52 protein-coding genes and 3 tRNA genes are annotated in these 54749 nt (G+C 65.1%); 36 read left to right on the top strand and 19 right to left on the bottom strand.

The genetic code is table 11. The features are described from left to right. The 7 genes from rpsK to VIR62_RS05215 all read left to right on the top strand — a co-directional run. On the top strand, positions 1-210 hold a 210-nt coding region (rpsK, locus tag VIR62_RS05245), incomplete at its 5' end, for a 30S ribosomal protein S11 (RefSeq protein WP_431869296.1). An 83-nt stretch (positions 211-293) separates the two neighbouring features. After that, entirely contained in the window at positions 294-1352 is a 1059-nt protein-coding gene (locus VIR62_RS05240; protein WP_431869294.1) for a DNA-directed RNA polymerase subunit alpha, read from the top strand. Positions 1353-1570: 218 nt separating this feature from the next. Next, entirely contained in the window at positions 1571-1816 is a 246-nt protein-coding gene (locus VIR62_RS05235) for a hypothetical protein (protein WP_431869292.1), read from the top strand. A 140-nt stretch (positions 1817-1956) separates the two neighbouring features. Beyond that, positions 1957-2295, top strand: coding sequence for a P-II family nitrogen regulator (locus VIR62_RS05230; protein WP_431869290.1), 339 nt, complete (start codon positions 1957-1959; stop codon positions 2293-2295). Between the two features lie 31 nt (positions 2296-2326). Beyond that, on the top strand, positions 2327-2536 hold the full coding sequence (locus tag VIR62_RS05225; protein ID WP_431869288.1) for a helix-turn-helix domain-containing protein: 210 nt from the start codon (positions 2327-2329) through the stop codon (positions 2534-2536). A 123-nt stretch (positions 2537-2659) separates the two neighbouring features. Further along, positions 2660-4072, top strand: a complete 1413-nt coding sequence (glnA, locus tag VIR62_RS05220; protein ID WP_431869286.1) for a type I glutamate--ammonia ligase — start codon at positions 2660-2662, stop codon at positions 4070-4072. A gap of 116 nt (positions 4073-4188) precedes the next feature. Further along, a complete protein-coding gene (locus tag VIR62_RS05215) occupies positions 4189-4485 on the top strand; it encodes a hypothetical protein (protein WP_431869284.1) in 297 nt (98 codons plus the stop codon). Here VIR62_RS05215 and VIR62_RS05210 read toward each other — a convergent pair. The 3 genes from VIR62_RS05210 to map form a co-directional block, all read right to left on the bottom strand. Further along, positions 4482-4949, bottom strand: coding sequence for a hypothetical protein (locus VIR62_RS05210; RefSeq protein WP_431869282.1), 468 nt, complete (start codon positions 4947-4949; stop codon positions 4482-4484). The genes VIR62_RS05215 and VIR62_RS05210 overlap by 4 nt on opposite strands. A gap of 98 nt (positions 4950-5047) precedes the next feature. Continuing rightward, entirely contained in the window at positions 5048-6451 is a 1404-nt protein-coding gene (locus VIR62_RS05205; protein WP_431869280.1) for an amino acid permease, read from the bottom strand. A gap of 225 nt (positions 6452-6676) precedes the next feature. Continuing rightward, a complete protein-coding gene (gene map, locus VIR62_RS05200; protein ID WP_431869300.1) occupies positions 6677-7519 on the bottom strand; it encodes a type I methionyl aminopeptidase in 843 nt (280 codons plus the stop codon). Between the two features lie 64 nt (positions 7520-7583). Here map and VIR62_RS05195 point away from each other — a divergent pair, with 64 nt between their 5' ends. Next, positions 7584-8342 (top strand): competence/damage-inducible protein A, encoded by a 759-nt coding sequence (locus tag VIR62_RS05195; protein WP_431869278.1) that lies wholly within the window; start codon positions 7584-7586, stop codon positions 8340-8342. 32 nt (positions 8343-8374) lie between these two features. Here VIR62_RS05195 and VIR62_RS05190 read toward each other — a convergent pair whose 3' ends face one another. The 12 genes from VIR62_RS05190 to VIR62_RS05135 form a co-directional block, all read right to left on the bottom strand. After that, a complete protein-coding gene (locus tag VIR62_RS05190; protein WP_431869276.1) occupies positions 8375-9385 on the bottom strand; it encodes a GGDEF domain-containing protein in 1011 nt (336 codons plus the stop codon). Between the two features lie 35 nt (positions 9386-9420). After that, positions 9421-9494: transfer RNA gene (locus VIR62_RS05185), tRNA-Gly, on the bottom strand. Positions 9495-9564: 70 nt separating this feature from the next. Beyond that, entirely contained in the window at positions 9565-10530 is a 966-nt protein-coding gene (locus VIR62_RS05180; protein WP_431869274.1) for an ornithine cyclodeaminase family protein, read from the bottom strand. Beyond that, the gene (locus VIR62_RS05175) at positions 10527-11432 is read right to left on the bottom strand and encodes a bile acid:sodium symporter family protein (RefSeq protein ID WP_431869272.1); all 906 of its coding nucleotides are present in this window, start codon (positions 11430-11432) and stop codon (positions 10527-10529) included. Before VIR62_RS05175 ends, VIR62_RS05180 begins: the two co-directional genes overlap by 4 nt. A 24-nt stretch (positions 11433-11456) precedes the next feature. After that, positions 11457-12626 (bottom strand): dipeptidase, encoded by a 1170-nt coding sequence (locus tag VIR62_RS05170; RefSeq protein ID WP_431869271.1) that lies wholly within the window; start codon positions 12624-12626, stop codon positions 11457-11459. After that, positions 12619-14001: an amidohydrolase family protein gene (locus tag VIR62_RS05165; protein WP_431869269.1), complete on the bottom strand. Its 1383-nt coding sequence runs from the start codon at positions 13999-14001 to the stop codon at positions 12619-12621. Before VIR62_RS05165 ends, VIR62_RS05170 begins: the two co-directional genes overlap by 8 nt. Positions 14002-14128: 127 nt before the next feature. Beyond that, positions 14129-15118, bottom strand: coding sequence for a methyl-accepting chemotaxis protein (locus VIR62_RS05160; protein ID WP_431869267.1), 990 nt, complete (start codon positions 15116-15118; stop codon positions 14129-14131). Positions 15119-15242: 124 nt separating this feature from the next. Continuing rightward, positions 15243-15896 carry an OmpW/AlkL family protein gene (locus VIR62_RS05155; protein WP_431869264.1) on the bottom strand — a complete coding sequence of 218 codons (654 nt, stop codon included), beginning with the start codon at positions 15894-15896 and terminating at the stop codon, positions 15243-15245. A 47-nt stretch (positions 15897-15943) separates the two neighbouring features. Beyond that, positions 15944-16594: an OmpW/AlkL family protein gene (locus VIR62_RS05150; RefSeq protein WP_431869263.1), complete on the bottom strand. Its 651-nt coding sequence runs from the start codon at positions 16592-16594 to the stop codon at positions 15944-15946. An 88-nt stretch (positions 16595-16682) separates the two neighbouring features. Continuing rightward, positions 16683-18131 (bottom strand): aminotransferase class I/II-fold pyridoxal phosphate-dependent enzyme, encoded by a 1449-nt coding sequence (locus VIR62_RS05145; protein ID WP_431869261.1) that lies wholly within the window; start codon positions 18129-18131, stop codon positions 16683-16685. A gap of 45 nt (positions 18132-18176) precedes the next feature. After that, positions 18177-18563, bottom strand: coding sequence for a response regulator (locus VIR62_RS05140; protein ID WP_431869259.1), 387 nt, complete (start codon positions 18561-18563; stop codon positions 18177-18179). Between the two features lie 40 nt (positions 18564-18603). Further along, complete coding sequence (locus VIR62_RS05135; RefSeq protein WP_431869257.1) at positions 18604-19983, bottom strand: sensor histidine kinase; 1380 nt, start codon at positions 19981-19983, stop codon at positions 18604-18606. Positions 19984-20173: 190 nt separating this feature from the next. Here VIR62_RS05135 and VIR62_RS05130 point away from each other — a divergent pair, with 190 nt between their 5' ends. The 11 genes from VIR62_RS05130 to VIR62_RS05080 all read left to right on the top strand — a co-directional run bounded on the left by VIR62_RS05130 (position 20174) and on the right by VIR62_RS05080 (position 33736). Further along, positions 20174-21577: a sensor histidine kinase gene (locus VIR62_RS05130; RefSeq protein ID WP_431869255.1), complete on the top strand. Its 1404-nt coding sequence runs from the start codon at positions 20174-20176 to the stop codon at positions 21575-21577. Positions 21578-21669: 92 nt separating this feature from the next. Beyond that, complete coding sequence (locus VIR62_RS05125) at positions 21670-23619, top strand: response regulator (RefSeq protein WP_431869253.1); 1950 nt, start codon at positions 21670-21672, stop codon at positions 23617-23619. Further along, on the top strand, positions 23616-24122 hold the full coding sequence (locus VIR62_RS05120) for a response regulator (protein WP_431869251.1): 507 nt from the start codon (positions 23616-23618) through the stop codon (positions 24120-24122). The genes VIR62_RS05125 and VIR62_RS05120 overlap by 4 nt, the downstream gene beginning before the upstream one ends. Before the next feature lie 37 nt (positions 24123-24159). Beyond that, entirely contained in the window at positions 24160-24627 is a 468-nt protein-coding gene (locus VIR62_RS05115; protein ID WP_431869249.1) for a diguanylate cyclase domain-containing protein, read from the top strand. Further along, positions 24597-25640, top strand: a complete 1044-nt coding sequence (locus tag VIR62_RS05110) for a putative bifunctional diguanylate cyclase/phosphodiesterase (RefSeq protein WP_431869247.1) — start codon at positions 24597-24599, stop codon at positions 25638-25640. Before VIR62_RS05115 ends, VIR62_RS05110 begins: the two co-directional genes overlap by 31 nt. Before the next feature lie 83 nt (positions 25641-25723). Beyond that, complete coding sequence (locus VIR62_RS05105; protein WP_431869245.1) at positions 25724-26005, top strand: DUF1153 domain-containing protein; 282 nt, start codon at positions 25724-25726, stop codon at positions 26003-26005. 135 nt (positions 26006-26140) lie between these two features. Beyond that, positions 26141-26917: a DUF1499 domain-containing protein gene (locus VIR62_RS05100; protein ID WP_431869243.1), complete on the top strand. Its 777-nt coding sequence runs from the start codon at positions 26141-26143 to the stop codon at positions 26915-26917. A gap of 48 nt (positions 26918-26965) precedes the next feature. Next, positions 26966-27910 carry a DUF481 domain-containing protein gene (locus tag VIR62_RS05095; RefSeq protein WP_431869241.1) on the top strand — a complete coding sequence of 315 codons (945 nt, stop codon included), beginning with the start codon at positions 26966-26968 and terminating at the stop codon, positions 27908-27910. Positions 27911-27989: 79 nt separating this feature from the next. Further along, on the top strand, positions 27990-29807 hold the full coding sequence (locus VIR62_RS05090; RefSeq protein ID WP_431869239.1) for a tetratricopeptide repeat-containing sulfotransferase family protein: 1818 nt from the start codon (positions 27990-27992) through the stop codon (positions 29805-29807). A gap of 119 nt (positions 29808-29926) precedes the next feature. After that, the gene (locus tag VIR62_RS05085) at positions 29927-32389 is read left to right on the top strand and encodes a TonB-dependent receptor (protein ID WP_431869237.1); all 2463 of its coding nucleotides are present in this window, start codon (positions 29927-29929) and stop codon (positions 32387-32389) included. A gap of 6 nt (positions 32390-32395) precedes the next feature. Next, the gene (locus tag VIR62_RS05080) at positions 32396-33736 is read left to right on the top strand and encodes an amino acid permease (RefSeq protein ID WP_431869235.1); all 1341 of its coding nucleotides are present in this window, start codon (positions 32396-32398) and stop codon (positions 33734-33736) included. Here VIR62_RS05080 and VIR62_RS05075 read toward each other — a convergent pair. Both VIR62_RS05075 and VIR62_RS05070 read right to left on the bottom strand, forming a co-directional pair. Beyond that, positions 33707-35305 carry a phytoene desaturase family protein gene (locus VIR62_RS05075; RefSeq protein ID WP_431869233.1) on the bottom strand — a complete coding sequence of 533 codons (1599 nt, stop codon included), beginning with the start codon at positions 35303-35305 and terminating at the stop codon, positions 33707-33709. The genes VIR62_RS05080 and VIR62_RS05075 overlap by 30 nt on opposite strands. A 76-nt stretch (positions 35306-35381) precedes the next feature. Continuing rightward, entirely contained in the window at positions 35382-36572 is a 1191-nt protein-coding gene (locus VIR62_RS05070) for an aromatic ring-hydroxylating oxygenase subunit alpha (RefSeq protein ID WP_431869231.1), read from the bottom strand. 49 nt (positions 36573-36621) lie between these two features. Between VIR62_RS05070 and VIR62_RS05065 the strand changes: the two genes are divergently transcribed. The 17 genes from VIR62_RS05065 (at position 36622) to VIR62_RS04985 (ending at position 53703) form a co-directional block, all read left to right on the top strand. Continuing rightward, positions 36622-37224, top strand: coding sequence for a TetR family transcriptional regulator C-terminal domain-containing protein (locus tag VIR62_RS05065; protein ID WP_431869229.1), 603 nt, complete (start codon positions 36622-36624; stop codon positions 37222-37224). A 74-nt stretch (positions 37225-37298) separates the two neighbouring features. Next, complete coding sequence (locus VIR62_RS05060; RefSeq protein ID WP_431869227.1) at positions 37299-38033, top strand: hypothetical protein; 735 nt, start codon at positions 37299-37301, stop codon at positions 38031-38033. Positions 38034-38116: 83 nt separating this feature from the next. Beyond that, positions 38117-38203 (top strand) — tRNA-Tyr (locus VIR62_RS05055). Positions 38204-38537: 334 nt separating this feature from the next. Continuing rightward, on the top strand, positions 38538-38774 hold the full coding sequence (locus tag VIR62_RS05050; RefSeq protein ID WP_431869226.1) for a hypothetical protein: 237 nt from the start codon (positions 38538-38540) through the stop codon (positions 38772-38774). 305 nt (positions 38775-39079) lie between these two features. After that, on the top strand, positions 39080-39667 hold the full coding sequence (locus VIR62_RS05045; RefSeq protein WP_431869224.1) for a helix-turn-helix transcriptional regulator: 588 nt from the start codon (positions 39080-39082) through the stop codon (positions 39665-39667). 499 nt (positions 39668-40166) lie between these two features. Beyond that, entirely contained in the window at positions 40167-40577 is a 411-nt protein-coding gene (locus tag VIR62_RS05040; RefSeq protein WP_431869222.1) for a curli production assembly/transport component CsgF, read from the top strand. 29 nt (positions 40578-40606) lie between these two features. Further along, complete coding sequence (locus VIR62_RS05035; protein WP_431869220.1) at positions 40607-41545, top strand: CsgG/HfaB family protein; 939 nt, start codon at positions 40607-40609, stop codon at positions 41543-41545. Between the two features lie 245 nt (positions 41546-41790). Continuing rightward, positions 41791-43800, top strand: coding sequence for a beta strand repeat-containing protein (locus VIR62_RS05030; protein ID WP_431869219.1), 2010 nt, complete (start codon positions 41791-41793; stop codon positions 43798-43800). A 63-nt stretch (positions 43801-43863) separates the two neighbouring features. After that, entirely contained in the window at positions 43864-45996 is a 2133-nt protein-coding gene (locus VIR62_RS05025) for a beta strand repeat-containing protein (protein ID WP_431869217.1), read from the top strand. A gap of 66 nt (positions 45997-46062) precedes the next feature. Beyond that, complete coding sequence (locus tag VIR62_RS05020) at positions 46063-47067, top strand: hypothetical protein (protein ID WP_431869216.1); 1005 nt, start codon at positions 46063-46065, stop codon at positions 47065-47067. 71 nt (positions 47068-47138) lie between these two features. Next, positions 47139-49310, top strand: a complete 2172-nt coding sequence (locus VIR62_RS05015; RefSeq protein WP_431869214.1) for a beta strand repeat-containing protein — start codon at positions 47139-47141, stop codon at positions 49308-49310. Positions 49311-49372: 62 nt separating this feature from the next. After that, positions 49373-50131 carry a hypothetical protein gene (locus VIR62_RS05010; RefSeq protein ID WP_431869212.1) on the top strand — a complete coding sequence of 253 codons (759 nt, stop codon included), beginning with the start codon at positions 49373-49375 and terminating at the stop codon, positions 50129-50131. A 90-nt stretch (positions 50132-50221) separates the two neighbouring features. Next, on the top strand, positions 50222-51001 hold the full coding sequence (locus VIR62_RS05005) for a hypothetical protein (protein WP_431869210.1): 780 nt from the start codon (positions 50222-50224) through the stop codon (positions 50999-51001). Between the two features lie 34 nt (positions 51002-51035). Further along, a complete protein-coding gene (gene csgH, locus VIR62_RS05000; protein ID WP_431869208.1) occupies positions 51036-51395 on the top strand; it encodes a curli-like amyloid fiber formation chaperone CsgH in 360 nt (119 codons plus the stop codon). A gap of 160 nt (positions 51396-51555) precedes the next feature. Continuing rightward, positions 51556-51629 (top strand) — tRNA-Gly (locus VIR62_RS04995). A 163-nt stretch (positions 51630-51792) separates the two neighbouring features. Beyond that, complete coding sequence (locus VIR62_RS04990) at positions 51793-53043, top strand: tyrosine-type recombinase/integrase (RefSeq protein ID WP_431869206.1); 1251 nt, start codon at positions 51793-51795, stop codon at positions 53041-53043. Between the two features lie 324 nt (positions 53044-53367). Further along, on the top strand, positions 53368-53703 hold the full coding sequence (locus VIR62_RS04985; protein ID WP_431869204.1) for a hypothetical protein: 336 nt from the start codon (positions 53368-53370) through the stop codon (positions 53701-53703). A gap of 111 nt (positions 53704-53814) precedes the next feature. Here the strand turns inward: VIR62_RS04985 and VIR62_RS04980 are convergent, their stop codons facing one another. Further along, positions 53815-54120 (bottom strand): transposase, encoded by a 306-nt coding sequence (locus VIR62_RS04980; protein WP_431869298.1) that lies wholly within the window; start codon positions 54118-54120, stop codon positions 53815-53817. 166 nt (positions 54121-54286) lie between these two features. Then, a partial coding sequence (locus VIR62_RS04975; RefSeq protein ID WP_431869202.1) for an AbrB/MazE/SpoVT family DNA-binding domain-containing protein occupies positions 54287-54749 on the bottom strand: 463 nt, incomplete at its 5' end.

The raw sequence follows: 54749 nt of genomic DNA, 5'->3' as shown, positions 1-54749 counted from the left end.
TATGCCGCGCAGGTCGCTGCCGAAGACGCCGGCAAGAAGGCCGCCGAACATGGCGTCCGCACGATCGAGGTTGAGGTCAAGGGTCCGGGTTCGGGCCGTGAATCGGCGCTGCGCGCGCTGCAGGCGGTTGGCTTCCACATCACGTCCATCCGCGACGTGACGCCGATCCCGCACAATGGCGTGCGGCCTTCCAAGCGCCGCCGCGTCTGATTTTTCCGGGAGCGGCTGACCGCTCCCGCACTTTTTTTCCGGCCGGGGCGGACGCGCCCCCGCCATTTCCCAAGGGGAACAACGTGGCTGTCAACGCAAAGAACTGGCAGGAAATGAAGAAGCCCAACGCCCTTGAGAAGAAGGCCGGGGGCGACAGCCGGCGCAAGGCGACCTTCGTCGCCGAGCCGCTCGAGCGCGGCTTCGGCCTGACGCTCGGCAACTCGCTGCGCCGCGTCCTCCTCTCCTCGCTCCAGGGCGCCGCCGTCACCTCGATGAAGATCGAGGGTGTGCTGCATGAGTTTTCGTCGCTTCAGGGCGTGCGCGAGGATGTGACCGACATCGTCCTCAACGTGAAGCAGATCGCGCTGAAGATGGAAGGCGAGGGCGCCAAGCGGCTCCAGCTCTCCGCGACCGGCCCGGGCGAAGTCACCGCGGGACAGATCGCGACGACCGGCGACATCGAGGTGATGAACCCCGACCTCGTCCTCTGTCACCTGGACGAAGGCGCGACGCTCAACATGGAGCTGACTTCGGAATCGGGCAAGGGCTATGTCCCGGCCGCGTCCAACCGCCCGGTCGACGCGCCGATCGGCCTCATCCCGATCGACGCGCTCTACAGCCCGGTGCGGCAAGTCAGCTACAAGGTCGAGAACACCCGCGTCGGCCAGGAGCTGGACTATGACAAGCTGACGCTCACCGTCGAGACCGACGGCACGATCAGCCCCGAGGACGCGATCGCCTATGCGGCCCGCATCCTCCAGGACCAGCTGCAGCTTTTCGTCCACTTCGACGAAGGTATGGCGATGGCGCAGATGCCGACCGGCGTCGCCGCCGCCGCGACCGAGTCCGAAGCCGACGCCAACCAGCTCAACCGCTACCTCCTCAAGAAGGTGGACGAGCTGGAGCTCTCGGTGCGCTCGGCCAACTGCCTCAAGAACGACAACATCATCTACATCGGCGACCTCGTCCAGAAGACCGAGGCCGAGATGCTCCGCACGCCGAACTTCGGCCGCAAGTCCTTGAACGAGATCAAGGAAGTGCTGTCCTCGATGGGCCTCAGGCTCGGCATGGACATCCCGGGCTGGCCGCCGGAGAACATCGAAGAGATGGCCAAGAAGCTGGAGCAGGAATTGCTCGGCTGACGCGTTCGTCTCGAAGGGGTACTTCGAGCCGGTCAAGAACAGGAAGGGCCGCCGTTTGGCGGCCCTTTTTGTATTGGAACGGCCCGCGTCGCCCCACCTACCCGTGTCTTACAGGACAGACCGACCCGCTTTTCGGTGGAGCCGTGCGCGGGGCGGTAACATTCCGGCTTTTGCGGGGTTAAGGCACCGTCCCCCGAAGAGTAAAAAGGGAAATGATCATGATCTCCAAGAGGATAGCGACGCTGCTCGCGGCCGTAGCCGTGACGGCGGCGAGCCCGGCCTTCTCCCAGGCGGCCGCGCCCATGCCGGCGCGGGAAAGCTCGCTTCAGGGCAGCGCCCAGGCGGGAGAGGGATCGACGACGGTGGCCTATGTCGTCGCGGCCATCGTGCTCGGCGGACTGGTTTACGGTCTCGTCAAATTCCTGGACGATGACGACGGCGATGACGTCCCGGTCAGCCCATAAAGGCTTTCTGCAAGCCCAAAGCCAGGAAGGGCCGCCGAGAGGCGGCCCTTTTCTCGTCGGCGTCGCTCCGTTCGGAGGGTGAACCTTGCGCCGGGACCGGGGGGCGCTATGCTGCATCGCAGCAGCTGTGGGGAATATCCGTGAAGAAGATCGAGGCGGTCATCAAGCCGTTCAAGCTGGACGAGGTCAAGGAGGCGCTGCACGAGGTCGGCGTCTCCGGCATCACCGTGACCGAGGCCAAGGGCTTTGGGCGGCAGAAGGGCCATACCGAGCTTTACCGGGGCGCCGAATATGTCGTCGATTTCCTGCCCAAGGTCAGGCTCGAGGTGGTGGTCGACGACGGGCTCGCCGAGCGGGTGGTGGAGGCGATCGCCAACGCCGCCAGGACCGGGCGGATCGGCGACGGCAAGATCTTCGTCTCCGCCGTCGAGGAAGCGCTACGCATCCGCACGGGGGAGCGGGGCTCGGACGCTATCTGATCCGCGCGGCCGGCGCTAAAGGGAGTCCGCTGTGACCGATCCCCGCCTGGCCTCGATGTCCCCGGAAGAACTTCGCGCCGCGATGCGGACGCTCGGCTACCGGACGCAGACCGACCTCGCCGCCGCGATCGGCGTCAGCCGGTCGGCGGTCAGCCTGTGGCTGGAGGGCAAGGTCGGCGTGCCGCGGCCGGTGGCGATGTTGCTGAGGATGCTGATTTCGGCGCAGCGGCGCTCGTTCTGAGCGGCGTTCCAACGCCATCCACGTGAAATATTCACGTCGCGCCACGCGGCGCTGGACGACTCGGACGACCTTCGGGAATGGAAGGGCCGAGGGCAAAATTTCCGGACGAAGGACATTTCCGACATGGCGAACGACGCGGGCAAGATCCTGGACATGATCAAGGAGCAGGAGATCGAGTGGGTCGACCTCAGGTTCACCGATCCCAAGGGCAAGTGGCAGCACCTCTCGATGGTGGCGGGTCTCATCGACGAGGACCAGCTCAACGACGGCTTCATGTTCGACGGCTCGTCCATCGCCGGCTGGAAGGCGATCAACGAGAGCGACATGATCCTGAAGCCCGACCTCGACGCCGTCTATGTCGACCCGTTCAGCGCGACGCCGATGCTGATTCTGTTCTGCGACATCGTCGATCCGGGCACCGGCGAGCTCTACGCCCGCGACCCGCGCTCGACCGCCAAGCGGGCCGAGGCGTACCTCAAGTCCACCGGCATCGGCGACACCGTCTATGTCGGGCCCGAAGCCGAATTCTTCATGTTCGACGACGTCCGCTTCGAGGACAGCTACAACACTTCCTATTACCGGCTCGACGATGTCGAGCTGCCGACCAACACCGGCCGCGAATATGAGGTCGGCAACCTCGGCCACCGTCCGCGCGCCAAGGGGGGCTACTTCCCGGTGGCGCCGGTCGACAGCGCGATGGACATTCGCGGCGAGATGGTCTCGACGATGATCGAGATGGGCCTCCCGATGGACAAGCACCATCACGAGGTCGCCGCGGGGCAGCACGAGCTCGGCATGACCTATGGCAGCCTCGTCGAGACCGCCGACCGCATGCAGATTTACAAATATGTCGTCCACATGGTGGCTCACGCCTATGGCAAGACGGCGACCTTCATGCCCAAGCCGATCAAGGGCGACAACGGGTCGGGCATGCACGTCCACCTGTCGATCTGGAACCAGAACAAGCCGCTCTTCGCGGGCAACGGCTACGCGGGGCTGTCGGAGACGGCACTCTACTTCATCGGCGGCATCATCAAGCACGCCAAGGCCTGCAACGCCTTCACCAACCCCACGACCAACAGCTACAAGCGGCTGGTCCCGGGTTTCGAGGCGCCGGTGCTGCTCGCTTATTCGAGCCGCAACCGTTCCGCCTCCTGCCGCATCCCCTATGGCGCGGGCGAAAAGGCCAAGCGGGTCGAGTGCCGCTTCCCCGACGCCCTCGCCAACCCCTATCTCGCTTATTCAGCGCTGGTCATGGCCGGGCTCGACGGCATCCAGAACCGCATCCATCCGGGCGAGGCGATCGACAAGAACCTCTACGACCTGCCGCCGGCCGAGCTGGTGGATGTGCCGACCGTGGCGGGATCGCTCCGCGAGGCGCTGATCGCCCTCCAGAACGACCGCGCGTTCCTGACCCGGGGCGACGTTTTCTCCGACGACCAGATCGATGCCTATATCGACCTCAAGTGGGAAGAGCAGCTGCGCTGGGAGACGACGCCAAGCCCGGTCGAATATGATATGTATTATTCGAGCTGAGTCCCGGGCCGGAGCGTCCCGCTCCGGGGCGGTCGAAAGGACCGGCTTGCGTGAGCGGGGGTGGCATGGGATTCGGGAAGCTACGCTGCCCGAGTCCCGGAAACCTGGAGGATGCCATGCGCCTGTCTTCCGTCGCGATCGCTCTGATCGTCGCGCTGAGTGCGGTCCCGGTGATCGCCGCCGAGCCGACTCGAGCCGCCGGCGCCGATGAAGGCTTCGTCATAAGGGAGGCCATCCGCGCCGAGCCGGTGGCGCTTTCGGTCCTCACCGACGGACTGGTGACGGAAGGGCAAGCCGCCCAGCCTCGCAAGGATCGCGGCCTCGAAGGCTGGCGCAAGCGGGAGGCCCGGGAAGAGATAAGCGAGGCACTCGAGGAGGCCATCGACATGGCCCGCGAGGCCGAACGTTTCTAGGCCTTCCGGGCCGGGCGGTAGCGGGCGGCGACGAGGGCTATCGGCAGACCCACGAACAGCAGTTGGAAGGCCAGCGCGAGCGCGACGTCGACGGGAGTCGTGTTCGGAAACGCGGCCGGCCACCGCGCCGGCAGCACGATCCAGTACATGACGAGATAGGTGAGCGATCCATAAGCGAGGCCTATCGGAACGGGGTGACGGACGAGGGCCGGCGCGGCGCGAGCGGCGACGACGAACACCGCGGCGATCACCGCCATGATCCCGTAATGGACGACGAGGCCCGCCATCGCGGCGAGGGGGCCGCCGTCCCGCATCACGTCCCCGAACGGCCCCGAGGCAATGCCGCGCAGCACCGATCCGGCCGTGCGCCCGGACGTGATCCACGCCGACAGAAAGGCCGCCGAAAGATCGAGCGTGCCGGCAATCACGGTCCCGGCGACGATCGGCTCTGAAATCCCCTTCATGCGCCCTCCATTACCCGCTTCCGAGCCTATCGGCGGGACGGCGCGGAAGCGTGCCGCTTCGACAAAGCGCCGTCCGGCTTCGACAAGCTACCGGAAGCCTATCCGGCCGCCGCGGTCCGCCGGCTTCCGTAGAGCATGTAGATGGCCAGCCCCACGACGTGCGCCGCCAGGAAGAAGAGCTGCGTCCTCTGCGGCAGGCTGATGAACAGGTAGATGCAGCCGCCGATCGCGACCGGGCCGATCAGCCAGTAGAGCGGCGTCCTGAACTGGCGCGGCGTATCGGGTTCGCGCCGGCGCATGATCAACATGCACAGTGCGACGGCGATGAAGGCGGTGAGGGTCCCGGCATTGGCGAGCGCGGCGAGGTCCGCGAGCGGGATGAATCCCGCCAGCACGCCGACGACAACGGCCGTGAAGAGCGTGATCCGGACCGGCGTGCCCCGTCCCGAAACCGTTGCAAGGCCGCGCGGCAGGAGGCCGTCGCGCGCCATCACGAAGAAGATGCGGCTCTGGCCGTAGAAGAAGGCGAGGATCACGGTCGGCAGTGCGATGACGGCGGACGCCGCCAGATAGGTCGCCGCGCCCGGCTGGTCGAGCTGGCGCAGGATAAGCGCCAGCGGCTCGGGGCTGTTGGCGAAGACGGTGTAGTTGACGGCGCCGACAGCCGCGATCGCGACCGCCATGTAGATGGCGACGCAGGCGATCATCGATCCGACGATGCCGATCTTGAGATCGCGGTTGGGGTTCTTCGTCTCTTCCGCCGCGGTGGCGATGGCGTCGAAGCCGTAGAAGGCGAAGAAGATGATCGCCGCCGCCGCCATCACGCCGCGTTCCACCCCGCCCGCGTCCATCATCTTGCCGAAGCCGTAGGGCGAAAAAGGCTCGAGGTTGGCGGCATTGAAATAGGGAAGGGCCACCACGACGAAAACGATCAGCGCGATGATCTTGACGACCACCAGGGCCGCGTTCAGGGTCGCGCTTTCCTTGGTGCCGACCATCAAGAGGCCCGCGACCACGGCGATGATGAAGATGGCGGGAAGGTTGATGATGCCGCCCAGCTCCGGCCCCTGCATCAGCGCCATCGGCACGCCCAGCCACGCCTCCAGCAAGGGCGCGGCATAGCCCGACCAGCCGACTGCGACCGCGCTTACCACCAGCGAGTATTCGAGAATGAGGCTCCAGCCGACGACCCAGGCGATGAGCTCGCCGATGACGACATAGGTGTAGGTGTAAGCGCTGCCCGAGGCGGGGATCATCGTCGCCATCTCGGCATAGGCGAGCGCGGCGCAGGCGCAGATCACGCCGGCGACGAGGAAGGAGAGGATGACCGCCGGCCCGGCCTTGTCGGCGCCGACGCCGATCAACGTGAGGATGCCGGTGCCGACGATCGCGCCCACGCCGAGCGCGATCAGATGCGGCCAGGAGAGGCTTCGCGTCAGCCGATGCTCGGGGAGCAGCTCTTCCGCCGCGATGATCCGCTTCCGCGCATTCCAGTTCTTCATGCCGCTCCCCTGCCTGTCGTCGGCGCGCACCATGGCGACTCGCTAGGCGTTCGTCGAGAGGGAGAGCGATGGCGCAAAAGCAACCATTGCGGACGGTCCAAATCTCGAATCCGCTCATCTTAGGGCGCAACAGGGATGTTCGCTAACCACCCTGTGCGGACGGCTCTATCAACGTTGCGTCGCGGCCTGGCTGCTTCTAGCCCGATCGAACAGGGTTGGCAGGCGTCAGGCGTAAGGCGGGGTGTCGAGGCCCTTGGGGCTTTTCGTGAAGATTTCGCAGCCGTCTTCGGTAATGCCGATCGAATGTTCGAACTGGGCGGAGAGGGAGCGGTCGCGGGTGACGGCAGTCCAGCCGTCGTCGAGCACCTTGCACGCGGGCTTGCCGATGTTGATCATCGGCTCGACGGTGAAGAACATGCCGGGGCGAAGCTCGGGGCCGGTGCCGGGCTTGCCGACATGGACGACCTCCGGAGCGTCGTGGAAATTCCGGCCGACGCCGTGGCCGCAGAAATCGCGGACAACGCCATAGCGATGGCTCTCCGCGTGAGTCTGGATGGCGTGAGAGATGTCGCCCAGATGGTTGCCGGGCCTCGCCTGCTCGAGGCCGAGCATCAGCGCTTCGTAGGTGACCTGGACGAGCTTCTTCGCCTTGATGGGCACGTCGCCGCACAGATACATACGGCTGGTATCGCCGTGCCAGCCGTCCAGGAGCGGCGTCACGTCGATATTGAGGATGTCGCCGTCCTTCAGCGCGCGGTCGCCGGGGATGCCGTGGCAGACGACATGGTTTATCGAGATGCACGAGCTGTGGGTATAGCCGCGATAGCCCAGGGTCGCGGGCACGGCGCCGGCGTCGCGCATCATCCGGTAGACGATCGCGTCCAGCTCCCCGGTGGTGACGCCGGGGACGATATGGGGGACGAGCGCGTCCAGTATCTCCGCGGCGAGGCGGCCGGCGGCGCGCATGCCTTCGAAACCTTCGGGGCCGTGCAGCTTGATGGCGCCATTGCGCGCATTACCGGCCTCGGCATGGTGGTAGGCCGCATCGGCGGTTACATAGTCGGTCATTCCGCCGATATAGGCATCGCAGGCCAGCTTGGCGACCCCCGCCGCCTGTGGCAGTTGAGGCCCCATGGCGAGCGAACGGATCTGGACGGCGGGGCTGCTGATCATCGGCAACGAGATATTGTCCGGCCGCATCCAGGACCGGAACGTCGCGCCCATCGCCACCTGGCTCAACCTCCAGGGCATCCGCCTGACCGAGGTCAGGGTGGTGCCGGACGTGGAGGCGCGGATCGTCGAGGCGGTGCGGGCGCTGGCGGCGGACAACGACTATCTCTTCACAACCGGGGGAATCGGGCCGACCCATGATGACATCACCGTGGACGCGGTGGCAGCCGCGCTGGGGGTAGGCGTCGAGGTGCATCCGAGGGCGCGGGCGATGCTGGAGGCGCATTATGCGAGCCGGGGCGGCCTCACCGAGGCGCGGCTCAGGATGGCGCGGGTGCCGGCAGGGGCGGAGCTGATCGAGAACAGCCTGTCGGGCGCACCGGGAATACGGTGCGGCAACATCTTCATGTTGGCCGGCGTGCCGCATATCGCGGCGCAGATGCTGGAGGCGCTCGGCGGCGCGCTGGAGGGGGGAAGGCCGCTCATGTCGCTCACGATCGGCTGCTGGGTGCCGGAAAGCGAGGTCGCCGACCTGCTCGCGGCGACCGAAAGGGCCCATCCGGGATGCCAGATCGGCAGCTATCCCTTCTTCCGCGAGGGGAAGGTCGGCGCCAATTTCGTGATCCGCAGCGCCGAGGAAGCCGCGCTCGAAGCTTGCGGGGCGGATCTAGTCCTGCGGCTCGAGGAAGCGGGGAGGGCGGCCGTCCCGGGCGGAATATAGGCAGCTTCGAAGCAAGCAGCAGGGCTCGTCAATCAACTCGCTTCCGCTTCGACGCGGTTCCGGCCGCCGTACTTTGCCTTGTAGAGGAGAGCGTCGGCGCGCTGGATGATGGTTTCGTAGGTCTCGCCCCTGGCGGCGGCGACCACGCCCGCCGAGAAGGCGACGCGGCCGAGCGGCGCGTCCGTCTCGCGCACCTTGAACTGACGCGACGCCACCGCCTCTCGCGCCGCATCCACGATCGCCGCGGCGGTGGCGGCGTCCTTGGACGGGAAGAGGATGGCGAACTCCTCGCCGCCGTAGCGGGCTACGGTCGCGCCGTCGCAGCTGTCCTGCAATATCGCGGCGACGGTCTGTAGCACCCGGTCGCCGACGGCGTGGCCGTGGCTGTCGTTGATGTGCTTGAAGCGGTCGATGTCGCACAGCGCGACGGCGAACGGCGTGCCCTCGTCCGACAAGGCGGCGTAGCGGTCGCCGAAGGCGCGCCGGTTGGGAAGGCCGGTCAGCGGATCGCGCCTCGCCTCCTCCTCCGCGCTCGCCAGCCTCGCCCGCAACGTCTTCGCCTCGCCGGTGGCCGCCTCCAGCCGGCCCTCGGCGGCTCGGGTGCGCTCGATCATGGCGCCGGTGACGCGGATCAGCTCAGCGATGGACTCCGGCCCGGCGGCGGCCGCGAGCTGGGCGGCGCCCGACTTGAGGTCGCGCCCATAGACCCGGACTTCGGCGCGGGTGGTGTCGACGATGCCGGCGAAGCTGTCCACCTGGCGTCGGGCTTCCTCGATCGCCGCCTCGGCGGAGGGTGCGACGGGAGTCGGCGAAGCCTCGCCGAGCATGGTCATGATCCGGTCGGCGTCATCCTGCGTCAGGCGGAGGCCGTCGCCCGTCGCCTCCTCGATCGCAGCGATGGCGGAGGCGTTGCTGCCCGTCACCAGCATGTGGACGAGCATGTAATTGGCTGGGATGGGGTCGAGGCTATGCTCAAACAGGAACTTGCCGACGGCTTCGAACACCCGCCGCCGCTCCCGCTCGACCCTTCGATCGTCCGTCACGCTCGCCCCCAGCTGGCCCTCACTCATGTGAGCGATGGAGCGGGTGAAGGGAATCGAACCCTCGTCGTAAGCTTGGGAAGCTTCTGCTCTGCCATTGAGCTACACCCGCAAACCTCTGGGAGCACTTGGCTTCGGCGCCTCCAGACCCCGCTCCGATTGCCACGGCGCGGCCGGCCTGGTCAATATCCGGCTTCGTTATCCCGCGACAGCCGTTCGTGCACGTGCCAGCCGGCGGCGAGGTCCTGCAAGATGCTGCCGAGGGATTTGTAGAGGGTGACGTCGGTATCACCGAGGCGGCCGGGGAGGCTTCCGGCCATCACTTCGCCGATCTCGCCGAGGAGATGATCGTCGTCGATCCGGCCCTCCGCCCGGGCGCGGAGGAACTCGGCGCCCTGTGCCAGCACCCCTTCGCGATGATCGGCGAAGAAGCGGGCGCGGGCGACGAGGTCGGTGGCGATCTCGGCCGGGCCGGCGCGGCTGGAGCCGACCGCGTTGATGTGGGCGCCGTCCCGGACCATCGCGCTGGTCAGGATCGGTTCGGGCGCGGCGGTGACGGTGCAGATGATATCGGCCTGCGATACGGCCGCGGCGGCATTGGGGGCGGCGGCTGAATCGAGGCCGGTCTCCACGACACGCTGGGCGAAGGCTACGGCCCGATCGATCGAGCGGCCCCAGACGGAGACTTGTTCGATCGAGCGGACGTGACGGATGGCTTGGACGTGCCGCCAGGCCTGCTCGCCGTAGCCGAGGATGGCGAGACGGGTGGCATCCCGGCGGGCAATGACATCGGTGGCAGCGGCGGAGGCCGCGGCGGTGCGGATGGCGGTGATCTCGCCCGCGTCGAGGATGGCGACGGGGGCGCCCGTCTCCGGATCGAACAAAGCGACGACGCCCTGGTGCGACCGGCCGCCTTTCTCGAAATTGTCGGGAAAGACGCTGACCAGCTTGGCGCCGAACGGGCCGCCGTCCAAGGCGCCCGGCATCACGCCGAAGGCTCGCCCGCCGTCGAGATCGATGATACCGCGCAGAAGCTGGCGGGTGCGGCCGCTCGACAGGGCGATCATCGCCTCGCGCATCAGCGGGATGCACTCTTCGTACGGCAACAGACGCGCCACCTCCTCGGCGGAGATGACGCTCAGGGTCACGCGGCCTCCGGCGCGGCGGCCGGCTCGACGGTAATGCGCCCGCGATACCAGCGGATGAGCAGGAAGACGTTGAGGACCATGATCACGCCGTAGATGTTCTGGGTCACCGCCAGCGGCAGGCTGCCGAGGACGGTGAGGGTCAGGAAGATGGCCAGCGTCGCGTTCTGGACGCCGACCTCAATGCCGATGGTCATCGAATCGCGGCTGCTCGCGCCGATCGCGCGGGCAAGCAGCAGGCCGGCGCCCATCGCGGCGACGTTGAGCGTCCAGATGGCCGGCCCCGCGGCGACGATATTATCCAGCACCATGTCGAGGCTGATCGCCACCGAGAAGGCAATGACCCCGATCAGCACGATGAGGGAGGTCGGCCGCAACCAACGTTCCATCTTCACCGCAGCCGCCGGGACGAAGCGATGGACGAGCATTCCGGCGGCGATCGGGAGTACGGTGATCTGGATCAACTGCAGGATCGTGCCTGGGACCGAGAGGTCCGGAACCGCACGTCCGCCGCCCTCCAGGAAGAAGGGCAGCGCCCAGCTCAGGAGCACCGGGATGGTGAAGACCGTGACGAGGCTGGAAAGCGCGGTCAGCACCACGGCCAGCGCGACGTTGCCGCGCCCGACGAAGGTGAGTGCGTTCGACGTGGTGCCGGCCGGGCAGATGGCGATGATGAAGAGGCCAAGAGCAAGCTCGGGCCCGAGGCCGAACAGGGCGCCGATGGCGAGGCCGAGGATCGGCATCAAGAGAAGCTGCCCGCAAAGGCCGGCCGCCACCAACCGGCCGTTGCTCAGTACCAGGGCGAAGTCGCGCAGCGCCAGGGTCAGGCCCATGCTGAACATGATTAGCATCAGCCCGACCGGCACGAACACCGTGTTCACGAAGGCGATGAAGTCGGGCGTCATTCTGTTCTCCCGGCGGCGGGACGCTCAAGCGCCCCAGATTTCGCGCGCGTAGTTGATGAAGTTGCGGCCCATGATCTTCTCGATCCGGCTTTCGGTATAGCCGCGCTTTCGCAGCAGACCGGCAAGCTTCTCGAACTGGGTAGGCCCGTAAAGGTCGAGGACGAAGGGCACGGTGTCCGCGTTCTCGCCGGTCGCGCCGATGCCGGCGGCGCGCCGGTCGGCGATCTGCTTGGCGATGCGGCCGCGATAGGCGGCCATGTCGTCGATGCCGGTCGTGCCGCCGTCGGTGCCGATGCCGACATGGTCCTCGCCGCACAGGTTCACGGCATGGTCGATATGGGCGACGACGTCATCCGCGGTGGCGCGGCTTTCCGGATCGAGGAACGGCATGAAATAGATGCCGACGAAGCCGCCTTTCGATGCCACGAGCCGAAGCTCCTCGTCGGTCTTGTTGCGCGGCAGGTCGACGAGCGCGCGGCAGCCGGTGTGGTTGATCGAGATGGGCCGGCTCGAATGCGCGGCCGCCTCCAGGCAGGTGCGCTCGCCGCTGTGGGAGAGGTCGACCATGATGCGGTTGGCGTTGAGGCGCTCGATCACCTCCCGGCCGAACGGCGAGAGGCCGCGATTTTGGGGCGCCATCGAGCCGTCGCCGAGCTGGTTGCCGGGATTGTAGGTGAGCTGGATGACGCGGACGCCGAGATCGGCGAAGATGTCGGCGCGGGTAGCGTCGTCGCCCATCATGGCGGCGTTCTGGAAGCCGTAGATGATGCCGATCCGGTTTTCGGCCTTGGCGTGCAATATGTCAGCGGCGGTCAGCACCTTGAGGAGATCGTGGGGGCGCTCTCTCAGGCGCGTGTCCCAGATACCGATTTCGCGCACGCTATATTCGAACGGCTCCATGTCGCCGGCGACATAGCCCAGGGTGACGTTGACGGCGGTGAGGCCGGAGGCGCGGGCGTCGTCGATCACCCTCTGCTCGATGCCGCCGCGACCGGTGCCGTCGACGCCCGTGCCCGTATCGGGGCCGTCCGGCGGCTCGTTCGGATTGCCCAGGCCGCCCAGCGCATTGACGATGATCATGTCCGAGGCGCGATGCTCCGGATGGGCGGCGACCATCGAGGGCAGCGCGACCGCGCCGGCCCCCGCCATCGCCAGGAACACGCGTCGATCGACGCCGGCCGTGATGTCATTCATCGTCGGGTATCTCCTCCGGGCTGATCGGGCGGTAGTCGGCCCTGTCGAACCGTCGCCCGCGCTTGACCGTGAAGACGACGCTTCGGAGGTTGCCGAGATCGTCGAGCGGGTTCCTTTCCAGCACGACGAGATTGGCGAGCTTGCCGGCTTCCACCGTCCCCATCTCGCCCGCCTTGCCGATGGTCATGGCGCCGATCAGGGTGGCGGAGCGGATCACCTGGAGCGGCGGCATGCCGGCCCTGGTCGCGAGCAGCTCCAATTCCTCGTGGAGCGCGCTGTTGGGGGCCTCGCGCGGTGTCATCCCGTCTGTGCCAGCGGAGATCATCACGCCTTCGCGGAAGGCCTGGCTGGTCAGCTTCGCGGCAAGGTCCGTATTGCAGTGATAGGGCGGCGCTTCCGGATTCTCGGCGGCCCGCTCGTCCATCTCGGCATAGACCCGAAGTGTGGCGTCGAGGATGATGCCCTGCCGCCGCATCTCGCGGAATAATGCCGCCATGACCGAATTGTCGCCGTCTTCGAACCTGGCATAGTCGACGGGAAAGCGGTCCTGATAGCTTTGCGGCCGCTTTTCCGAGACCTGATAGGCGAGATAGCAGGTGTGGGAGACGACGTCGGGCCCGGCGGCGATGACCTGCGCCGGCGGCGTCGGAAAGACCATGCCGTGCGCCCAGACCATGAGACCCTGCCGGTGCGCCTCCTCGGTGAGGGCGCGGATGAGGTGGGCGGGAAGGTTGGCGTAGATTTTGAGGCCGGTCGCGAAGGTGCCGCGCGCCATCGCCACGGCCAGGGGAATATTGGTCCTGTCGTCGATCTTCTGCATCCAGGGCGCTTCTCCCGGAACGGCGCCGGCAGCGATCGCCTTCGTCCTCGGGTCCTCGAAGAAGCTCGGCCCCGCGACCAGGGCCGCGAAATAGAGGTCCGGCCCGGCGATCTCGCCGACCAGCGAGGCGCGGGCGAGTTCGGCGATCGGGCGCAGGTCGTCGGCCATGATCCTGACGGCGGTGATGCCGCCATAAAGGTCGCGCCGCATCAGCGCCTCGGCGCGGCGGCGATCGGGCGGCGTCGCCAGATGCTGGTGGCTGTCGATCAGCCCCGGGAGCAGATACTGGCCGCCAAGATCCACCACCTCCGCGCCCGCCATCATCTCCGGCGAGAGCTCGGCGTTCGGCAGCACCGCTTCGATGCGCTGACCGTTCGTCACCACGACCATGTCCGGCCGCATCGGACCGCCGCTGCCGTCGATCAGGCTCGCGTTCCGATAGACGATCCGCGCGCCGGTCTCGGTCGGGGCGAAGGGGGCGTTCGAGGTTGTTGGCTGCTGGGCGGAGGCGGAAACCGCCAGCACAGAGAACCAGAAGGCAGCCCACAGCCGCATCAAAACTCGTTTCATTCGGCCGCCGTTAGCCCCGCAGGATTCGTCTCAGGGGCGTTACGATACAGGCCGGCGACGTCAACTCCAGGGAAAATGCCGACTGCTACTTTCCGGATAGGAGGCGGAAGACCTATTGGGGCGAAGAGGCGGTCGCGCGGATGCGCTGGAACTGATCGCGGGCGGACTGGCGAAGGTCTCGCAGGCTATGCGAGATGTCCGCGGCGCTTGCCTCGACTTCGATCGACACGGTGCGCGTCGCGTCCAGCGCGGCGCCGAGGTCCCTGGCGCGCCGGGCCGTGTCGTCCGCGTCCTCGACGCTTTCTTCGGCGCTCATGCCGAGCGTCTGGGCGACGGTCCGCTGCTCGACCACCGCGTCGACGATCGCTTCCGCGGACTGGTTGAGCTGCGCGATGGCGCCGCTCACCTCGTCCAGCGATCCCTTCGCGGCGTGCGCCCGATGCTGGATTCGCGCGAGCAATTTTCCGACGCTGAGTGTCGCTTCGGCCGACTGCCCCGCCAGGGCCTTCACCTCCTGGGCGACGACGGCGAACCCCCGCCCGGCGTCGCTGCCGCGCGAGGCCTCGATGGCGGCGTTCAAGGCGAGAAGGTCGGTGGTCGACGCGATGCGGTCGATCGTGCCGACGAAGGTCTTGATCTCCGCGGCCTCGGACGACAGGGCGTCGACGGCCTCGATGCTTTGCGATGAATTGGAGTGCAGCAAGGTGCTGAGCGTCGCCTGCTGCTCGATATTATGGGCGATGCTGAAGATCGAGTGCGACATGGTCGAGATGCGGCCCGCGACCTCGCTTGAGTTGAGGGCGGCCTGCCTCGCGGTTTCAGCCGTCCCGCCGGCCTGCTCCCGGGCTTCGCCGAGAAGGACGCCGAGATGCGACGCCCGCTGCTCGAGCTCCGCCGCCGCCGATTCCACCCTATCCAGCATGTGCATCAGCGAGGCTTCGAACTCGGCCGCGAAGGCCAGCCATTCGGTGTGGGGCGTCGCGGCGCCGTCGGATGTGCCGGGTTCGATCGCGGCATGATGCATCACGACCCCGCCGAGCAAGGGCTCCGGGGCGGACGGGAAATCACTCCGAAGCGCGGCCTTCTCCATGGCTGCGGTCATTACCATGTCCGGGTAATTTATTCGTTAACCGTAGGACGGATGAGCCTGATTTATCAAGGCACGCCAATAGCTTATAGATTTAGGGGCGGGCCGGGCCCGCCGCTGCGCCCAGGGATCGGCGAGTCTAGAAGCGGAAGACGCCGCCGACGCTGACGGCCCAGGGATCGAGGCGCACGTCGCCCACCACCGGCGCGCCGGCGAAGGTGCCGCGCGCCTGGGTGCGCAGAAACGCCTTCTTGGCCTCGACGAAGAAGCCGTAGCGGGGCGTCAGCATGATGTCGGTTCCGATTTCGAGGGCGGGAGCCAGATCGTCGTCGATCTCGACGTCACGAAAAGCGCCGTCGTCCGCGCTGAAGATGATCATGTAGCAAGCGCCGGCGCCGACATAGGGCTGGAAGGTGCCTTCGCGGATCGGCCGATACTGGAGCATGAGGGCGGCGGGACCGTAGGTGGTTTCGGCGAGGCGGCCGAACGGCTCGAGGGCGTCGTCGCCGTCGATTTCGATATGGGGAGGCAGGCCGACGGTCAGCACCACTGCGACATGGTTCCCTAGCATCCGGCCGAGCTGGAAGGTCGGCGTATAGTGGGAGTCGGTGTCGATGCCGGCATTCGGGATAGGCGTGCCCGCGACGGTGAGGTCGATCTCGTCGGCGAGGGTGAGCTGGGTAATACCGGCCCGGACGAACCAGTCATGGCCCGCCTCCTGCGCCTGAGCCGGCGCCGCCGCCATCGCAAGGGGCGCCGCCAGGGCGCCCGCCAGAACCATCGTCCACTTCATCACTAAAAATCCCCCCGCTTTCCGCGCATCGGCGCGGAACCCTCGGTTCAAAAACGTACCAGAGCGCCGGCCTGCAAAATGAGCGGGTCGAGCTCCGCCACCGCCGTGATTCGATTGGGCCCGATATCGGCCGACGCGTCGGCCTTGTAGAAGGCCTTCTTGACGTCGACGTAGATGCCGAACCGATCGCTGATCGCTACTTCGGCGCCGGCCTGCACTACCGGGCCCCAGGCGTCATCGACCTGAAGATTGCTGGCGAACTCGTCTTCCAGCGACCACACGTGCTGGAGCGCCACGCCGGCGCCGACATATGGCGATACCGGGCCGCCGCGAAGCGGATGATAGGTGCCGGTCAAGGTGAAGATGCTGAACTTGTCGTTGCCGAGGTTGGGAACCGCCTCCAGCGAGCCGGCCGGCTTGTTGGGCGTGGTCGCCGGCGTCGTTCCCGCGAACTGGATCGCGACCGTATCGAGGACAAAATAGCCGAGCTCGATATTGGCGACCCATTTCTCGGGTGTGGTGTAGCCGGCCGCGGGGTCGCGCGTTCCGTTGAGGAAGATCTTGCCCTCGTCCGCCAGCTTGATGCGCGCGATGCCAAGACGCGCGAAGGCGTCCGGCTGCGCGACCGGCTGAGCGATCGATGGACCCGCCCATGAAAGGGCAGTCAGCATGGCGATGATCGAGACACGATGTTTCATTTCAAATGGACCCTGTCATGTTCCCGCTTTTGTAGGAGTAGCGGGTAAATTCTCGGTAAAACCGATTTTAACCCATAATAGAGGTGACTTAGCTCGTTGCGCGGCGAACATCGCCGGCGGCCGGGGCGGTTTCGGCGCTGGGCTTCAATGGGCTGGGGCGCGACGCGGCCATGCAGCCGGGCTTCCTCCGGCTGGCGGCGAGCGCGTCGATGGAGGAGAAATCGGCGGTCCCGTTCTCCAGCGCTTCGAGCTGGATGACGGCATCCGCCCTCGCCACGCCGAGACGGTGGACGGAATCGATGATGTCGCGGCTGGTGTGGTGCGCCATCACCTGCATCCGGAACCGCGCCTGCCCCTTGGGGACGGCGGGAAACTCAACCAGGTTCGACAAAAGCCCGATCTCCGGCAGGCGCCGGGCGACGAGACGGGCGAGCGCTTCGCTGCCCATCTTGACGCAGACGATCGGCGACGGGTCGCCATAAGTCTCGAAGCCGGTGCCGTGCAGCAGCTCGCGGAGCAGCCGGATGTTGGTCATTAGGCTGTCGCGAAGGCGGGCGCCCTCGTCGGAATCGACGATCTCGAACGCCTTCAGCACAAGCGCCGCCTGGGACGGCGAGAGGGCATTGGAGAAGGTGCAGGGCGAGGCGTAATATTTGAGATATTCCTTCACGCTGCGCTGGTTGCACGCGACGAAGCCGCCGTTCGACGCGAAGGTCTTTGAGAAGCTCCCCATCACCACGTCGATCTTGCCGGTCATGCCCTGCGCGCCGATATGGCCGCGCCCGTTGGGGCCGAGGCAGCCGAGGTCGTGGGCGACGTCGACGACGAGGATCGCGTCATATTCGCGGGCGAGGGCCTGCAGCGCCTCGATGTCGGGCGTGTCCGAATCCATCGAGAACAGGCTCTCGGTGATGATCAGGATGCCGTTGGCATTGTCCTTGGCGCGGATGGCGGCGAGCTTTTCGCGCACCGATTCGATCTGGTTGTGGCGATAGAGATGGATGTTGCGGGTCGCCGCCTGGGCGCCTTCCTGAAGGCAGGCATGGGACAACGCGTCCATGACGATATGGTCCGAAGGCCGCACCAGCCCCTTCACGACACCGAAGCCGGCCGCCCAGCCCGTGGGGAAGAGGATGACCTCATTCATCTCTAGGAACTCGCCGATCTTCTTTTCGAGCGCGAGCGACAGCGAAGTGTTGCCGACCAGGGCCGGCGACCCGGCGCTGTGGACTCCGAATTCCTTCATCGTCTCGATCGCGACGTCGCGAACGTCCGGGTGGGAGGACAAACTCAGATAATCCTGCGAGGCGAAGTTGATGCCTTCGAACAGCTCGCCTTCGTCGGTGCGCGCGAAGCACTTGCTGCGCGGCCCGGTTTCGGTCGAACGGCCGAGGGGCCAGAGGCCCGTCTCGCGCCTCAGCTCCTGCCAGTCGAAGAATGCGCTGACCCGATCCAGAATGTTGGTGCCGGGCAGATAGCGGAAGTCCCGCATGCTGCCGCCCAGCGCCTCGAGCTTCCGGTCATCCAAATTCGACATATACCCCCCACAGTTCCGATCTGAGATCGGTCCATTCCAGCTAGTTTAGTTGACCGCCTGTCCCGCCGGCTTCGCCACATGCCGTTCGATCTTCGCGATAAGGTCGGGCAAGGACACCGGCTTGGTCTCGAAATCCACGCAGCCGACGGCGACGCTCTTGCGGCGGTCGCTTTCGAGGGCATGGGCGGTGAGGGCGATGACGGGGATGTGGCGCGTTCGGTCCTTGCTCAATATCTGGGCCGTCGCTTCCCATCCGTCCATTTCGCCGAGCGCGACGTCCATGAGGATGATGTCGGGCTGGGCGCTCTCCGCGAGCTGAATCCCTTCGGGGCCGCTGATCGCGCAGACGGTGTCATAGCCCTTCCGCTCGAGACGCCGCTGGAGCATGTCCCGATTCATTTCATTGTCTTCGACGATGAGGACCTTTGTCATGACGGTAATTACGACCCCGATCTGCTTGGGTTAAGGGAACCTAGCTTGCGAGCGCGAGGGCCGGAGCCCTGGCGCGCGCAGGCAAGGAGATGGTGAATATCCGGGCGTTCCGACCGGCATGAGACGTCGCGATATCGCCGCCGATGTGGCGGACGAACTTGAGGCCGAGCGCCAAGCCTATTCCGGCGCCGCCATATTTGGTCGGACTTGCATCCTTGTCGTCGTGGAAGATGTCGAAGAGCGTTTCGACCGGACGGCGGTCGGCGGCCCCCGACGGATCGGTGATCCGGATCGTGCAGAAATCGGGGTCCGCCCCGGACACGGAAAGCTCTAAGACGCCGCCCGCGGACGCGCTCGCCGCGCCCAGCAGGATGTGCTTGACGGCGTTGGACAGCGCGGCCCAGTCCGTCTCGATGACGAAGTCGGCTTCCTCCAGCATGGCGTGGAGCTCGTACTTGCGTTCGGTCAGGGCCGGCACGACCGTTCGCGCGATCTCTTCGAGCCGGTGCTTCAGATTGTCCGGTGTCGGATAGACTTCCATCTTGCCCGCCTCGATCTTCGAGAAGTCGAGGATGTCGTTGACCAGCTGCAGGAGATGCGTGCCCGCGCCGTTGATGTTCTCAAGGTCGCGAACGATGGAATCGTCGCCCTGCTCCCTGGCGTCGTCGAGCAGAAGCTGACTGTAGCCGATCACCGCGTTGAGCGGGGTGCGAAGTTCGTGGCTCATGCTGGCGACGAAGTCGGCCTTGGCGGCGCTGGCCTGCTCGGCGGCGGCGGTCAGGCTCTGAAGGTTGTCGGTCGTCGCGACGAGATCGCCGAGCTCGCGCTCGAATCTCTGCTGCTCCTTCAAAATCCGCGCGAAATAGAGCGACATCATGGCGACATAGATCGATGCGCTGATCGTCGAGATGATGCCGATCACTTGGAACAACGAGAGGTCGATCGCGGGAAACTGGAATCCCGACACGACGAGGGCGCCGAACACCGAGACGTTCGCCGCGATCTGCAGGAGGAGCGCGTCCCGCACGCCCCCGGTCGTCGGGAGATAGAAGAATGCCAGCGTGGGCGTGATCAGAACCCAGGGCAGGAATGGCGAATAGATCCCGCCATAGGAATAGCAGGCCCACAATATGCAGAAGAGGAGGTTCTGTATCGAGGCGAAGGCCAGCAGATTATATCGGCGCGTATATTTGAGCAGGAACGGATACAGCCAGAATGCGGTGATCGACGCCGTGAATATCCAGAACCTGTAGTCCTGCTCGACGCCGACGATGAACAGGTAGAGCGGGATCACGTTGCCCAGGAACGGGCCGAAGACGTGACTCAGCATGAACATGCGCGCGCGACGATGCGAATCGGGACGGACGCGGATTTCCACCGGAATGAAATAGTCCAGGAAATCGTCGACGCTCAAAGTCAAGCGGCGTCCACCCACGTGCATAGTCAGGTCCCCGACATGTTGACGTCCCGCCGCCTGGAGGAAAGCCAGCGTGCGCGCGCCCTTTCTATCGAAGAGGTGTTACCACCGCGTAAAATCTGGTGACGCCCGCGTTTACCGGAAATTCAATCTGCCACCTTATGGTCTCGCGGATTCCACCCGGGGGCTTACGATGCTGACGACGGCCGGCAAGATCGTTGACTATTTCATCCCGCGCGAGGCGCGCGACGAAGCATCGAACTACATGATGTTCAGGACCTTCGTGTTCCTGCATCTGCTGGGTCCGCTGCTCGGCCAGTCCGTGATCGCCTTCCTCTATCAGGCGTCCGAAGAGATCAGCTGGGTCTTCTGGGTCATCGAGATCAATCTCTGCTTCTTTTGGCTGATGCCCTTGCTGGTGAAGTATACGCGAAGCCTCGTCTGGCCGGCCGCGCTGTCCGTGCAGGCGCTGGTGACGCTCAGCCTGTTCGGATCCTTCTTCTACGGCGGCATCAGCTCTCCCTTCCTGCCGTGGCTCCTGATCGCGCTGCTGCTCGGCTTCTTCTTTCTCGCCGATCGCCCGCGCGTCGTCCTCATCGGGGTCGCCGTCCAGCTGGCGGCCTTCTCGGCCGCCCATCTCGTCTTCGGCGACTTTCCCCAGCTGGTGCCGCTGGAGAGCCTGTGGCTGGTGAACCTGCTCTCCATCCTGTCCGCGCTCATCTACATCACTTTGATGGCGCTCTATTACGAGAAGGTCATGCGCGAGAGCTCGGCACTCGAGGAAGCCGCCAATATCCACCGCCACAAGGTGGAGGAGCTGCGCCGGGCGATGCAGCGGGCCGAGCATGCCAGCCATCAGAAATCGATCTTCCTCGCCAAGATGAGCCATGAACTTCGCACCCCGCTCAACGCCGTCATCGGCTATAGCGAGATGCTGCGCGACGATCTCGAGGAAGGTGCGGAGTGGGAGGAGAAGGCCGCCGACCTCGACCGGATCAACGCGGCGGGCCGGCATCTCAATGCCTTGGTGAACGATGTCCTCGATCTGGCGCGGATCGAGAATGACGACCTCCAGGTCGCGAACTCGGAGATCGAGATCATGGAACTGATCGACGATGCCGTGGCGACGGTCCAGCCCCTGCTCAAGGTCCATGACAATCGCCTGGAACTTCAGATCGCCTCCGATCCCGGTCGCATCGTCACGGATCCGCTGAAGCTTCGGCAGTCGGTCCTCAATCTTCTCAGCAACGCCGCCAAATTCACATCCAAGGGCGTGATCACCCTGACGGTGATGCGGCGCCAGAACCCGGCCGGCGACGTCATCATGATCGAAGTGCGCGACACGGGCATCGGAATCTCGAAGGACGGTCTTTCAAAGCTGTTCCAGAGCTTCAGCCAGGCCGAGACGACCACCGCCAACCGATATGGGGGAACCGGCCTCGGCCTCGCCCTGACACGCCGCTTCTGCAGTTCGATGGGAGGAACGGTTGAGGTCGAGTCCGAACTCGGAGTGGGGTCGAGCTTCAAGATAGAGGTTCCCGCCACCCCGCGTCGACCGATCGAGCCTCAGCCGATGCCGCTGGCCGAAGCCGGCTAACGGTTCCGGACTGCCTGAATTGTTAATCGAATAGCGAGATTATCGGGATCAAGGGTCGAAGCAGGGTGACGGGCGTGGAAGGGCAGGAACAGATGATCGGCGATAGTCACAGCCCGACTTGGCGATCTTCCGACACGGGCGGCTATGCTGGCGAGATCAGGCGCGCGATCATGATTCGCCTGCTCGTCGTCGCGCTGCCGCTGTCGCTCAGCGCGGGGACCCTGGTGTTGCTCGGTTCTTCCGCCGCTGCTTCGCTGCCCGTGATCGCCATTTTCGCCACCGCGCTGGTCGCCGTCAGCCTGTGGGGCGGGCATGCCGCGGCTGCTCAGCTCGCCCGCGCCTTGTCGGTCCCGGCCGACCTGCTGCGCGAAACCCTGTCCGCAGGCGAAGGGGCCGGCGGAAAGCTCCCGTCGGCCGAAGCCGGCCGCCTGGATCTCAAGGGTCTCGAGTCGGAATTTGCGTCCATGACGGACGCGTTCGCCCGGAAGGCAGCCATCGAATCGGCGACGCTGACCGAGCTGGCCCGCGCCAGGGACCAGGCCCAGACGGCCAATCTGGCCAAGTCTCAGTTCCTCGCCAGCATGAGCCATGAGCTGAGGACACCGCTCAACGCCATTATCGGCTATACGACGCTGCTGCAGGAAGACGCGATCGCGCTCGACAGGAGCGGCGAAGCGGCGGATTTCGAGCGCGTCCTTCAGGCCAGCCGCAACCTGCTGGAGCTGATCAACGACATCCTCGATCTTTCCAGGATCGAGGCCGGCAAGACCGCCTTCCAGCGCAATATCGTCGACATCCGATCGTTCGTGTCGGCCGTCATTTCCGGCCTCGACATCGGCCAGCACGGCAACGGCAATCGGCTGGAAACGGATGTCGATTCCGAAATCGGCATCATGATCGGCGATGGCGCGAAGCTCCGCCAATGCCTTCTCAACCTCCTCAGTAACGCGCTGAAATTCACGCGAAACGGAGAGGTGCGTCTCGACGTGGCGTCGGTCCGGAAGGACGGGGCGGACTGCATCCGGTTCACCGTCACTGACACCGGCATTGGAATGACGCCCGAACAGGCCGACGCTTTGTTCGAGGATGGCGGCTTCGGTGGAGACATCGGCCGGTCCGGCGCGGGCGGCGCCAGGCTGGGCCTGGCCATCACCCATCGTCTGGCCACAATGATGGGCGGCCGCGTCGAAGCCGAGAGCGTGCCGGCCAAAGGGTCGGCCTTCACGCTCACGGTTCCGCGAGAACTCCCCCGCGATATCCCCGTAGACGAGGCACTTCCCCCGGCGACGGCCCCTCGGCCTCTGCCGACCAACGGCGAGAAGCGGGCGCTGATCATCGACGACGATCCGGCGGCCGTCGACATCATGGGGCGCTGGCTTGCGCGCATGGGCTATTCGATCCTCGCCGCGGAGGATGGCGAGCGGGGGCTGGAGGTCGCGCGCGCCGAGCGGCCCGACCTCATCATCCTCGACATTTTCATGCCGGGACCGTCCGGATACCAGGTGCTCGAGGAGATTCGCGCCGACCGGCAGATCCAGTCGATCCCGGTGATCGTCGTCAGCGTCGACGACGATCGGCCGCGCGGGCTCCGCTCGGGCGCGACCGAGTGTCTGATGAAGCCGGTGCAGCCGCAGCAGCTGGAGGAGGTTCTCGACGTCTATTGCCGGCGGCTGGAGGGTGATATCCTGGTCATCGAGGATGACGACGATGCCCGCGAGCTGCTTCACCGCGTGGCCGGACAGATCGGCCTCAAGGCGGATCTTGCCTCCAGCGGCGAGGAGGGGCTGTCGATGGCTAGGGCGAAGCCGCCGGCCGCGATCATTCTCGATCTCGGCCTTCCGGGCATGAGCGGATTCGACGTGCTCGATGCGCTTGCGGCCGACGACCAGCTCAGCTCGATTCCGGTGCTGATCGTGTCGGGCCGCGAGATCAGCGTCTCCGAACATCATGCCATCGCCCGCGCCGGCGGCATCTTCCATCCCAAGGGACATGCCTCACCGCGCCAGATCGCCCAGAGCCTCAGAACGGCGATCGTCCGATGAACCCGATGCTGAGCTGGACCGCCCCGGTCGAAGGCAGCCGCATCCTGATCGTCGACGACGTCGAGGATAACCGCATCTTCCTGCACAGGCAGCTGACCCGCGCCGGGTTCAAGACGAGCATGGCTGCCAGCGGCATCGAAGCGCTGGCCGGCATCTCGGCCGATCCGCCGGATCTGGTGCTCCTCGACTGGATGATGCCGAACCTGTCGGGGCTCGACACCTTGAGGGCGATGCGGGAGCATTACGACCTCAACCAGCTCCCGATCATCATGTGCACGGCACGCGACGAAGAAAGTTCGATCGTCGATGCGATCGAGTCCGGCGCGAACGACTATATCCAGAAGCCGATCAAGATGCCGGTCCTCATCGCGCGGATGTCCGCGCAGTTGATGCGCCGCGCCGCAATGGCCGCCCTCGACGCGGCCAATCTGGACCTTGAAAAGACGCTGGCCGAGCGCACCCGGGCGCTGCTCGAAACGCGCTTCAAGGGCGAAAAGGAATGACGACGCGCAAGCCCCGCCCGACGCCGGAGGCGCCCTCGTGACGCTCGCACATCTGCTGCTCGGCATCGCCTTCCTTGGCGCCGCCGGGGCGATCTACAAGCTGGCGACCCTGAAGCGCGCCCTCGAGGGCCGGCTGGAGGATATGGCCCGCGCCGAGGCGCAGCTGAGAGCGCAAGCCAGCACGGACGGCATCACCGGCCTCAGGAACCGGACGGCCTTCAGCGCCGAGCTGGAAGGCATCGTCGACTCCGGCCGGCAGACCGGGATCGCCGTTCTCTTCCTCGATCTCGACCGCTTCAAGGAGGTCAACGACAGCCTGGGCCACAAGGTCGGCGACGGCCTGTTGCGGGCGGTCGCCCTGCGCCTCCTGAGCATCATCGGGCCGGCCGACAGCCTGGCGCGCATCGGCGGCGACGAATTCGCCGCCATCGTCCATCTGTCGCCATCGCGCCGGATCGAGGATGTCGCGAGGCGATGGTCGAGGCGCTCTACGAATCCTACCTGATCGACGGCCATCTGGTGCATGTCGGGTCGTCGGTCGGAATCGCCGTCGGCTCGGCCGAGACGGCGTGCGCCTCCGACCTCTTGAGGCGCGCCGATGTGGCCATGTACGAAGCCAAGGGCAGCAAGACCGCGTCATTCAAGATATTCGACGACCGGATGAGCGAGATGATCGCGGTGCGGGCCAGCATGCGCGAAGAGCTGGACAGGGCGATCCGCGACCATGAGCTTGGGCTGGCGCTGCAGCCGCTGGTCGATGCCCGGACGGGTGATCTCGCCAGCGTGGAAGCGCTGCTGCGCTGGCCGCGCTGCTCGCGGGGCGACATATCGCCCGCCGATCTCATTCCCATGGCCGAGGAGAGCGGCCAGATATTGCAGCTGGGAGAATGGGTGCTCGACAGGGCGCTGAAGATCGCGCGAGAGCTCAACGACGTTCCGGTCGCGGTGAACGTATCGCCGATCCAGTTTCGCCATCACGGCTTCGCTGGCCTGGTCAGCGAAAAGCTCCTGGCCGCCGGGCTGAGACCGGCCCAGCTGCGGCTCGAGATCACCGAGGGCGTGCTCATTTCGCACATGGACGCGGCGAAGAGCACGATCCGGCAATTGCGCCAGCTCGGCGTCCAGGTCGTGCTGGACGATTTCGGGACCGGCTATTCGAGCCTCAGCTACCTGCAGAATCTCGATTTCGACTGCGTCAAGATCGACAAGTCCTTCCTCAAGGATCTCGGGCGCCACTCGCGCGCGGTGCAGATCATGCGCTCGGTCATCGATCTCGGTCACAGCCTCCAGTTGAAGGTTGTCGCCGAGGGGGTCGAGAACGACTGGCAGGCGCGCCTCCTTCAGCTCCTCAACTGCGATTATCTCCAGGGCTATTATGTCGGCGCGCCGATGACGCTAGACGAGCTTATCGAATTCCGCGCCAACAATGCCGCCGCCGCGAAGTGCCGCCAGCTTTCGGACGACCAGGGCCCCGAAGAGTATATGGATCCACCGCCCGCGGCAGCCGTCAGTCGATAGTCACGCCAGGCCGGCCAATTGTATCGCACGCGTTAACCGGAAGCATTGACCACGGCTTGATCTTGGTCGGTTAGACTAGCGCCATGATCGAGAATCAGAATTTCGTTCCCGCGGAGGAAGTCGCACTTGCGGGCATGATCACCGCCCTTTCCGCCGGTTGCCCCGCGCCGCGCTGGGTGACGCGCAGGAAAGCGGAGGCCGTGCGGGCCGCGGTGCGATCGGGCGACTGGGCGATCGACGAGGCCTGTAGCCGCTACGGCATCAGCCTGAAACAATTTCGGAGTTGCGAACGCGGCCGCCGCACCTTGTCCCGCACCCCTCCCGCGGCGAAGTCGAGGCACGGCTTGCTCGGTCTCATCTGGTGAATCCGGGGCGCTGATGAAGCTCGGTCCGTCGCCGTCTCGCGCCAATAGCTGAAGACTGAAAAAAACCGGCGGGGCTTGTCGAGCGCATCGGTTGGGGTCAAAAGCGGTTCCGGACGAGGCAGCGGAGTTCGGACGATGGCGGATGCCCTTCGCAAGCGGATCTGGGCGGGAAAGCTGAGCTGGACGGCGCTGGTGCTCAGCGCCGGCGGGGTGCTCGCGGCCCTGATCGCCGCCTTCGGCAGCCGCGAGGGCGTCTGGCATTTCAGCGACGGGTTCCTGATCCTCAGATGGGCATTCTACGCGGCGGTCGCGGGCGGGCTGCTGGCGATCGTTGCCTGGGCGATGACGCGAAGGGCGCCGGGGTCGCTGGCGATGGTGAGTCTCGCCGCCTTGATCATCGCAATCCTGTTCGGCGGTTATGTCGCCAGCCTGGTCATGACCGCGCGCAGCGTCCCGCCCATTCACGACGTCACCACCAACATGGACAGCGTCCCGAGATTCTTCCGGCTGACCCTCCGCGAGGACAATTTCGAAGTCGTTCCTCCCGAGGGCGATCCGCGGCTGATACGGATGACGCCGGTGGACCGTTGGCGGACGCTTCACCAGGACGCCTATGGCGACCTGGTCACCCTTCAGGTGCCGTGGAGCGTCGACGAGACGGTGCGGCGGGCGGAGGCGCTGGCCCGCGATCGTGGCTGGGAAATCGCGAGCGCCGATCCCAGGGGCATTGTCGAGGCGACCGATACCAGCACCTTCTTCGGCTTCAAGGATGACGTGGTGGTGCGGGTGACGCCCAATCCCGCCGGCGGCAGCAACGTCGACATGCGCTCGGTGAGCCGGGTCGGCATCAGCGACCTCGGCGTCAACGCCGAGCGCATCCGCGACTTCCTAGGGGATCTGCGGCAAAGCTGAGGCGCCGACCACTCGACAGGGTCATTTCGCCGCGTTACCGATCCGGCCATGCTTATCGAAGCCTGTGCTTGTTCGTTCGCGCTGCTGTCGGCCGTTCCCGCGACCGCCGATGTGCTCGCTTCAACCCCTGCCGCGTCCGCCATTCCCGAAGGCGTGCGAGCGATGATCGACAAGGCGATCGCGGGCGGCGACACCAAGGTTGCGGCGGCGGTCCTCGCGCTCGCCAGGGAGGCCCATCCGGAGGCGGCCGGCGAAGTCGATGCCATCGAGGCGGCCTGGCGAGCCGGCCTGGCCGAGGAGAAGGCCCGTCGTGAGCAGGAGGCGCGGCGGCGGCTCGCTTCCGCGCCCCTGTTCGACAATTGGAAGGGTCAGGTCGAGTTCGGCGCCTCCAGATCGACGGGGAACACCAGCAATCTAGGCATCTACGGGGCGCTCAGCGCCGAGCGGGAGGGCGCTGAGTGGACCCACAAGCTGAAGGCCCGTGCCGATATCCAGCGGAGCAACGGCATGACGACCACCCAGCGCGTGCTCGCCTCTTGGCAGCCCCATTACAGCGTCGGGGACCGACTCTACGCCTATGGCCTCGGCCAATATGAGCATGACCGCTTCCTGGGCTACGAGAACCGCTACACGCTGGGCGGCGGGCTTGGTTACGGCATCATCGCATCGGACGACGTCACGCTCGACCTCGCGGGCGGCCCCGCCTTCCGCTTGACGGACTTCACGACTGGTAAAACCGAGCCGACCCTCGCCGGCCGCGCCTCGCTGGACTTTGCTTGGAAGATCACGCCGACGCTCCAGCTCAGCCAGACCGGTTCCTTCTTCCTGGAGCGGGGCGACGGCAGCGCCAGCGCCTCGACCGCGCTCGACACGAAGCTGATCGGGGCGCTCAAGGCCCGCTTCTCCTACAACGTCCAATATGAGCGCGGCACGCCGCCCGGCGTCGATCCGGTCGACACGCTGAGCCGGGCGACTCTGATCTACAGCTTCTAGCCCTGCGCGCTTCGTCTTGGACGCGGCTGCGAATGGTCATAGACAGGGCGAACCACCCAGCGGAGGGAGATACAGGGCGATGGCGGCTTCCGCCTCGGAACGGTCCGGAACGATCGCCGAGACTCTGCTTCACGGCCAACGCCTGCTGGCGCGCGATCCCCGATCGGCCGTGCTGCAAGCGCGCGAGATACTGCGCATCGATCCGACGAGCGCCGACGCGCTGCGCCTGCTCGGCGCGGCGCTGAGGCGAAGCGGCGACGAGGCCGGGGCGGAACGAGCCGAGCTGGACGCGATCAGCGCCTCGGTCCGGGATCCCGACCTGATCGCCGCCGCCGCGGCCCTCCTCGACAACGAGCTGGCGGTCGCCGAGCATATCCTGCGGCCCCGGCTCAAGGCGAAGCCCACGGACGTCGCCGCCATCCGCATGATGGCGGAGCTGGCCGGGCGGCTCGGCCGCTACGGCGATGCCGAGAGCCTGCTTCGCCGCGCGCTGGAACTGGCCCCGGCGTTCGGGGCCGCGCGGGCCAACCTGGCGACGGTGCTCTATCGCCAGAACCGGCCCGCCGAGGCCGTCGCGGTGCTCGACCAGTTGCTGGCGATCGACCCCGACAATGCGGCGCACCAGAATCTGAAGGCGGCTGCGCTCGGGCGCACCGGCGGCTATGAAGAGGCTATCGGCCTTTACGAGGATGTGCTCGCCCGCTTTCCCGGCCAGCCGAAGGTGTGGATGAGCTACGGCCATGTGTTGAAGACGATTGGCCGGCAACAGGACAGCGTCGCCGCCTATCGCCGCGGCCTCGAAATCGCGCCGGGGCTGGGTGAAATATGGTGGAGCCTGGCCAATCTGAAGACCGTCAAGCTGGGGGAGGGCGACATCGCGGCGATGACGTCGGCGCTCGAACGCACGGACGTCAGCCCCGACGATGGCTTCCACCTGCATTTCGCGCTCGGCAAGGCCCTGGAGGATGCCGGAGAGGCGGAGCGGTCCTTCCGTCATTATTCCGACGGCAACCGGCTTCGCCGCGCGATGATCGACTACGATCCCACGGACATCAGCGACCATGTGCGGCGCTGTGAGGAGGTATTCACGGCGCCGTTCTTCGCGGCGCGGCGCGGCCTCGGTTGTCCGTCGCCGGACCCGATCTTCATTGTCGGCATGCCCCGAGCCGGATCGACCCTGGTCGAGCAAATCCTCGCCAGCCATCCCCAGGTCGAGGGGACGATGGAACTGCCCGACATCACCGCGCTCGCAAGGCGGCTGGGGGGACGCAAGCTGAAGGGCGAAGAGTCCGTCTATCCGGAGTGCCTCGGCGACCTGACCGCAGACGACCTTTCTTCGCTGGGCGAGGAATATCTGGAACGCACGCGCGTCCAGCGGAAAACCGATAGGCCGTTCTTCATCGACAAGATGCCCAACAACTGGGCGCATGTCGGCTTTATCCATCTCATCCTGCCGAACGCCAGGGTCGTCGATGTGCGCCGCCATCCGCTCGATTGCTGCTTCTCGAACTTCAAGCAGCATTTCGCGCGCGGCCAGGGCTTCAGCTACGATCAGGCCGAGCTGGGTCGTTATTACAGCGACTATGTCGGGTTGCTCCGGCATTTCGACGAGGCCCTTCCAGGCCGCGTGCATCGCGTCTTCTACGAACGGATGGTCGCCGACCCCGAAACGGAGGTCCGCCGGCTGCTCGATCATCTCGGCCTCGAATTCGACCCGGCCTGCCTTCGCTTCTACGAGAATGAGCGCGCCGTCCGCACCGCGAGTTCCGAGCAGGTGCGCCGACCGATCAACCGGGACGGAATAGACCAGTGGCGACGCTTCGATCTCTGGCTCGGTCCCGTCAAGGACGCGCTCGGCGACGTCCTTGCCCGCTATCCCGACGTGCCGCCCACCTGAGGCGTGGCAATTTCACCACAGGGGACCGGCAATCGTTTCGCCCACGTCACGCCCGATTGACGGCCCCTGGGAACCGGCACAGCTTCCTTCGCACAATCAGGCGTCTCGCGGGAGGGGATATGCGGTCTTCCAGGCTTTTCCGGACGAGGCGCGGCATCGCCCTGACGTTGCTGGCTACGACCATGCTCTGCACATCGGGCGGGGCGCTGGCGCAGGACGCCGCCGACGACGAGCCCGGAACCGCCGACCCGGCCCAACCCCCCGACGCGACTGTCAGCGAAGATAGGCTATCGGCGGATTACGGGGTCGACATCATCGTCACCGCCCAGAAGCGCGAGGAGAACCTCCAGGACGTCCCGATGGCGATCACGGCGATCACCACCAAGAAGCTGGACGAACTCCAGGTCTCTGACTTTGACGACTACGCCCGATATCTGCCGAGCGTCTCCTACCAGACCGCCGGTCCCGGTTATTCGAACGTCTATTTCCGCGGTGTCGCCAGCGGCGAGAACGCCAATCACTCGACGTCGCTGCCGAGCGTGGGCACCTATCTCGACGAACAGCCGATCACGACCATCACCGGCGCGCTCGACATCCATGTGTTCGACATCGCCCGGGTCGAGGCGCTGGCGGGACCGCAGGGGACCCTCTACGGCGCGTCGTCGCAGGCCGGCACGATCCGCATCATCACCAACAAGCCTGATACGTCGGGCTTCTACGGCGAGGCCAATGTTGAGGTGAACAACGTCGCCCATGGCGAGTGGGGCTATGTGGCCGAGGCCTTTGCCAACATGCCCATCTCCGAGAATGTCGCCGCGCGCGTCGTTGGCTGGGTCAAGCGGGACGCCGGCTATATCGACAACATCCCCGGCACGCTCACCTTCCCCACCTCCGGAATTGTCTTCGACAACAGCGAGTTCGTCGAGGACGATTACAACGATGTCGACACCTATGGCGCCCGCGCCGCCCTCAAGATCGACCTCGACGACACATGGACCGTGACTCCGCAGATCATGGGTCAGTATCAGAAGAGCAGCGGCTTCTTCGCCCAGGAAACGGGCCTGGGCGAGCTGCAGATTCAGCAGTTCAATCCCGAACGATCGGTGGATAAATGGATCCAGGCTGCGCTCACCATCGAGGGCAAGATCGGGAATTTCGACCTCACCTATGCCGGCGCCTATCTGAAGCGGAAGCTTTACGGCGATTTCGACTATGCGGACTACGCCTACTTCTATGACGCGCTGTTCGGTTACGGCGCCTATTTCTACGACAATGACGGCAACCTGGTGAATCCGAACCAGTATGTTCAATATGCCGACCGGTTCACCAAGCAGAGCCACGAGCTGCGGCTGGCGTCGCCAGCCACCGAGCGGGTCCGCTTCATCGGGGGGCTTTTCTACCAGCGCCAGAGCCATAATATCGAACAGAACTACATCATCGACGACATCGCCGATTCGATCACCGTGCCGGGCACGGACAGCAACATTTGGTTGACGAAGCAGCTTCGCGTGGACCGGGATTATGCCGTGTTCGGCGAGATGACTGCGGACGTGACCAATAGCTTCAGCCTGACGCTCGGCACCCGCATCTATCATTACAACAATTCGCTGGTCGGCTTTTTCGGTTACGCCAACCCCGGCTTCAGCTCCAATCCGATCTACCTGTGCCAAGGGCCTCCCGTCGTGGACGGTTCGCCCTGCACCAATCTCGACAAGCGAACGAAGGACACGGATTTCATCCACAAGATCAACGCGACCTACAAATTCAACGACGATGCGCTGGTCTATGCGACGGTGTCGCGAGGCTTCCGTCCGGGCGGCATCAACAGGCGCGGTTCACTGCCGCCCTATGAAGCCGATTTCATCGACAATTACGAACTCGGCTTCAAGACGAGTTGGCTCGACAACCGGGTGCGGGTCAACGCCGCTGCCTATCAGCTCGACTGGACCGACATCCAGCTCTCCTTCCTCGGTGCGAACGGCCTTTCCGAGGTCCGCAATGCCGGCGATGCGCGCATCCGAGGGGCGGAGCTGGACGTCTATGCGCTCCTGGCGCCGGGTCTCTCGTTGGGCGTCGGAGCCGCTTACAACGACGCCGAGATTACCGAGGATTTCTGCAGGATCGCCAACGAGCTGTTCGACTGTACATTGCCGGGCCCGGACGGAACGCCGAACGCACTACTCGCTCCAGCGGGGACACGGCTGCCGACAACCGCGAAGTTCAAAGCCAACGCCTTGGCGCGCTACGAATTCCCTGTCGGAAGCTATGACGCCCATTTCCAGGCGGGCGCGGTCCATGAGGGCAGGCGGACGAGCGATCTTCGGCTGTTCGAGCGCGAATTGCTCGGCGACCTGCCGGCCTACACGACGGTCGATCTCAGCACGGGCCTCGCCAGCGACCGCTGGTCGGCGGAACTGTTCGTCCGCAACCTCTTCGACGTGAACGGCAAGGTGGGGAACAGCATCCAGTGCCTGGAGACCACCTGCGGCGATCCGGACGGTCTCACCGACATCGGCGGCAAGATCTATACATTCGTCATCCAGCCGCGCACGATAGGCCTGAAGATCGGCACGAAATTCTGAGGTGAGATGAGCGTAGCGGCGGAAGGAAGGCGTAGCCCGCCGCGACGCGTCCTCGGTTTCTGGATGTGCCTGGCGCTGGTCATGGGAAATATGATCGGCTCCGGCGTCTACCTGCTGCCGACGAGCCTCGCGCCTTATGGCTGGAACGCGGTGTTTGGCTGGGTCTTCACGGTGGGCGGGGCGCTGTGCCTGGCGTTCGTCTTCAGCCGGCTCGCGCGCGCTTTGCCCCAGGCAGGGGGCGCCTATGGATTCGTCCGGGCGGGATTCGGGCCGTTCGCGGCCTTCCTCGTCGGGCTCACCTACTGGATGTCGGTGTGGATCGCCAACGCCGCCATCTCGATCGCAGCGGTCAGCTATCTGAGCCTCTTCGCGCCCGGCATTGCCTCGGTGCCCGCGCTACCGGCGCTGCTCGCCGTGGCTTTGGTATGGGGTGTGACCTTGGTCAACCTGTTCGGAGCGCGCTCGGCCGGCGGCTTCCAGCTGGTCACGATGGTGCTGAAGCTGCTGCCTCTGATCGCGGTGATCGTGATTGTCATGCTGCTTGCGGGCGGCGTGGGCGACGCCGACGTGACGCCGTTCCGGCCCGGCGATGTCTCCGCATCCGCCATAACCGCCACCGCCGCGCTCACTTTGTGGGCGATGCTCGGGTTTGAATCCGCGTCGATCCCCCAAGGCAAGGTCGACCGGCCCGAGGCCACCATCCCGCGCGCGACGATGGCGGGGACCTTTATGGTTGGGGTCATCTATATAGTCACCTGCTCGGCGATCATCCTGCTGCTGCCGGCGGATCAGGTCGCCCAGTCGAACGCCCCCTTTGCCGACTTCATCGAGCGTTACTGGGGGCACGGGCCGGCCTTGCTCATAGCTCTGTTCGCCGCGATCAGCGCGATCGGGGCGCTCAACGGCTGGGTGCTGATCCAGGGCGAACTGCCGCTGGCGATGGCGCGGCGGGGAAGCTTCCCGCGCTGGTTCGGGATCACCGATAAAAACGACACGCCGGCGCGGGGACTTGTGCTCTCCAGCGTTCTCGTCAGCATCCTCATCATGATGAACTTCACGCGGACGATGGCGGACCTGTTCACCTTCATGGCGCTGCTGTCGACGGCGGCGACCCTGGTCCTGTACCTGACCTGCGCCGCCGCCAGCCTGCGTCTCACCGCCACGGGCGAAATGCCGCGCTCGGTGCCGTTCCTGATCGTCGCGGGCCTCGGGCTGGTCTATGCGCTCTGGACCTTCTACGGCGCCGGGATCGAGGCGACCGGGTGGATATTCGTGCTGCTCGCGCTTGGCACGCCGCTCTATTTCCTGACGCCGCGCTCAGCCCCGGCGGAGGAGGCGGCCGAATAGCGAGCGGTCGGCGAGAATCTCGCGTGCGGCATTATGGCCCGGAGCGCCGGTGACGCCGCCGCCGGGGTGAGTTCCGGCGCCGCACATGTAGAGGCCCTTCACCGGCCCCCGATAGGCGGCGTTGCCAAGCACGGGGCGGGCGGACCAAAGCTGGTCCAGGGTCATGTTGCCGTGCATGATGTCGCCGCCGACGAGGCCGAACTTGCGCTCCAGGTCGAGCGGCGAGAGGACCATGCGGCCGAGCACCGATGCCTTGAAGCCGGGGGCATAGGCCTCGACCGTGTCGATGATCGTGTCGGCCGCCGCCTCGCGGTGGGTGTCCCAGTCGAACTCGGGGGCGAATTGCTGGCAGAACAGGCTGGCGACATGCTGGCCGGGAGGGGCGAGGCTGTCGTCCACGGTCGAGGGGATCAGCATCTCGACGATCGGCCGTTTCGACCAGCCATGGCGCTTCGCGTCGGTGAAGGCCTCGTCCATATAATCGAGCGTCGGCGCGATGATGATGCCGGACTGGTGATGCTCGCCGGGCTCGGGCAGACAGGTGAAGCGTGGCAGCTCTGACAGCGCGACATTCATCCGGAAGGTGCCCGAGCCGGCCTTGAACGCCTTGATGCGACGATGGAATTCGGGGGTGAGGTCCGCCGGCTCCATCATCCGTTCGTAGAGCAGCTTCGGCCCGACGTTGGCGATGATGGTATCGGCGCGGATTTCCTCACCACTTTCGAGCTTCACGCCTGCCGCTTTGCCGCCATCGACTAGTACGCGGGCGACGGGGGCACCCAGGCTGATCTCTACGCCCGCAGCGCGGCACACCTTGGCCATCGCCTCGGTGATCGCGCCCATGCCGCCGAGGCTGTGGCCCCAGGCGCCGCGCTTGCCGTTCACCTCGCCGAAGACGTGGTGGAGGAGTACGTAGGCCGAGCCCGGCGTATCGGGGCTTGCATAATTGCCGACAACGGCATCGAAGCCGAACGCCGCCTTCACCGCCTCGCTCTCGAACCAGCTGTCGAGGAAGGTGCGGGCGCTTTTCACGAACAGATCGAGGACGTCGCGCTGCTGCTCCAGCGGCATTTTCGCCAGCCGCCGGCCCTGGCGGGCGCCGTCGATCAGCGTCTTGAGCCCGTCGCCGAGATTGGGCGGGGTCTGGAGCGCGAGGTCGCGCAACACGTCGGCTACATTCTCCAGGGCGTCGTAATAAGCGGGGAGGGTTTCCGCGTCGCTGTCGGAGAATTTGCGGAACTCGACCTGGGTCCGCTCCAGCCCGCCGCCGAGCTTCAGGTAGCGCCCGTCCTCCTGCGGCAGGAAGTTGGAGATGGGGCGTTCGATGACCTTGTAGCCATGCTCGACCAGCCGCATGTCGCGGATGACCTTGGGCTGGAGCAGGCTCACCGTGTAGCTGGCGACGCTGTTGCGGAATCCCGGGTGGAATTCCTCCGTCACCGCCGCGCCGCCGACGACACCTCGCCGCTCGACCATGCGAACCTTGAGGCCCGCCTGGGCGAGATAGAAGGCGCAGACGAGGCCGTTATGCCCGGCGCCGATGATGATCGCGTCGTATGTTTTCGTCATTCTCTTCCTCGTCACCCAGCGAAGGCTGGCATTCACGCTGACTCCGTATGGACCCCAGCCGTCGCTGGGTGGCGCGTCAATTCATTGGTGTCGCCGGAGCGCGCTGGCTCCAGCCCGACGCCGGCGGATGATGCAGCCGCGCCTCCGGAATGAGCGCCCGCATCTTGCGGCAAAAGCTCTTCAGGCAGACTTCCTCGTCGCTCAAAGGGCCCACCGTGAAGCTACGCGAGTGCATCCCCGCCTGGACGCGGGCGATGAGGACGGTGTCCTCGGAATTCACCTGACGGTTGATCCGCCAGTTGATATATCGCGCGGCCTTCATCTCTCGCCGCTCGTCGGGGAGGGCGTAGCTGATCTCGCGGATGAGCGTCTCCGTCGGCGAGACGGGAAGGAACTGCATGAAATCGATCTGGTCGGGATAGATGTCGAAGGCGACGTTCGGCCACAGCTTGAAATAGAGCCACAGCCGCTGCGCTTCCTCGGGGAGATGGGGCACCGCCGGGAGGATGGACTGGTACGCCCGCTCCGAGAGATTGGGCGACGGCCGGTCGATCAGCGCGCCCCACATGCGGTCGACATTCTCCTCCGCCTCGATGCCGTAGCCGCGCCCGAACAGCCGGGTAAGGCCGGGATGGGCGATGGGAATGTGGAGGCCGTCCGAATAATTGTCGGCGACATTCTTCCAGTTGACCGGGCGCGGCCTCAGCGTCACCCGGCCCAGCGCCTCCATCTCCTCGAAGCGATAAGGCGTGATCCGCTCCTCATAGGGCGCCATCATTTCCCACACCGCCGGCCCGCCGCCCTCCAGCCGGACGAAGATGAAGCCGCGCCACACCTCCAGCTCGACGGGGACGAGGCCGCTCTCGGCGTCGCCCAAATCGGAATAGCCGCCCTTTCCAGGAACACCGGCGAGGGTGCCGTCGAGATTGTAGCTCCAGGCATGATAAGGGCAGACCAGCTTCTTCGCGCAGCCGGACGTGCCGTCGACGATCCGTGATCCCCGGTGCCGACAGACATTGGTGAAGGCCCTGACGGCGCCGTCCTTGCCGCGCACGACGACGATGCTCTCGCCGAGGAATTCCAGCGTGTGCCACTGGCCGGGCTCGGCGACGTCGCTCAGATGGCAAACCACCTGCCAGCTCGGCCGCATCACCCGCTCCACCTCGACGCGGTAGAACTCGGAGTCGCGGTAGATCCATGCGGGCAGGCTCCAGCCTTCGTCGGGATCGACGTTGGAACCTCTCTCCGCCTGCTGCACCTGACTCATCCTGGTTCGGCCTTTTGCACGATCGTATAATAACGACTATGATGACGCAATGGCGAGAGCGGCCTCAACACGCGAAAGCGCGGATTTCCGACGCCAGTCTCTCATCGAGGCGACAGCGGCCTGCCTTGCCGAGCATGGCGCGGCCGGGACGTCGGTTCGCACGATCTGCGCCCGCGCCGGCGTCTCGCCCGGGCTGCTGAGGCACTATTTCGACGGCATCGACGACCTCATCGCCGTTACCTACCGCGACGTCACCGACCGCGTCTCCGCGACGCTGCGGGAGGCGGGGGAAGCGGCCGGGCCAGAGCCCCGCGCCCGCCTCATCGCCTTCGTTACGGCGAGCTTCCGCCCGCCGATAGCGGACCCGGCGTTGCTCGCCACCTGGCTGGCCTTCTGGAGCCTCGTGAAGACCCGGCCCGCCATCGCCGCGATCCATGGCGAGACCTATCGCGGCTATCGCGAGGAGCTGGAGCCGCTTCTCGCCGGCTGCGGGCTTACGATCGCGCAGGCCCGTCCCGCCGCGATCGCGCTGACCGCGCTGGTCGACGGGCTCTGGCTCGAATTGTCGCTCGATCCCTCCACCTTCACGCCGGCCGAGGCGAGCGCGATGGCCGTGCGATGGGTGGACAGCCTGCTCGAGCGGCCGCTCTGATCCAGCTTGACGCGGCTCCTAAGGAGGCGAACATCGGCCGCTTTTCTCGTTGAGCCGGAGCAGGAGCAAACGCGATGGCGGCGACCCGGCCCGCGCTGTCCCGATGGCGCGCCGACAGGCTGTTCTTCACCGGGGCGGCGCTGTTCGCGGCGGTGATCGTCTTCGCCGGCTTTGCGCGCAGCTATTATCTCTCGCACTGGCTGACGCCGCCCGCGCGCACGCCGGAAATCACGCCACTGCTCCACATGCACGCGCTGGTCTTCACCTTATGGACCTGCCTGATCGTGGTCCAGCCGCTGCTGATCGCGAAGGGCGCCATCGGGATTCATCGGCGGCTGGGCATCGCGGGCGCGGGGCTGGCGGTACTGGTCTGGATATTCGGTAATCTCGCCGCCGCGGAAGCGATCGAGGCCGGCTACAAGGGCCTGGGCGACCCCTATGCCTTCTACGCCATCACCTTCTTTTCGATTCAGGCCTACGGGATCATCGCCGCGCTGGGGATCGCCTGGCGGCGCAGGGCCGAGACGCACAAGCGCCTGATGCTGCTCTCCAGCGCGGCGATATTGGAGGCCGCGGTCGGGCGGCTGCCGCTTCGCGTCGTGGTCGAGGGCGCGCCCTTCACCTTCTATGCGGGGGGCGACCTCATCATTCTGGCCGGAATCCTCTACGATCTTACCAGCCGCGGCCGCGTCCATCCAGTCTGGATCTGGGGCGGAGGAGCGTTGGTCGCGAGCCAGTTCGTGCGGGTGGCGATCATGGACACGGCGCCCTGGCTGGCTTTCGCGCATGCCATGGCCGATCTCGTCTGACCGCCGCGTTGACAGCAGCCGCCCCTTTCGCCATTGAGCCGCCTTCCTATCTAGGCGGGTGCGCGAGAGGCGCTCGCCTTCGGGGACAGGTGGCCGAGTGGTTAAAGGCAGCAGACTGTAAATCTGCCGGGCTTCGCCCTACGCTGGTTCGAATCCAGCCCTGTCCACCAGCCTTCACCAGAGCTTCGGCCGGCAAAATCCGGCGATCTCCCAGCCCCCAATCCTGGTTAGGCCGTCGGATATAGGCCGGTTGGGCAATATCGCCGCGGCCCGTTGGCGGGCATGTTCGGCTCGCCACTGTGAATCCCCGAGTGGTTAGGGCCGACGCATACCCCCGCGTCGGCCTTAAAATTTCCGCGAACGGCGAGTGGTGAAACGATCAATCGAGCAAGGACGCCCGGCTTTTTTGCTGCTGCCCGCTGATCGACTCCGCCAGTCGTTGCCGGTGGGAAAGACAGGGGTGATTCACGGCGTCCTGGGGCTTCGAGAGAATTTGGGGACGACATGCACAAACTATCCGATTGCGTGGACTATGCGGATTCACGCCTCAACGATCTGATCCTGGAAGCGCTGGGCGAAGGGTTATGGATCATATTCCGGCACTCGGAGATCGATCCCGCCGCACCGTGCCGAGGCGTCGCCCATATGGTGGTGACTGACGAAATCCTGAACGTGCTCGGCCTTTGTCCGCTGCGCTGCGCTCCGGAGGGATCGGCCCCGACCGCGTTCGCGCGCTATTAGGCGGCATTCCTGGCCAACTCGGCCACCGCCTTGTTGCCGATTGCGCGAGCAGGTCAAGGGCGTCGAGCTCACCGGGATTATCCGCTGCGGGCGCGGCTTTCACGAGCGCGGAAGAGATGGTTATTGTCCAGTCAGGGAAAATCCCTGATAGTGGCGGTGGGGGAAAGCCAGCCAATCTTAAGGGCATCTGTTGGGGGAACAGTGTTCTCGGTCAGGACCTTAGCGAGAGAGAGGTTCCAGTTACGACTGGAGCCGTCTTTCGCGCCCGCTGGCTGCCCGGAACGTGGGGGGAAAATATGACAATCATGGACCTTGATTCAAAGTCCAGCGACACCGTCTTGGAACGGCTGGCGCTGGACTGGCTCGACGGCGATCATCAGGCACGCCTGATCGTCGATCATGCGCTCACCATATTATGGTCGAACAGGGCCGCCGAGACACAGCTGGCCCGCAGGCGCGATATAGAGCGCAGGGGCAGCCTGCTCGCCCCGACCGATGCCGGCCATCAGTTCAGGCTCGAACAACTGCTCGCGGATTGCGCGGGAGGCATGGCTACTCTTTGCCTCACCGCTGCGAACGGCGACGGACACATTCTCTTTCGAGCTCGAGAGATCGCCTCGCGCAATGGTGCGCGGTGCTTCGGTCTTTCGTTCCATCGCAGCGGAAGCGAGTTCAGCGTTTGCTATGCCGACATCGACGTCGCCTTCGGTCTGACCAAGAGCGAAAGTCGCGTCCTGCTCCAGTTGATCGACGGATATTCGGCCGACGACGTGGCTCGCAATCTGGGGGTATCCTCTGAAACCACCAGGACTCATATCCGGCACATCTACGCCAAACTGAGCGTATCTTCGCGCGAGGAGTTGTTCAGTCGCATACGACCCTATCGGGTCTGATCGTCGCGATTGACCACTTTATTGGCGACGCGGGCATCTTGCATGCGCGCCGGGTTCGGCCGCAGCGGAGCCGACCGCACCATCATCGGTCCCTGAGTGAAGGAAACTGACCTTAACCCGGGGCTGATGTGGGAAAACTCACTGACAAAGCCATTATAGTATAGATACGTCGCTGCCTGCCCCATTATATTAATGAGGCGCGTGTTAATTTTGTCCCAGCTTGTCGATACTCGATTTCATCGGAAAGGCGATTTTGTTTTATCTTGCAAGTCTTGAAACGTGTTCTATGATCTGTGTCATTACGAGACAGAAATAGATTCGGCGGGGCAAATCAACTTGGGTCCTCACCCATGTTGGGGATGCGGCTATCCGCGACTCGTATTAACAATCGATAAAGCAAACAGAAATCCAGGGGCGGCCGCACGGCGGCTGCAAAAGGGGGGATTAAGTGCTTTCGAGTAAAACGGGCTTGTATCGTCTTGCGCGAGCTACTTCGCTGATGAGCAGCGGAGTCGCGGCCGCCTTTTTGCTGACCGCATCGCCGGCTCTGGCCCAAGACATGGTTTACGAGCCGATCAATCCGTCGTTCGGCGGCAATCCATTCAATTCTGCGCATCTTCTCGGCATCGCCAACGCCCAGAACGATTTCAAGGATCCGAGCTCGACGACCGGTCGGTCGGAAGCCGACATCTTCGCGCGTCAGCTGCAGTCGCGGCTTCTTTCGGCCCTGTCGTCGCAGATCGTGGACGCGATTTTCGGAGAGAACCCGCAGCAGCAGGGCACCATCTCTTTCGGCGGTCAGACGATCGACTTCTTCCGCGACCTCGACAGCGTCACGCTCAACATCACCAACGACGAGACCGGCGAAGTCACCGAAATCGTCATACCCACCTTCATCGAGGTCAACTGACCATGCGCAAGGGGGGGATCATTCCATGCATGGCCGTGCTTTTGCTTTCGGGCTGCATGTCGCTGCCGACCATTCCCGAGACGTCGAAGCTCGCTGTCTATCCGGAGAAGACGCAGACCCAGCAACTCCTCGGAGTCCTGCCGCCGCCGGCGCGTCCGGTCGCGGTCGCGGTCTATAGTTTCGAGGATCTGACAGGGCAGTTCAAACCGAGCGAAACCGGGCAGACGCTGTCACGCGCGGTCAGCCAGGGCGGCGGGTCGATCCTGGTCAAGGCACTTCAGGACGCCGGCAATCGCAGCTGGTTCACCATCGTCGAGCGCGAGTCGCTCAACAACCTGCTCAACGAGCGCAACATCATCCGCGAGATGCGCGAGCGCTATCTGGGCGAGCAGGGCGTCAATCCGCAGGCGCTGCCCGCAATGCTGTTCGCCGGCGTCATCCTCGAAGGCGGCATCGTCGGCTTCGACACCAACACGCTGACCGGCGGGGCCGGCGCGGCCTTCCTCGGCATCGGCGGGCGGACCGAATATCGGCAGGATACCGTCACCGTCTATATCCGCGCGGTTTCCGTGCGTACCGGCGAGGTGCTGACCACGGTGACCGCCTCGAAGACGATCGCCTCCTACGCGCTCGGCGCGAGCGCCTTCAAGTTCGTCGGCTTCAAGGAGCTGCTGGAGGCGGAGGCCGGCTTCACGACCAATGAGCCCGACCAGCTCGCTCTCCAGCAGGCGATCGAGAAGGCGGTCTACGCGCTCGTGCTCGAAGGCGTGGATCTGAAGCTTTGGGAATTCGCCGACGCCGAGGCCGGCTGGCCCTATCTGTGGCGCTATCGCCAGGAGCGGGACGGCGTGTTCTCGGCCGAGCAGGTTGAATCGGCGATGGACCAGGTGCGCGGTGCTGCGCCCCTGAGGATCAAGGAGGACAAGACGTCGAAGGATGACGAGATCGGGAGCTCCGGCTCGCGGTAGCGGGTCCGAGGTTCGCGGACGAGGCCGTTTCGCTGCAACGAAATGGCCTAGGATGTATCGGTTGAACGGGCGGCCCTGGCGCTCTCAACCTTAGGTAAATGCCCAGGGCAAAGAAAACCACGCACCGGAGCTGCAACTCCGATGCGTGAGGAAAAGTAGGCGTTTGGAACTAGTTAGCCATGTTGCCCCGGGTCTCGTGCCCGGGAGCCTCATGGTTATCACCCCCGCTAAGAGGAATGACAACCATGAAACGCACTATTCTCACTTCGGTTTCCGCGCTTGCCCTTCTCACCGCCGGCAGCGCGATGGCCCAGAACAACACGTCCGACATCACGCAGGATGGCTCCGGCCAAAACGCGACCGTGACGCAGACCGATGCCTCGAGCTCGGACTCGGACATCGACCAGAGCAACGCCAACAACACCGCTGCGGTGACGCAGGCCGGTGCCGACAATTACTCGAACGTCGCCCAGACGGCCGACGGCGCCAGCGCCACCGTGTCGCAGGACAGCAGCGCGGACGCGCCGACGAGCAACGATCCGACGAATGACTCCAGCGTCATCCAATCGGGTGATTCCGATGCGACCGTCAGCCAGACCGGGGAGGGCAATGCGTCGGACGTCGATCAGTCGGGCGCGCTCTCCAGCGCCAATGTGACGCAGCTTAACGGCAATCGTCCGGCTCCGGGCGCGGCCAATCGCCTCAACCAGGCAACGATCGACCAGGATGCCGACGACGCGGACGCGACGATCGACCAGAATGGCGAGGGCGACAGCTCGACCATCTTCCAAAGTGTGACCGCGAACAATGCCAGCGCCACGTCGACCCAGTTCGGCGAGGACAACAACTCGACGATCAACCAGAGCGGGGCCGACACGATCGCGACCGTTTATCAGCAATCGGGGCCCGGCACGTCGGGCAACGGCAACAGCTCGGGCGTCGACCAGAGCGGCGACGGGGCCAACGCGAACGTCTTCCAGCTTGGAACGGCCAACATCTCCACGGTGAATCAATCGGGCGACAACACGATTGCCGAGGTGGACCAGAACGGAAACGAGAACAGCTCGCTCATCAATCAGAGCGGTGCTGGTGCCGAAGCGCATGTCGACCAGAGCGGCACCGAGGTCGGATACGGCCTGGCTCCGCCGAACAACAACTCGGTGGTCGATCAGTCCGGCGCCGGCGCCTTCGCCGACGTCACCCAGAACGGCGAGCTCAATCGTTCGAACGTCGACCAGAATGCCGACGCCGACGCCATCGTCAGCCAGACCGGCGTCTACAACGAGTCGAACGTCACGCAGAATGCCAACGGCGCCAGCGCCAGCGTCACCCAGGCCGGCGATCCGGCATCGGGTGGCCCCGGCACCGGCCAGGGCGACAATCTGTCGAACATCACCCAGAATGGCGCGTCGTCCGCGACGGTCAACCAGCTCGCGAACAACCCGACCGACGGCTTCGCGTCGAACGACTCGCTGATCCTGCAGAATGGCGATGGCTCAAGCGCCGGCGTCACCCAGACTGGCGACAACAACGACTCGGATGTCGTGCAAGGGGCCCGCAACAGCGCGGTCGTGAACCAGGACGGTGACGACAATGCGTCGATCGTCAGCCAGGCGGCCGACAATATCGCTGACGTCAACCAGCAGGGCAACCTCAACAGCTCGGATATCCAGCAGAGCGGCGACTTCCTGCGCGCTTCGGTCGATCAGATCGGCGACGAGAATGAATCGACGATCACCCAGACCCGTCGTGGCGGCAACGCCCATGTCGATCAGCTGGGCTTCAGCGGCAAGTCGGACATACAGCAGGTCGGCGAGAATAACAGCGTTGGTAATTCCGACAACGCCGCGGGCCTCCGCCAGCTTGCCGGCAGCACGAACGCCGATTCGACGATCATCCAGGGCGGACGGCGCAACAGCGCCGACGTCGAGCAGGGGGGTGACCTCAACAGCTCGCTGATCCGGCAGAACGCGGCGTTCCTCCGCAGCGATTTCGACTCGCTCAACTCGGCCAATGTCGATCAGCTGGGCGACCGGAACCTGTCGGAGATCCGTCAGGGCGAAGGCGACGTGGACAGCGCGCCGCCGCCGTCGTCGGGCAACATCGCCAACGTCATGCAGACCGGGGACGACAACCAGTCGTTCGTCGACCAGTCCGGCATGAACAACACCGCTAACGTGACGCAGGCGTCGAACGCCAACCTCTCGACCGTCACCCAGGGCGGCACCGGCAACACGGCGATCGTCAATCAATAACGACGTAACGGCCGGCGTCCTTCAGGGCGCTGGCCGGCTTTTCAAGAAAGAAGGACCAAGTTCATGAAGCGCGCGATCCTCACCTCGGTTTCCACCATTGCCCTTTTCGCCGCGGCTCCGGCCCTGGCGCAGAACAATACCGCGACCGTCACCCAGGACGGCCTCGCCCAGCAAGCGGAAGTCATCCAGACGAATACGTCGGGCAGCGACGTTACCGTCGACCAGCAGGGCGCCGACAACTGGACGGTCGTCCGGCAGGGCGCGGGCGGCGAGAACAACACCGTAACCATCAACCAGGACGGCGCCGACGTGCCGCCGACCGGCGTTCCGCAGAGCGAAGAGCCCTACAGCCAGCAACTCAGCAACATCGCCGACGTGACCCAGAATGGCGACAACGGCTCCGTTGAGGTCGACCAGACGGGCAACAACCGCGCACAGGTCCATCAGGCCTATGCTCCGGGCGAAGGCCAGTCAGCCATTATCGATCAGGAAACGGTTCCTGGCGACGGCACCGAGAACTACGCCGCGACGCACCAGCGCGGCAATGATCTCTCGGCCGACACCACGCAGAACGGCGGCAACAACCGCGGCATCGTGTCTCAGCAGCTCAGCGGCAACGCGGACTCTTCGATCTTTCAGCTCGGCAACAGCAACGAAGCCGGTGTGACGCAGAGCGGCGAGGACACGGACGGGGTGTCGTCGGATATCGATCAGCTCGGCAACAGCAACGATGCTTTCGTCGACCAGAGCGGCATCGGCGCGGAGTCGCTGATCCTGCAGACCGGCAACGGCAACTTTGCCGACGTGACGCAGGCCGGCGACAGCTTCTCGGATGTCGACCAGGCCGGCGACGGCAATGACGCGACTGTCGGCCAGGATGGCGACAACAACACCTCCGACATCGACCAGCTGGCGAACGGCGCGGCGGCGAATGTCACCCAGGCGGGTAACGGGAACGCCTCGACGATCCTGCAGACGGGCGATGGCGCCGGCGCCATCGTCAGCCAGACCAGCGACGACAACACGTCCCGCATCAACCAGAGCGCGGGCGCTTCGGCGGACGTCACCCAGACTGGCGGGGCCAATCCGCTCGGCCCGCGCAACTGGGACGGCGATACCTTGCCGCCTTCCACCGCCGGCGAAGCCTTCGCCAACAACGTGTCGCTGATCGACCAGTCGGCCGACGGCGCCAGCGCGGCGTTGGTGCAGGACGGCACTCTCAACCGCTCCAGCATCGATCAGAGCGCTGCCGCCAGCGCGGACGTGGCTCAGAGCGGCGTCTACAACACTTCGGTGATCGATCAGACGGCTGCCGGCGCGGCCACCGTCGACCAGGGCAGCGTCGCCCCCGGCGACTTCGCCCGCAATGCCTCGCGCATCACCCAGTCGGCCGACGGCACGTCGGCGTCGGTGACGCAGCGCGGCACCAACCTGGCCGACCCGCTGAACGCCCCCACCAACGTCTCGCTGATCGATCAGTCGGGTGCGGATTCGACGGCGATCGTGAGCCAGATTGGAGATGAGAACAGCTCCAGCATCACCCAGAGCACGATCACAAACCGCGCGGTGGTAAGCCAGAGCGGCAACAACCTCTCGTCGACGGTGAACCAGTCGTCGGCCAAAGGCGTGGGCGTCTACACGGATGGCTCAGGGAGCTATTCTGCCGGCGTAGCCTATGTCACCCAGGTCGGGGAGGATAACACTTCCGGCGTCACTCAGAGCGGCGCTTCGAACTTCGCCTTTATCAATCAGGGGGCGAGCGGCAACGACTCCACTGTCCTCCAGACGGGCGAAGCCACCGTTGCCAACGTCAGCCAGACCGGATCCGGCAACAGCTCGGAACTCAACCAGTCGGGCTTCGTCGCCAACTTCAACCTGAGCACCGGCGTCCGCCAGTCGGGCGATGACAACCAGTCGGTTGTCAACCAGACCGGTAGCGCAACACTGGACGGCGACTTCAACCAGTTGCTCGACAACACGGTGGATGTCGATCAGTCCGGAAATGGCAACGTCTCGCTCGTCAACCAGGGCGGTACCGACAATGAAGCGCGGCTCGCCCAGTCCGGCAGCGGCAACAACTCTATCATCACTCAGGGCGGCGGTCTCAACAACGCCTACGTGACCCAGGCGAGTGACGGGAACGTTTCCAACGTCACCCAGAACGGCACTGCCAACACCGCCATCGTCAATCAGTGAGCGTAGCCGGCCGGTGTTCCTCGGAGCGCCGGCCGGTTCCTTCGAAGACTAGGAAAGGAAAGCATCATGAACCGCATTCTTCTCACCGGCGCATCGGTCGCAGCACTTCTCGTGGCCGCTCCCGCGCTCGCACAGAACAACGATTCGGACGTCACCCAGTCGGGCAGCGGCGCCGTCGCCACGGTCGACCAGACCGGCGCGAACGACGTCTCCGACATCACGCAGACGGGCGGCGGAACCGTCAACGTCAACCAGGACGGCGTCACGGGCTCGACCTCGACCGTCACCACCAGCGCCGACGATCGCCCGCCCGAGAGCACCGTCGACGTGACGCAGAGCGATGACGGCTCCAGCAGCGCCGGCACCAGCCAGGCCAACGTCTCGACCGTCATCCAGGACAATGTGAACGGCTTCGGCCTCAGCGGCACGGGCTCGACCGTCAGCGTCACCCAGACCCACAACGCCGCCGGCGCCGGCCAGAACGACTCCTACGTCCAGCAGGGCCGCAATGCCGTCAGCGGACAGGTGACCGTGGACCAGATGGGCGGCGAGAACGTCTCCGACTATGTGTCGACGACGTCCACCGATAATGATGCCGACATCCTGCAGAGCGGCACCCAGAACACGTCGTCGGTCGTGCAGAACTTCCAGAATGGCGGCGCTCGCGCGACCGTCAATCAGACCGGCACCGGCGGCACCAACAATGTCTATATCGAGCAGGTCTCGGCAGGCTTCGCCACGACTCCGGTGGAGTTCGCGGTTGGCGCGGAAGCGTCGGCCACCCAGAACGGCTCGCTCAACAGTTCGTCGATCAGCCAGACGGGCTTTAGCGAGACGGCAACGACCGCCAACTTTGCCAGCTCAAATCAGCAGGGCAACAGCAACACGTCCTCGATCACCCAGTCCGGGATCGACGGTTTCGCTTCGCTGACCCAGGTCGGCAACGGCAACGACTCGCTGATCACACAGGGCGGCAGCGGCAACTCGGCCACGGTCAGCCAGCTGAGTGACGGCAATGACTCGATCGTCACCCAGAACGGCACCGGCAACACCGCCGTCGTCAACCAGTAAGTGATGGGACCGGCGCCTCGACACGGGGCGCTGGTTTCCGAGAATTCAGTAAACGGGGGAAGGTAACCATAATGAAGAAAGTATTTCTCACGGGGGTTTCGGTCGCGGCGATTTTCGCTGCCGGTCCGGCGCTCGCCTCTGACTCGGTCGTCACGCAGAACGGCCTGGGCAATGACGCTACCGTCAACCAGACCGGTTCGACCGGCGATACGGACTCGACCGTCACCCAGATCGGCGACAACAATGTCGCGGGCGTGACGCAGTCGGGTGACAACAACAATGTCACGATCAGCCAGACACAGAACTTCATCCCGACTGCGGAAGATCCGAGCAACGAAGCGACGGTGACGCAGGAGGGCGTCGACGGCGACCTGACGATCCTGCAGGAAGGCGACAACATCGCGTCGGTCACTCAGGACTCGGGCAGCGTGGACGACGACGCGTTCATCGCGCAGTTCGGCGACGACAATAGCGCCGACCTCACGCAGAGCGGCGACAGCCAGGCGACCGGCATATTGCAGGTCGGCAGCACCAATACCGCCACCGTCAGCCAGACCGGCGCGGGCACCGATCCGGCCGTTCCGACCGTCGAGGAAGTGCTGGCCGGCGAAGCCGACGGCGCGGGCATCGCCCAACTCGGCAACGGCAATACCGCCAGCATCAGCCAGGCAGGCCTCAACGGGGGGTCCGGTATCCTGCAACTGGGCAACGGCAATACCACCACGACCAACCAGAGCGGTACCTCATCCTCGTCCTTCTCCGGCGTCGTTCAAACCGGTGACGGCAACGCGGCCGGCGTTACCCAGAACGGCACCGACGATCTGTCGATCGTCTTTCAGGACGGCAATCTCAACACCGCGGACGTCATCCAGAACGCGGGTGATTTCTCCAGCGTGAATCAGTTGGGTGAAGGCCATAGCGCCACGGTGACCCAGGACGGCGGCGCGACGTCGGAAGTCGCGCAGTCGAACGAGGCCTCGGGCGCGCCCGGAAACAGCGCGACCGTGTCGCAGGATGGTTCGAGCTTCTCCAGCGTCGCTCAGCTGGGCCAGGGCAACAGCGCCGGCGTCAGCCAGACGGGCGACGGCAATACCTCGCTCCTCGATCAGGGTGGTCCGCCCCCCGCGGAGGCCAATAAGATTGGCGATGCCAACAGCACGGCGACGATCACGCAGGACGGTTCGGGCAATTATTCACAAGCCTCGCAGCGGGCCGACAATGCCGTGGTGACCGTCAGCCAGGATGGTGTGGGCAACAGCTCCACGATTTTCCAGGGCGCGAACACCAACAACCCGGCCGACGAGAATGGCGACCGGGCGATCGTGTCGGTCACGCAGTCGGGCAGCGACAACGTCTCGGATGTCCAGCAGCGCAACGACGACGTCGGCGCTTCGGTCAACCAGAACGGCGATGCGAACGATTCCGGGATCACCCAGAATGGCCGCTTCGGGACCGCGTCGGTGACCCAGTCCGGAGGCAGCAACGAATCCGACGTCTCGCAGGGAACGGCCGCTCGCGGCGCCGATGCGATCGTGTCGCAGACCAGCGCCATCGCTAGCACTGGCAACTATTCCAACATCATCCAGAACGCCGAGGATGGCTACGCCAACGTCGCGCAGGACGGTGAAGGAAACGACTCGAACGTCTCGCAGTCGGGTGCCAACAGCGCTCCGCCGCGGATGGAAGCGTTCGTCAGCCAGACCGGCCTCGACAACGAGTCTGACGTCACCCAGACGATCACCGGGGCGGGAGCCCTGGCCGACGTCGAGCAGGACGGCACGGGCAACGTGTCCAGCGTCGTCCAGAACGGCAACGCCGAAGCCTACGTTTCGCAGATCGGCGATCTCAACACATCGACCGTGGCGCAGAATGTCGGTTCGGACGGTTCGCAGGCCTTTGTCTCTCAGCTGGGCGACAGCGGCACTTCGTTCGTTACGCAGAATGCCGGCGCCAATACTGCCCAGCTGACGCAGACGGCGAGCAGCCTCTCGGCTTATTCCGAGATCACGCAGGGCGGCGGCTCCGGCAACTCGGCGTTGGTGACGCAGAGGGCGGAAGCCGACTCCTTTGTGACGCAGACCGGCAGCACCAACACCGCCGAAGTCGATCAGTCGGGTGCCGGCGCTCTGTCCACCATCACGCAGGACGGCACGGGCCACAGTGCCCAGGTGTCGCAGACCACCGCGTCGATCTCGACGGTGACCCAGACGGGCACCGGCAACGTCGCCGTCGTCAGTCAGTAAGTAACCACGGCCGGCGCCCGTCACGGGCGCCGGCCACCTTTTGAATGAAGAAGGAACCGGCCATGAACCACCGCATCGTCCTCGCAGCCGCCAGCGCGCTCGCGATGGCTCTGGGCGCGGCGCCCGCATTGGCCGACAATGACAGGATCCCACCCGGCGATCCCTGCGGTATCGGCCCGGGCGTCGGGACCGGGAATCCCTGCAACGGCAATGAAGGCAATGAAGGCGATCAGGGCAATTCGGGGCACGGCAATGGTGGCGGTGAGCTTCCCGACTTCGAAATTCCGCCCCTGCCGGGGCATGGCGCGTACATAACCCAGATCGGCGATTATAACGACGCGACCGTCACCCAGACCAATTCGGATTCGCTCGCCATCGTCTGGCAGGATGGCGACGACAACAACGCGGATGTCACCCAGAACGGCACCGATCGCGACTTCGTCCTCGTCAAGCAGTTCGGCAAGGAGAATCAGGCCATCGTCTCTCAGCAGGGGGATGGGGAGAACGTTCTCTATGCGGTACAGGCGGGCCATCAAAATCAACTGGCCGCCAGTCAGACGTCGACCGGGGAAAGCAGCGGCGCGATCATGGCCCAGTTCGGATCGAACAATGAAATGTCGCTGGCCCAGAACGGGTCGGACAACCAGGCCCTGTTGAAGCAGATCGGCGACCGCAACGAGATGCACGCCACCCAGAATAATGACGGCAACCGGCTCGTCTGGGTCCAGGTCGGCAACAATCTTCCCAAGGGCAACCAGCCGACCGAGATCACCCAGAATGGCGGCGGCAACATGCTCATCACCCAGAAGGGTGGATGGTAAGCGCGTCGCGCGGCTTCGTTCCGCGCCGCCGCAATGCTATAGGGATTCATGCCGCCAATGGAGCGGTTGCGCCCGTAAGGACAGCCCGCGATGAAGCAGCCATTCACCGACAGCCGCATCTTGCGAACCCCGAAAGCGGGGAGCGTGCTGGCCCTCGGGATTCTATTTGTCTGCGGCTCCGCCGCGGCGCAGGTTACGGCAAGTCGTATCGAGCAGATTGATGCGGCGAGCGGGCGGAACGGGCCGACCGCGCCCATCGAGCAGGTTTCCTCACCGACTCCGACGCGAACGATCATCGCGCCGCCGCGGCCGGTTGCCCCGCCGCCGCTGGAGCAGCTCAGTTCCGGCGCGGATGGAGTTTCGCCCACTCGCCAGCTCACCGACGCCGATCGCGACGCCAGGGCTCCCGTCCAGCTCTACAAGGGCGGACCGACGGCCCAGCCTCCGCAAGCTCTGTCTCAGCGGAGCGAGGGGCGGACCGGCGCCGTCACGCCGGTCGAGGGCGACGATGCCTGCGATGCGGCCGAAGAGGACACCCCGGAAAAGGCCGAGCTCTGCCGGCGGGTGATCGAAACGCGCGCGGCCGAGTTCCGCCGGCCCGATCCGACCCGGCTTTCGCCCGAGCAGCGGTTGCTGGTCCAGCAGCGGCTGCGCGAGGGGACGACCACGGCCAGCGCCACGCGGCGCCTCGTCTCCGACGGCGACGCCGATTCGATGGAGGGGCTCGCCGTCGCGTCGATCGTCCTTGGCTCGCCGCAACCGAGCGAGAAAAGGCCCCTCGACCCGGCGGAAGAAGCGGCCGTTGACGCGGCGGCGGCGCTCGTGACGGCGATTATCGGCCAAACGTCCCCCGGCCCCACTCCCGATTGAGGAGGCGGGCCGAAGCGGTGAAGGAGTTGTATCCATGGGTATCATCAGCGCCATCATGCTGCTGGCCGCTCCAGTCATGAATCAGACGGCACCGGCCGAAGCTCCGCCGATTCGCCTGGTGTCCGAAGAGGTTGGCGGAGGCGTGCGCCTGAAAGTGATCGGCGCGTCGGACGAGATCATGGCGGCGAGCTATGCCCTGGAAGTGACCGGGGGCAGAGGCGCCAACCGCTCCGTCCAGCGGGGAACCGCGCGGCTCCGGCCGGGGGCTCCGGTGACCCTGGTGACCCTGACGCTCGGCAATGCCAATGCCGGCTGGTCGGCGCTCCTCAAGGTGTCGCCCGAGGACGGCACGCCTTACGAGCAGATCAAAGGCTCCATCAGCGAGAGCGACTGACCCGCCCTGCATTTTGTAAGCGACGACCGGATTCTGCTTGGCCTGTCGCCCGCACCCACGACCCGTGTTGACGCCGCCGCCCTGGTGGTGGCACTGAGCGATCCGATCGGACGCAATCTGCACGACGAGATATCGGAAAGCAGGCCAAGTGGCTGATTTAGCGGGTATAGCTCAATGGTAGAGCACTAGCCTTCCAAGCTTGTGACGCGGGTTCGATTCCCGCTACCCGCTCCAACAGTCCTTCCCAAGACATCCCAGAATGTCCCGTAGGCGTCTGTTTTTAGCGACTTTTTTCTGGTATATAGTCTCTGAAAGTTCGGAGAGATTTTACCGAATCCCAGCACATAAATGGAACAGGTGATGGTATCTCCGAAAAGCGGAGAAGGGCGATACCATCATGACCCATGAGAATCGGCAAAAGTCTCAGCTGACGGCGGTTTGGGTGAAGCGAGCCAAGCCCAAGGATAAGCCGTACAAGCTTTCGGACCGGGACGGCCTCTATCTGTACGTTAAGCCGAACGGCAGTCGGTTATGGCGGATGAACTACCGCTTCCACGGGGCACAGAAGACGATCTCGTTCGGGCGCTGGCCGGAGGTCACCCTGGCGGACGCTCGCGAAAAGACCTTGCAGGCCCGCCGACGTCTTGCAGACGGTATCGATCCTTGTGAGCAGAAGAAGCTCGACAGGATTGCAGCCTCGATCGCGCAGGCCAACACGTTCAAAGCCGTTTCCGACGACTGGCTGGAGAAGGTTGGCCTAGAAGCTCGTGCGCCTATGACGATCAAGAAGTACGAATGGCAGCTCGGACTGGTAATGCCGAGTCTCGGCCGGCGGCCTATCACCCAGATCACCCCACATGAGGTCCTGCTCGCCCTCAAACGGATCGAGCGGACCAAGAAGTACTACACTGCCTGTAGCGTCCGTGCGACGTGCAGTCAGGTCTTCCGCTACGCGATTGCCACCGCGCGCGCGGAACGTGATGTGTGCGCCGACCTTCGCGGAGCCTTGGTGACCCCGAAGGTCGTTCACCGCGCAGCAGTCACGACGCCCAGAGAAGTGGGCGCGCTGATGCGGTCCATAGAGGACTACGACGGACATCCGATCATCCGAGTGGCCTTGCGCCTGCTTCCTCATGTCTTTGTTCGTCCCGGCGAGCTGCGCCATGCCGAATGGAAGGAGTTCGACTTCGAGCGCGCGGTCTGGACCATCCCGGATCACAAGATGAAGATGGGCCTGCCTCATGCGGTGCCGTTATCTCGGCAGGCGATCGCGATCATTTGCGATCTGGAGCATGACGAAGCTCTGAGCCCCTATCTGTTTTATTCGCTTCGAGCGACGGACAGACCGATGTCCGACAACACCATCAATGCGGCCCTCAGGCGACTCGGCTACGCAAAGGATGAAATGACCGCACATGGCTTCCGCGCCATGGCGGCGACCTTGCTCAACGAGATGGGCATCTGGAATCCCGATGCGATCGAACGGCAACTCGCCCATGTTGAGGCCAACTCGGTCCGGCGCGCCTACACGCGTGGTCAGTACTGGGATGAGCGTGTCCAGATGATGCGGCACTGGTCGGATTATCTCGACGATCTGCGGGGCGGTGCCACGATCCTGCGGCCCAACTTCCGCCATCGTGGGCCGTAGCTGCGCTTGAATCACTGCAGGACGATCGTTCTTCAGGTTTTGGCCCGGTTGCAGACAGGCTCCTTGCGGCGGACGGCCAGCAAAGTCGGGACCTTACCGCTTCCCGGCCCATCCCTTGTAAGCGTCAGCCGATCTACGCGGCGCAGCTCCTGACGAACGATGATCGCGTGCGTATGGCCAAGGGCGGCGTAACCGGCAACCCGATCGCACCGAGCCTTGGAGGAGGCGAGTTCGCTAGAGTACGCGGCGCCAAGCCACCTCGGCGTGTCGTCGCGAACAATGCGTGCAGGCGCCGCGCAGACCACCATTCGAACGGAGCAGGACATGTCCACATTCAAGGAATCCGCGATTAAGGATGGCGACCGCATCGATGCAGCCGACATCCCCAGCGCGCTCACACGCGCACCATTCACCTACGCTAACGGCGCGACGCAGGTCTTCACGTCGGATGGGCGCACCGTTTACACTGAGAGAGGGAAACCTTCGCCGGGGGAATGGAAAGTGGACGATGACGGGCGGTTCCAGTCGTTCTGGCCACCGTCGGAATACACCAACTACGACGTAACCTGGATCGCCGATTCACACGGCGAGGCCATCGGGATCAGGTTCACTGACCCGGAACGGGGAGCAACGTTTGAAGGCCGATACAGCCGAGGATAAGCTCGACCGCGTGTCGCCTCAAGGAGTCAAGGGGGCCTGCTCGGACAGGCTGACGGATTGCCACGAACTATGCGGGCGCGATCGTTGGTCGCGCCCGCATCCTATTTGCTATCAGCGCCTATGATCATCGGCGATACGTAAGCGGCACCTCGACCACACGCCAGATCGTGCCGCGAGCGGCGAAGTCGCCGCTGGCAGCGGATCCGACGGTGGCAGCGCCGCCACCATGGGGGCCGCAGGCGCCGCGTCGACGATCTCGCACGGCACGAACCCCTCGGTCGCCGCCGACGGCAACTGCTTGCGCCAGGTGTAGAGAAGGCCCGTCGAGATGCCGTAGCGCCGCGCCACCTCGGTCGGCATCGTCGCGGACCCGAGGCTCTCCTGCACGATCGCCATCTTTTGCTCTGGACGCCACACCCGCTTGCGCGAACCCACGCGGCCCAGCACCTCGGCCCTACCTCGATCAGACGTCGTAAGAGCCTCGTAAGACGTCTCAGCCAACACCAGAGCCCTCCGCCACCGACAGCATCGGCGAGGACTCCCGCACCCAGCCGATCACATCAAGGCCGGGTCCAGCCGCCGCTTACCATCCCTTAGCGATTGCTTCGTTGATCTCGTCGATCGAGAGTTGCCGGCCGGTACTGCTCTGCAGAGAGCCAAAGGCTTCCGCAATGCTGTGGGCCTTACGAGGGCGGCGAAATGTGAGGCCGGCGTTTCCTGTCATTTCGACATCCAACTCCGATCCGGGCCGAACGCCAAGATGCGTAAGCACCTCAGGGGACAAAGCGATCCGCCCAGCAGCATCAATCTTGAGCTTTGGCACTCCGATCTCCAACACACCGGCGGATCGATCCAAGCCGGCGACGTTCAAGAATAGCATGTCTTCCGAATGGTCCCGACCGAGCTTGGCCTTGTGTGGACGGCCCTCCGTTGGCGAGTGGTTTCTGTCGCTGCGCGCTCTGCTGGTTGGTGCGGCCATGTGTCCGGCCTTTAATGCGGCTATCACATGCGCCGCTGGCCATGATGCCTTTCGCGCGGATCGGGTC

It is taken from the genome of Allosphingosinicella sp., from assembly GCF_036570505.1.
GTDB lineage: Bacteria > Pseudomonadota > Alphaproteobacteria > Sphingomonadales > Sphingomonadaceae > Allosphingosinicella.
Note: the sequence above shows the minus strand (reverse complement) of the source record. Positions and strands in the feature narration are given on the sequence as shown.

Bases quoted from the DNA above. Each gene is read 5' to 3' on its own strand.
- VIR62_RS05235 (WP_431869292.1), top strand. From the start codon at position 1,571: ATGATCTCCAAGAGGATAGCGACGCTGCTCGCGGCCGTAGCCGTGACG.
- glnA (WP_431869286.1), top strand. From the start codon at position 2,660: ATGGCGAACGACGCGGGCAAGATCCTGGACATGATCAAGGAGCAGGAG.
- VIR62_RS05215 (WP_431869284.1), top strand. From the start codon at position 4,189: ATGCGCCTGTCTTCCGTCGCGATCGCTCTGATCGTCGCGCTGAGTGCG.
- VIR62_RS05210 (WP_431869282.1), bottom strand. From the start codon at position 4,949: ATGAAGGGGATTTCAGAGCCGATCGTCGCCGGGACCGTGATTGCCGGC.
- VIR62_RS05205 (WP_431869280.1), bottom strand. From the start codon at position 6,451: ATGAAGAACTGGAATGCGCGGAAGCGGATCATCGCGGCGGAAGAGCTG.
- map (WP_431869300.1), bottom strand. From the start codon at position 7,519: ATGACCGACTATGTAACCGCCGATGCGGCCTACCACCATGCCGAGGCC.
- VIR62_RS05195 (WP_431869278.1), top strand. From the start codon at position 7,584: ATGGCGAGCGAACGGATCTGGACGGCGGGGCTGCTGATCATCGGCAAC.
- VIR62_RS05175 (WP_431869272.1), bottom strand. From the start codon at position 11,432: ATGACGCCCGACTTCATCGCCTTCGTGAACACGGTGTTCGTGCCGGTC.
- VIR62_RS05170 (WP_431869271.1), bottom strand. From the start codon at position 12,626: ATGAATGACATCACGGCCGGCGTCGATCGACGCGTGTTCCTGGCGATG.
- VIR62_RS05165 (WP_431869269.1), bottom strand. From the start codon at position 14,001: ATGCGGCTGTGGGCTGCCTTCTGGTTCTCTGTGCTGGCGGTTTCCGCC.
- VIR62_RS05160 (WP_431869267.1), bottom strand. From the start codon at position 15,118: ATGACCGCAGCCATGGAGAAGGCCGCGCTTCGGAGTGATTTCCCGTCC.
- VIR62_RS05155 (WP_431869264.1), bottom strand. From the start codon at position 15,896: ATGAAGTGGACGATGGTTCTGGCGGGCGCCCTGGCGGCGCCCCTTGCG.
- VIR62_RS05150 (WP_431869263.1), bottom strand. From the start codon at position 16,594: ATGAAACATCGTGTCTCGATCATCGCCATGCTGACTGCCCTTTCATGG.
- VIR62_RS05145 (WP_431869261.1), bottom strand. From the start codon at position 18,131: ATGTCGAATTTGGATGACCGGAAGCTCGAGGCGCTGGGCGGCAGCATG.
- VIR62_RS05140 (WP_431869259.1), bottom strand. From the start codon at position 18,563: ATGACAAAGGTCCTCATCGTCGAAGACAATGAAATGAATCGGGACATG.
- VIR62_RS05130 (WP_431869255.1), top strand. From the start codon at position 20,174: ATGCTGACGACGGCCGGCAAGATCGTTGACTATTTCATCCCGCGCGAG.
- VIR62_RS05125 (WP_431869253.1), top strand. From the start codon at position 21,670: ATGATCGGCGATAGTCACAGCCCGACTTGGCGATCTTCCGACACGGGC.
- VIR62_RS05120 (WP_431869251.1), top strand. From the start codon at position 23,616: ATGAACCCGATGCTGAGCTGGACCGCCCCGGTCGAAGGCAGCCGCATC.
- VIR62_RS05110 (WP_431869247.1), top strand. From the start codon at position 24,597: ATGGTCGAGGCGCTCTACGAATCCTACCTGATCGACGGCCATCTGGTG.
- VIR62_RS05105 (WP_431869245.1), top strand. From the start codon at position 25,724: ATGATCGAGAATCAGAATTTCGTTCCCGCGGAGGAAGTCGCACTTGCG.
- VIR62_RS05100 (WP_431869243.1), top strand. From the start codon at position 26,141: ATGGCGGATGCCCTTCGCAAGCGGATCTGGGCGGGAAAGCTGAGCTGG.
- VIR62_RS05095 (WP_431869241.1), top strand. From the start codon at position 26,966: ATGCTTATCGAAGCCTGTGCTTGTTCGTTCGCGCTGCTGTCGGCCGTT.
- VIR62_RS05090 (WP_431869239.1), top strand. From the start codon at position 27,990: ATGGCGGCTTCCGCCTCGGAACGGTCCGGAACGATCGCCGAGACTCTG.
- VIR62_RS05085 (WP_431869237.1), top strand. From the start codon at position 29,927: ATGCGGTCTTCCAGGCTTTTCCGGACGAGGCGCGGCATCGCCCTGACG.
- VIR62_RS05080 (WP_431869235.1), top strand. From the start codon at position 32,396: ATGAGCGTAGCGGCGGAAGGAAGGCGTAGCCCGCCGCGACGCGTCCTC.
- VIR62_RS05075 (WP_431869233.1), bottom strand. From the start codon at position 35,305: ATGACGAAAACATACGACGCGATCATCATCGGCGCCGGGCATAACGGC.
- VIR62_RS05070 (WP_431869231.1), bottom strand. From the start codon at position 36,572: ATGAGTCAGGTGCAGCAGGCGGAGAGAGGTTCCAACGTCGATCCCGAC.
- VIR62_RS05065 (WP_431869229.1), top strand. From the start codon at position 36,622: ATGGCGAGAGCGGCCTCAACACGCGAAAGCGCGGATTTCCGACGCCAG.
- VIR62_RS05060 (WP_431869227.1), top strand. From the start codon at position 37,299: ATGGCGGCGACCCGGCCCGCGCTGTCCCGATGGCGCGCCGACAGGCTG.
- VIR62_RS05050 (WP_431869226.1), top strand. From the start codon at position 38,538: ATGCACAAACTATCCGATTGCGTGGACTATGCGGATTCACGCCTCAAC.
- VIR62_RS05045 (WP_431869224.1), top strand. From the start codon at position 39,080: ATGGACCTTGATTCAAAGTCCAGCGACACCGTCTTGGAACGGCTGGCG.
- VIR62_RS05040 (WP_431869222.1), top strand. From the start codon at position 40,167: ATGAGCAGCGGAGTCGCGGCCGCCTTTTTGCTGACCGCATCGCCGGCT.
- VIR62_RS05035 (WP_431869220.1), top strand. From the start codon at position 40,607: ATGGCCGTGCTTTTGCTTTCGGGCTGCATGTCGCTGCCGACCATTCCC.
- VIR62_RS05030 (WP_431869219.1), top strand. From the start codon at position 41,791: ATGAAACGCACTATTCTCACTTCGGTTTCCGCGCTTGCCCTTCTCACC.
- VIR62_RS05025 (WP_431869217.1), top strand. From the start codon at position 43,864: ATGAAGCGCGCGATCCTCACCTCGGTTTCCACCATTGCCCTTTTCGCC.
- VIR62_RS05020 (WP_431869216.1), top strand. From the start codon at position 46,063: ATGAACCGCATTCTTCTCACCGGCGCATCGGTCGCAGCACTTCTCGTG.
- VIR62_RS05015 (WP_431869214.1), top strand. From the start codon at position 47,139: ATGAAGAAAGTATTTCTCACGGGGGTTTCGGTCGCGGCGATTTTCGCT.
- VIR62_RS05010 (WP_431869212.1), top strand. From the start codon at position 49,373: ATGAACCACCGCATCGTCCTCGCAGCCGCCAGCGCGCTCGCGATGGCT.
- VIR62_RS05005 (WP_431869210.1), top strand. From the start codon at position 50,222: ATGAAGCAGCCATTCACCGACAGCCGCATCTTGCGAACCCCGAAAGCG.
- csgH (WP_431869208.1), top strand. From the start codon at position 51,036: ATGGGTATCATCAGCGCCATCATGCTGCTGGCCGCTCCAGTCATGAAT.
- VIR62_RS04990 (WP_431869206.1), top strand. From the start codon at position 51,793: ATGACCCATGAGAATCGGCAAAAGTCTCAGCTGACGGCGGTTTGGGTG.
- VIR62_RS04985 (WP_431869204.1), top strand. From the start codon at position 53,368: ATGTCCACATTCAAGGAATCCGCGATTAAGGATGGCGACCGCATCGAT.